This is a genomic window from Clostridium punense (assembly GCF_017874425.1).
Taxonomy (GTDB): Bacteria; Bacillota; Clostridia; order Clostridiales; family Clostridiaceae; genus Clostridium_J; species Clostridium_J punense.
Genome location: NZ_JAGGLL010000006.1, coordinates 57,672 through 115,342, shown reverse-complemented (window position 1 = coordinate 115,342; position 57,671 = coordinate 57,672). Strand labels below are relative to the sequence as shown.

General features: G+C 32.0%; 48 protein-coding genes and 1 riboswitch (2 of these 49 cut by a window edge). Of the genes, 38 read left to right on the top strand and 10 right to left on the bottom strand.

What is annotated here, in order from left to right:
• The 7 genes from J2Z44_RS05415 to J2Z44_RS05385 all read left to right on the top strand — a co-directional run.
• On the top strand, positions 1–356 hold the 3' end of the coding sequence (locus J2Z44_RS05415; RefSeq protein WP_021281177.1) for an L-threonine 3-dehydrogenase. It extends 598 nt beyond the left edge of the window; 356 of the gene's 954 nt are visible here — the last part of the coding sequence; its start codon lies off the left edge, out of view; the stop codon is at positions 354–356.
• Positions 357–580: 224 nt separating this feature from the next.
• The gene (locus J2Z44_RS05410) at positions 581–1,504 is read left to right on the top strand and encodes a hypothetical protein (RefSeq protein ID WP_021281178.1); all 924 of its coding nucleotides are present in this window, start codon (positions 581–583) and stop codon (positions 1,502–1,504) included.
• 232 nt (positions 1,505–1,736) lie between these two features.
• Positions 1,737–2,900 carry an ABC transporter substrate-binding protein gene (locus tag J2Z44_RS05405; protein ID WP_021281179.1) on the top strand — a complete coding sequence of 388 codons (1,164 nt, stop codon included), beginning with the start codon at positions 1,737–1,739 and terminating at the stop codon, positions 2,898–2,900.
• Between the two features lie 122 nt (positions 2,901–3,022).
• Positions 3,023–3,928: a branched-chain amino acid ABC transporter permease gene (locus J2Z44_RS05400; RefSeq protein ID WP_021281180.1), complete on the top strand. Its 906-nt coding sequence runs from the start codon at positions 3,023–3,025 to the stop codon at positions 3,926–3,928.
• 3 nt (positions 3,929–3,931) lie between these two features.
• Positions 3,932–5,038: a branched-chain amino acid ABC transporter permease gene (locus J2Z44_RS05395; protein ID WP_021281181.1), complete on the top strand. Its 1,107-nt coding sequence runs from the start codon at positions 3,932–3,934 to the stop codon at positions 5,036–5,038.
• 2 nt (positions 5,039–5,040) lie between these two features.
• Positions 5,041–5,811, top strand: a complete 771-nt coding sequence (locus J2Z44_RS05390) for an ABC transporter ATP-binding protein (RefSeq protein WP_209649393.1) — start codon at positions 5,041–5,043, stop codon at positions 5,809–5,811.
• On the top strand, positions 5,804–6,520 hold the full coding sequence (locus tag J2Z44_RS05385) for an ABC transporter ATP-binding protein (protein ID WP_021281184.1): 717 nt from the start codon (positions 5,804–5,806) through the stop codon (positions 6,518–6,520). Before J2Z44_RS05390 ends, J2Z44_RS05385 begins: the two co-directional genes overlap by 8 nt.
• A gap of 282 nt (positions 6,521–6,802) precedes the next feature.
• On the opposite strand, the gene J2Z44_RS05380 is transcribed toward J2Z44_RS05385, so the two are convergent.
• Positions 6,803–7,768, bottom strand: a complete 966-nt coding sequence (locus J2Z44_RS05380; RefSeq protein ID WP_021281185.1) for a methyl-accepting chemotaxis protein — start codon at positions 7,766–7,768, stop codon at positions 6,803–6,805.
• Positions 7,769–8,383: 615 nt separating this feature from the next.
• On the opposite strand from J2Z44_RS05380, the gene nth reads away from it, so the two are divergent.
• Positions 8,384–9,016 (top strand): endonuclease III, encoded by a 633-nt coding sequence (gene nth / locus J2Z44_RS05375; protein WP_021281187.1) that lies wholly within the window; start codon positions 8,384–8,386, stop codon positions 9,014–9,016.
• A gap of 35 nt (positions 9,017–9,051) precedes the next feature.
• Positions 9,052–10,224, top strand: coding sequence for an NAD(P)-dependent malic enzyme (locus tag J2Z44_RS05370; RefSeq protein ID WP_021281188.1), 1,173 nt, complete (start codon positions 9,052–9,054; stop codon positions 10,222–10,224).
• Positions 10,225–10,481: 257 nt separating this feature from the next.
• Here the strand turns inward: J2Z44_RS05370 and J2Z44_RS05365 are convergent, their stop codons facing one another.
• The gene (locus J2Z44_RS05365) at positions 10,482–10,970 is read right to left on the bottom strand and encodes a thioredoxin family protein (RefSeq protein ID WP_021281189.1); all 489 of its coding nucleotides are present in this window, start codon (positions 10,968–10,970) and stop codon (positions 10,482–10,484) included.
• 443 nt (positions 10,971–11,413) lie between these two features.
• Here J2Z44_RS05365 and pepT point away from each other — a divergent pair, with 443 nt between their 5' ends.
• Entirely contained in the window at positions 11,414–12,634 is a 1,221-nt protein-coding gene (gene pepT / locus J2Z44_RS05360) for a peptidase T (RefSeq protein WP_021281190.1), read from the top strand.
• A 240-nt stretch (positions 12,635–12,874) separates the two neighbouring features.
• On the opposite strand, the gene J2Z44_RS05355 is transcribed toward pepT, so the two are convergent.
• The gene (locus tag J2Z44_RS05355) at positions 12,875–14,896 is read right to left on the bottom strand and encodes an MASE3 domain-containing sensor histidine kinase (RefSeq protein ID WP_209649392.1); all 2,022 of its coding nucleotides are present in this window, start codon (positions 14,894–14,896) and stop codon (positions 12,875–12,877) included.
• A gap of 303 nt (positions 14,897–15,199) precedes the next feature.
• Here J2Z44_RS05355 and J2Z44_RS05350 point away from each other — a divergent pair, with 303 nt between their 5' ends.
• Entirely contained in the window at positions 15,200–15,727 is a 528-nt protein-coding gene (locus J2Z44_RS05350) for a hypothetical protein (protein WP_021281193.1), read from the top strand.
• An 89-nt stretch (positions 15,728–15,816) separates the two neighbouring features.
• Here J2Z44_RS05350 and J2Z44_RS05345 read toward each other — a convergent pair whose 3' ends face one another.
• The gene (locus tag J2Z44_RS05345) at positions 15,817–16,734 is read right to left on the bottom strand and encodes an SMR family transporter (RefSeq protein WP_021281194.1); all 918 of its coding nucleotides are present in this window, start codon (positions 16,732–16,734) and stop codon (positions 15,817–15,819) included.
• A gap of 300 nt (positions 16,735–17,034) precedes the next feature.
• Here J2Z44_RS05345 and J2Z44_RS05340 point away from each other — a divergent pair, with 300 nt between their 5' ends.
• Positions 17,035–18,279: a S1C family serine protease gene (locus J2Z44_RS05340; RefSeq protein ID WP_021281195.1), complete on the top strand. Its 1,245-nt coding sequence runs from the start codon at positions 17,035–17,037 to the stop codon at positions 18,277–18,279.
• Between the two features lie 313 nt (positions 18,280–18,592).
• Here J2Z44_RS05340 and J2Z44_RS05335 read toward each other — a convergent pair whose 3' ends face one another.
• Complete coding sequence (locus tag J2Z44_RS05335) at positions 18,593–20,584, bottom strand: fructose-bisphosphatase class III (RefSeq protein WP_021281196.1); 1,992 nt, start codon at positions 20,582–20,584, stop codon at positions 18,593–18,595.
• A 304-nt stretch (positions 20,585–20,888) separates the two neighbouring features.
• On the opposite strand from J2Z44_RS05335, the gene J2Z44_RS05330 reads away from it, so the two are divergent.
• The 3 genes from J2Z44_RS05330 to J2Z44_RS05320 all read left to right on the top strand — a co-directional run bounded on the left by J2Z44_RS05330 (position 20,889) and on the right by J2Z44_RS05320 (position 22,760).
• Positions 20,889–21,266, top strand: a complete 378-nt coding sequence (locus J2Z44_RS05330) for a CoA-binding protein (protein ID WP_021281197.1) — start codon at positions 20,889–20,891, stop codon at positions 21,264–21,266.
• Between the two features lie 88 nt (positions 21,267–21,354).
• The gene (locus J2Z44_RS05325; protein WP_021281198.1) at positions 21,355–21,924 is read left to right on the top strand and encodes a LemA family protein; all 570 of its coding nucleotides are present in this window, start codon (positions 21,355–21,357) and stop codon (positions 21,922–21,924) included.
• An 8-nt stretch (positions 21,925–21,932) separates the two neighbouring features.
• Positions 21,933–22,760, top strand: a complete 828-nt coding sequence (locus tag J2Z44_RS05320) for a TPM domain-containing protein (RefSeq protein WP_021281199.1) — start codon at positions 21,933–21,935, stop codon at positions 22,758–22,760.
• A 155-nt stretch (positions 22,761–22,915) separates the two neighbouring features.
• On the opposite strand, the gene J2Z44_RS05315 is transcribed toward J2Z44_RS05320, so the two are convergent.
• Positions 22,916–23,503: a DUF4230 domain-containing protein gene (locus J2Z44_RS05315; protein ID WP_161624429.1), complete on the bottom strand. Its 588-nt coding sequence runs from the start codon at positions 23,501–23,503 to the stop codon at positions 22,916–22,918.
• Positions 23,504–24,157: 654 nt separating this feature from the next.
• Between J2Z44_RS05315 and J2Z44_RS05310 the strand changes: the two genes are divergently transcribed.
• Positions 24,158–25,537 (top strand): MATE family efflux transporter, encoded by a 1,380-nt coding sequence (locus J2Z44_RS05310; RefSeq protein WP_021281202.1) that lies wholly within the window; start codon positions 24,158–24,160, stop codon positions 25,535–25,537.
• A 313-nt stretch (positions 25,538–25,850) separates the two neighbouring features.
• Here J2Z44_RS05310 and J2Z44_RS05305 read toward each other — a convergent pair whose 3' ends face one another.
• Entirely contained in the window at positions 25,851–26,486 is a 636-nt protein-coding gene (locus J2Z44_RS05305) for a RusA family crossover junction endodeoxyribonuclease (RefSeq protein WP_021281203.1), read from the bottom strand.
• 659 nt (positions 26,487–27,145) lie between these two features.
• On the opposite strand from J2Z44_RS05305, the gene tsaD reads away from it, so the two are divergent.
• The 5 genes from tsaD (at position 27,146) to J2Z44_RS05280 (ending at position 35,212) form a co-directional block, all read left to right on the top strand.
• The gene (gene tsaD / locus J2Z44_RS05300; RefSeq protein ID WP_021281204.1) at positions 27,146–28,168 is read left to right on the top strand and encodes a tRNA (adenosine(37)-N6)-threonylcarbamoyltransferase complex transferase subunit TsaD; all 1,023 of its coding nucleotides are present in this window, start codon (positions 27,146–27,148) and stop codon (positions 28,166–28,168) included.
• A 685-nt stretch (positions 28,169–28,853) separates the two neighbouring features.
• On the top strand, positions 28,854–30,833 hold the full coding sequence (locus J2Z44_RS05295) for an aminopeptidase (RefSeq protein WP_021281205.1): 1,980 nt from the start codon (positions 28,854–28,856) through the stop codon (positions 30,831–30,833).
• A gap of 19 nt (positions 30,834–30,852) precedes the next feature.
• Complete coding sequence (locus J2Z44_RS05290) at positions 30,853–32,880, top strand: urocanate hydratase (RefSeq protein ID WP_021281206.1); 2,028 nt, start codon at positions 30,853–30,855, stop codon at positions 32,878–32,880.
• A gap of 227 nt (positions 32,881–33,107) precedes the next feature.
• Positions 33,108–34,148: a hypothetical protein gene (locus J2Z44_RS05285; RefSeq protein ID WP_021281207.1), complete on the top strand. Its 1,041-nt coding sequence runs from the start codon at positions 33,108–33,110 to the stop codon at positions 34,146–34,148.
• A 209-nt stretch (positions 34,149–34,357) separates the two neighbouring features.
• The gene (locus J2Z44_RS05280) at positions 34,358–35,212 is read left to right on the top strand and encodes a formate/nitrite transporter family protein (protein WP_021281208.1); all 855 of its coding nucleotides are present in this window, start codon (positions 34,358–34,360) and stop codon (positions 35,210–35,212) included.
• A 115-nt stretch (positions 35,213–35,327) separates the two neighbouring features.
• On the opposite strand, the gene J2Z44_RS05275 is transcribed toward J2Z44_RS05280, so the two are convergent.
• Together J2Z44_RS05275 and J2Z44_RS05270 are read right to left on the bottom strand one after the other, a co-directional pair.
• On the bottom strand, positions 35,328–35,906 hold the full coding sequence (locus J2Z44_RS05275) for an indolepyruvate oxidoreductase subunit beta (RefSeq protein WP_021281209.1): 579 nt from the start codon (positions 35,904–35,906) through the stop codon (positions 35,328–35,330).
• Between the two features lie 15 nt (positions 35,907–35,921).
• Positions 35,922–37,694, bottom strand: coding sequence for a thiamine pyrophosphate-dependent enzyme (locus J2Z44_RS05270; protein WP_021281210.1), 1,773 nt, complete (start codon positions 37,692–37,694; stop codon positions 35,922–35,924).
• A gap of 890 nt (positions 37,695–38,584) precedes the next feature.
• Here J2Z44_RS05270 and J2Z44_RS05265 point away from each other — a divergent pair.
• The 11 genes from J2Z44_RS05265 to J2Z44_RS05215 all read left to right on the top strand — a co-directional run bounded on the left by J2Z44_RS05265 (position 38,585) and on the right by J2Z44_RS05215 (position 49,352).
• On the top strand, positions 38,585–39,112 hold the full coding sequence (locus J2Z44_RS05265; RefSeq protein ID WP_209649391.1) for a hypothetical protein: 528 nt from the start codon (positions 38,585–38,587) through the stop codon (positions 39,110–39,112).
• 15 nt (positions 39,113–39,127) lie between these two features.
• On the top strand, positions 39,128–39,409 hold the full coding sequence (locus tag J2Z44_RS05260) for a DUF503 domain-containing protein (RefSeq protein ID WP_021281212.1): 282 nt from the start codon (positions 39,128–39,130) through the stop codon (positions 39,407–39,409).
• Positions 39,410–39,641: 232 nt separating this feature from the next.
• Positions 39,642–39,820, top strand: a riboswitch (Lysine riboswitch).
• Positions 39,821–40,084: 264 nt separating this feature from the next.
• Positions 40,085–40,465 carry a 3-aminobutyryl-CoA ammonia lyase gene (gene kal, locus J2Z44_RS05255; RefSeq protein WP_017413419.1) on the top strand — a complete coding sequence of 127 codons (381 nt, stop codon included), beginning with the start codon at positions 40,085–40,087 and terminating at the stop codon, positions 40,463–40,465.
• A gap of 59 nt (positions 40,466–40,524) precedes the next feature.
• Positions 40,525–41,355, top strand: coding sequence for a 3-keto-5-aminohexanoate cleavage enzyme (kce, locus tag J2Z44_RS05250; protein WP_021281213.1), 831 nt, complete (start codon positions 40,525–40,527; stop codon positions 41,353–41,355).
• 37 nt (positions 41,356–41,392) lie between these two features.
• Positions 41,393–42,436, top strand: a complete 1,044-nt coding sequence (gene kdd / locus J2Z44_RS05245) for an L-erythro-3,5-diaminohexanoate dehydrogenase (protein ID WP_021281214.1) — start codon at positions 41,393–41,395, stop codon at positions 42,434–42,436.
• A 190-nt stretch (positions 42,437–42,626) separates the two neighbouring features.
• A complete protein-coding gene (gene kamA / locus J2Z44_RS05240) occupies positions 42,627–43,874 on the top strand; it encodes a lysine 2,3-aminomutase (protein ID WP_021281215.1) in 1,248 nt (415 codons plus the stop codon).
• A 40-nt stretch (positions 43,875–43,914) separates the two neighbouring features.
• A complete protein-coding gene (gene kamB, locus J2Z44_RS05235; RefSeq protein ID WP_021281216.1) occupies positions 43,915–44,940 on the top strand; it encodes a lysine 5,6-aminomutase reactivase subunit KamB in 1,026 nt (341 codons plus the stop codon).
• Position 44,941: 1 nt separating this feature from the next.
• Positions 44,942–46,423 (top strand): lysine 5,6-aminomutase reactivase ATPase KamC, encoded by a 1,482-nt coding sequence (kamC, locus tag J2Z44_RS05230; RefSeq protein ID WP_021281217.1) that lies wholly within the window; start codon positions 44,942–44,944, stop codon positions 46,421–46,423.
• Positions 46,413–47,969: a lysine 5,6-aminomutase subunit alpha gene (kamD, locus tag J2Z44_RS05225; RefSeq protein WP_021281218.1), complete on the top strand. Its 1,557-nt coding sequence runs from the start codon at positions 46,413–46,415 to the stop codon at positions 47,967–47,969. The genes kamC and kamD overlap by 11 nt, the downstream gene beginning before the upstream one ends.
• Positions 47,969–48,760 (top strand): lysine 5,6-aminomutase subunit beta, encoded by a 792-nt coding sequence (gene kamE / locus J2Z44_RS05220; RefSeq protein ID WP_021281219.1) that lies wholly within the window; start codon positions 47,969–47,971, stop codon positions 48,758–48,760. Before kamD ends, kamE begins: the two co-directional genes overlap by 1 nt.
• 445 nt (positions 48,761–49,205) lie before the next feature.
• A complete protein-coding gene (locus J2Z44_RS05215) occupies positions 49,206–49,352 on the top strand; it encodes a hypothetical protein (RefSeq protein WP_021281220.1) in 147 nt (48 codons plus the stop codon).
• Between the two features lie 261 nt (positions 49,353–49,613).
• Here the strand turns inward: J2Z44_RS05215 and abc-f are convergent, their stop codons facing one another.
• Entirely contained in the window at positions 49,614–51,527 is a 1,914-nt protein-coding gene (gene abc-f, locus J2Z44_RS05210) for a ribosomal protection-like ABC-F family protein (RefSeq protein WP_021281221.1), read from the bottom strand.
• 424 nt (positions 51,528–51,951) lie between these two features.
• Here abc-f and J2Z44_RS05205 point away from each other — a divergent pair, with 424 nt between their 5' ends.
• The 6 genes from J2Z44_RS05205 to J2Z44_RS05180 form a co-directional block, all read left to right on the top strand.
• Complete coding sequence (locus tag J2Z44_RS05205; protein WP_021281222.1) at positions 51,952–52,590, top strand: redox-sensing transcriptional repressor Rex; 639 nt, start codon at positions 51,952–51,954, stop codon at positions 52,588–52,590.
• 245 nt (positions 52,591–52,835) lie between these two features.
• Complete coding sequence (locus tag J2Z44_RS05200; protein WP_021281223.1) at positions 52,836–53,615, top strand: short-chain-enoyl-CoA hydratase; 780 nt, start codon at positions 52,836–52,838, stop codon at positions 53,613–53,615.
• A gap of 54 nt (positions 53,616–53,669) precedes the next feature.
• Positions 53,670–54,809 (top strand): acyl-CoA dehydrogenase, encoded by a 1,140-nt coding sequence (locus J2Z44_RS05195; RefSeq protein ID WP_021281224.1) that lies wholly within the window; start codon positions 53,670–53,672, stop codon positions 54,807–54,809.
• Positions 54,810–54,822: 13 nt separating this feature from the next.
• A complete protein-coding gene (locus tag J2Z44_RS05190) occupies positions 54,823–55,605 on the top strand; it encodes an electron transfer flavoprotein subunit beta/FixA family protein (RefSeq protein WP_031270875.1) in 783 nt (260 codons plus the stop codon).
• A gap of 23 nt (positions 55,606–55,628) precedes the next feature.
• Positions 55,629–56,636: an electron transfer flavoprotein subunit alpha/FixB family protein gene (locus tag J2Z44_RS05185; protein ID WP_021281226.1), complete on the top strand. Its 1,008-nt coding sequence runs from the start codon at positions 55,629–55,631 to the stop codon at positions 56,634–56,636.
• A gap of 317 nt (positions 56,637–56,953) precedes the next feature.
• Positions 56,954–57,671, top strand: partial view of a 3-hydroxybutyryl-CoA dehydrogenase gene (locus J2Z44_RS05180; RefSeq protein ID WP_021281227.1) — the 5' portion only. It continues 131 nt past the right edge of the window; only the first 718 of its 849 coding nucleotides appear in the window; its start codon is at positions 56,954–56,956; its stop codon lies beyond the right edge, outside the window.

Genomic DNA, 57,671 nt, shown 5'->3' with positions numbered 1-57,671 from the left:
ACACTTCTTATATCGATAAAGGAACATACATGGATATGATGTATATGCCAGATGCTATCCAAGCAATTATCGATTTAATGGAAGCTGATCCAAGCAAATTAAAACATAGAAATGCATTCAACATCACAGCAATGAGCTTTGAGCCAGAGCAAATTGCTGCTGAAATTAAAAAGCATATTCCAGAGTTTGAAATTAGCTATAACCCAGATCCAGTAAGACAAGGAATTGCAAATACTTGGCCAGATTCAATAGACCCAACTGCTGCAAAAGAAGAGTGGGGCTTTAAAGCTGAGTATGATTTAGCTAAAATGACTGCTGACATGCTTGAAAAGCTAAGAGAAAAAGGAATAAAATAATTTAATTAATAGGAGAAGAGCAAGAATTTGCTCTTCTCTTTATTTTTTTGCATTGGTATAAAGAGACTTCAGTATTACATATTTAATCAATTTGCAGAGCTTTTAATATGTAGCGTTTCTCAAAAAAATAATATTTTACTAAGATAAACTATAGTTTATCAAGAATAAATAAATGTTGTCCTAATATACTTAATATGAATTATTTATTTTAGGAGGGATAAGTTATGGACTACTTATTAGCTATTCTTTTTATTGTGGCTGCTAGTGCCATTATTGTTATAAACATTATCAAGGTAAGAGAAAGAAATATTGAAAATGACTATAAACAGCATTGCCAGATTCCACCAACGGCCATGAAGGTTAAATATATAAAGGGTATACCAGAAATAGATAAGGAAATTGAAAGAAGGTATTCTCATATTATAAAAAGTGCCTATACAAAGTTTGATGAAAATAAATATAAGAATTATCTAGAAACTTTAGAAGGAGACAGCGCTGAAGAGTTGGCAGATTCTATTGAAAAGATAAAAAATAAGCTTAATGATTTTAGATTTACCAAGAACTTAGATACAGTAGACAGTAATATGTTAATTTATATTTTTGAAAAGGTAGGGTTAATAGACTTTTACTTTTGGGTTGAAAAAGATAATTTTTATTTAGCAGATAAACATCACCAAGGGATTGGGTGCTTTAGCTTTCAGTTAAATCAAATTAATTGTTTTTGCAAAAAGGAGCAATTGGAAAATAATAGGCAAATGGAATTAAATATAAGTGGAATTTCAACTGGGCTAGAAGATGATACTATTACCTTTAATAAAAGTAGCTTGCCACAACATATAAAGATAGATGGAGATACAACCATATTAGAATTATTTATTAATGGTAGATTATACTGCGGATTTTTTGCTAAGGAAGCCTATGAGGTATTGGTAAATCAAATTTCGGAAAAAGAATTAAGATATTTAAAGAGTAAATACTCAAAGGACAACCTATGTCAAGGTTCTGAAGCTGTAGAAAAAAGTCACGAAATTAGAGATGAAATATCAAAGAAAATAAAAAGTCTTGAAGAACTAAGAGATTTGGAAGTGCTTACACAAGAAGAATATGAGGATAAAAGGAAATTATTATTGGAAAAGGTAAATAGATAAAAGAAGAACATAGGGGGTTGTTAATAATTAAGTTACAAATTTTATAATAAGATAGGTAAAAGTTAGTATAGGTCTAATAGAATAAAATTAATGTTGTTCATAGATTATTATTAACTTCCTCGAAAAATGGAATATTTTCGATTTCCTCAAAATAAATATAACTATACTAATCAATTATTAAAGCAGAATATGCTGATTTAGTATAATTTTGAAAGTAATTAAGGGGGAAATCATGAAAAAAAAGATTGCACTTTTACTTAGTTCATTAATTTTAATGACCTCTGTGTTTGCTGGCTGTGGAAAAAGTAGTGAAGGTGGAAAACCGGGTTCTGATGTTATAAGAATTGGAGTTTTTGAACCTTTAACAGGTGCTAATGCTGGGGGAGGAGCCCTAGAATTAGAAGGAATAAAGCTAGCTAATAAGCTTTATCCAGAAGTTTTAGGCAAGAAAGTAGAATTAGTAGTTGTTGATAATAAGTCAGACAAGGTAGAAGCAGCAAATGCAGCTGCAAAATTAGTTGAGAAAGAAAAGGTTACAGCTATAGTCGGTAGCTGGGGAAGTTCATTATCCATGGCAGCTGGAGATATAGTTAAAAAGGCTAAAATTCCAACCATTGGAACATCATGTACTAATCCTTTAGTTACTCAAGGAAATGAATATTATTTTAGAGTATGCTTTATAGACCCATACCAAGGAACAGTTATGGCAAACTATGCTTACAATAAGTTAAAGGCTAAGAAGGTTGCAATAGTTCAAGAAGTAGGAAGTGATTATTCTATAGGACTTGCTAAGTTTTTTACAGATTCTTTCAAGAAGCTTACAGGAGATGATAAGGCAATAATCGAGGTGGCTAATTATAACACAGGAGACCAAGACTTTACAGCACAATTAACAAATGTTAAGTCTAAAAATCCAGATGCTATCTTTGCCCCAGGTAACTTTACAGAATCAGCATTAGTAATTAAGCAAGCAAGACAGCTTGGGATTACTTGTCCAATTATCGGCGGTGATACTTGGGAGACACCTCAGTTCATAGAAATAGGTTCAAAAGCAGTAGAGGGAGCAGTATTTTCTACCTTCTTTGCAACAGAAAAACCTATCACTAAAGAATCTGAAAAGTTTTTAACAGAATATAAGAAGGAATACAATAAAGAGCCAGCAGCAGTTACAGCTCTAGGTTATGATGCCTATTTGATTCTTATAAAGGCGTTAGAGCAAAATGGAAGTACTGACTCAGTTAAGCTAAGAGATACTTTAGCCAACCTAAAGGATTTCCAAGGAGCAGCTGGAGTTGTTAACTTTGATGAAAATAGAAATGCAATCAAAAATGCAGTGATTAAGCATGTTAAAGATGGTAAGTTTACATTCTTAGATGTGGTTGATGGAGTAAAATAACAAGTTATAGTTAGAAGAACAAGTGATACTTGTTCTTCTTTATTAAATAATATAAACCATGTTTAAATATACAGGACTCATATTAAATAAATTAAAGTTAAAATAGTAAGGTTGGTGAGAAAATGGTTTTAGCAATGAGTTTTGACATGTTTATGCAGCATTTATTAAATGGGATATCTTTAGGTAGTCTCTATGCTCTTATTGCTATAGGATATACCATGGTTTATGGAATCCTAAGGCTAATAAATTTTGCTCATGGAGATATATTTATGGTAGCTGCATATTTTGCTTTTTATGGAGTTTCTCTTTTTTCAATGCCTTGGTATATAGCATTTATTGCAGCTATTATAATGACAGGATTATTGGGTATAGTTATTGAAATTGCTGCCTATAGACCTATAAGGAATGCTCCCAAGATATCTATTCTGATTTCAGCCATAGGTGTTTCCTTCTTTCTTGAGAATTTAGGGACAGTAATTTTTGGAGGAGTACCAAAGGCGTTCCCACAGGTAGATTTATTTACAGAAGTAATCCAAATTGGAAATGTATCACTTCAAAGACTAACTATTATAATTCCCATAGTAACTTTATTATTATTATTTGGGTTGCTTTATCTAGTTAATAAAACTAAAAGTGGTATGGCTATGAGAGCAGTATCCAAGGATCACGAAACAGCTTCACTTATGGGGGTAAATATTAATAAAATAATATCATTAACCTTTGCACTTGGTTCTATTCTTGCGGCGGTTGGAGGAATTATGTGGGGATTAAAATTTCCTCAAATAGCGCCTCTTATGGGAATTATGCCAGGATTAAAATGTTTTATAGCAGCGGTTATTGGAGGAATAGGCGATATTAAGGGGGCAGTGCTTGGTGGTTTTATCTTAGGGGTTGGAGAGATCATGCTAGTAGCATTTTTACCAAGTCTTTCAGGCTATAGAGATGCCTTTGCCTTTATATTACTCATATTAATCCTACTATTCAAGCCTACAGGTATTATGGGCGAAAAAATAGCAGAGAAGGTGTAATACATGGAAAAAAGAAATAGTATTTTAATGTGGATGAAAAAAAGAAATAATATATTAACCGTGGCATCTTTTATTGTATTGGCAATACTATTATATTTCTTAGATGGAAATCTAGACAGTTATAAAACTAGAATATTAAATTTATGTGCAATTTATGTAGTACTTTCATTAAGTATGAATCTTATAAATGGGTTTACAGGATTATTTTCTCTTGGACATGCAGGATTTATAGCTATTGGAGCATATACCACTGCAATTTTGTCTATGCCTATAGCCGTTAAAACTCAGAACTTCTTTTTAGCCCCAATGATGAAGCCTTTAGATAGTATTTATATGCCTTTTATATTTGCATTAATTATTGGTGGGCTTCTGTCTGCTTTAGTAGCTTATCTTATAGGAGCACCTGCTTTAAGATTAAAGGGAGATTATTTAGCTATTGCAACCTTAGGTTTTGCAGAAATTATTAGAGTTATACTGACTAATACACAATCTATTACCAATGGAGCCTTAGGGTTAAAGGGAATACCACCAGTTATTAATCTTTGGTGGACTTTTGGAGTAGCCATAATAACCATAGTAGTTATTTTATCATTAATAAATAGTAGTTATGGAAGAGCACTTAAGGCTATAAAAGAGGATGAAATAGCAGCAGAGAGTATGGGCATAAGTTTATTTAAACATAAAGTTTTAGCTTTTGTATTTGGGGCTTTCTTTGCAGCTATAGGGGGAGGTCTCCTTGCAAATCTTATGGGAACTATTGACCCTCTAATGTTTAGATTTACTTTAACCTTTAATATTCTTCTTATTATAGTACTTGGAGGAATGGGAAGTGTTACAGGGACAATTATTTCGGCCTTTGTAATAACCATAGCAGGGGAAGCACTGAGATTTTTAGATGAAAGTGTTAACTTAGGTTTTGTAGAATTTAAAGGAATAGCTGGATTAAGAATGGTTGTGTTTTCAGCACTATTAATGATAGCTGTGTTGTTCTTTAGAAATGGAGTTATGGGAACAAGGGAATTCAGTTGGGATAAATTTATAGCATTCTTTAAAAATCTTAAAGAACTTAATTTCCTCAAAAGAAAAACTACAGCTAAAGGAGGAAAATAAATATGGAGCTATTGAAAACACAAAATGCAACCATGCAGTTTGGAGGGTTAACTGCAGTTAATGATTTTAATCTTAGTATAGATGAGGGAGAGATTGTAGCGCTTATTGGGCCTAATGGAGCAGGAAAAACTACAGCTTTTAATATGATAACAGGAGTTTATACTCCAACTAAAGGCAATGTAATTTATGGAGGAAATGATATTACTGGTAATCGACCAGATATAATTACACAAAAGGGTATTGCAAGAACTTTTCAAAATATAAGGTTGTTTAAAGAATTATCAGTGTTAGATAATGTACTTATAGCTAATCATCTCCATCTAAAATCAGGACTTTTTAGCGCGATTTTAAAGTTGCCTAAATATAGAAGAGAGGAAAGAAGTATAAGAGAAAAATCTTTAGCACTAATTGAAAGGGTAGGACTATTAGATGTAATCAATGAAAAGGCTTCTTCTTTACCTTATGGCAAGCAAAGAAGATTAGAAATTGCTAGAGCTTTAGCTACTAATCCAAAGTTATTATTATTAGATGAACCAGCTGCAGGAATGAATCCAAAGGAAACAGAGGAATTGACAGAATTTATTAGAGTGATTAGAGATGAATTTAACCTCACAATATTTATGATAGAGCATCACATGCAAGTAGTAATGGGCATATCAGATAGGATTTATGTTCTTGATTATGGAGTTACAATTGCAAAAGGAACTCCCTATGAAATTCAAAATAACCAAAGAGTTATAGAGGCATATTTGGGGGTGAGTGAGGATGCTTAAAGTAAAGGATTTAGTTGTATCCTATGGAGGAATTGAGGCCTTAAAGGGAGTTGATATTGAAGTTAAAAAAGGGGAAATAGTAACTTTAGTAGGAGCTAATGGAGCTGGGAAGAGTACTTTACTTAGAGCTGTTGTTGGACTTGTAAAGTCTAAAAATGGTAGCATATTCTACGAGGGACAAGAGATTTTAGGACAAAAATCTCAGAACATTGTAACTAAGGGCATAACTTTAGTTCCAGAGGGAAGGAGAGTTTTTCCAAACCTAACTGTACTTGAGAATATAAAGCTAGGTGCTTATTTTAGAAAGGATACAAAGAAAATAGAAGAGGATATTCAGTGGGTTTATAGTCTTTTCCCAAGACTTAAGGAAAGGAGCTGGCAGCTAGCAGGAACTTTGTCGGGAGGAGAACAACAAATGTTAGCTGTGGGGAGGGCCTTAATGTCTAATCCAAAACTTCTAATGATGGATGAACCATCTTTAGGATTAGCTCCTTTAATTGTAAAAGACATATTTAATATCATAAAAGAAATTCGGGAAAAGGGAGTTACAATTCTTTTAATTGAGCAAAATGCAAACGTAGCTTTAAAAATAGCAGATAGAGGGTATGTATTAGAAACAGGAAAAATTACTATTAAGGGAAGTGGAAAATCTCTTTTACAAAACGAAGATATTAAGAAAGCTTATTTAGGTGAGAGTGTAGCAAAGTAAAAATTATAAAAATTTAGAAAAGAAAAATCCATTAATTTAATATTGTAAGAGCCATGAATAATAAGAAAACTAATTTCTTATTATTCATGGCTTTCACATTATCTAGGACTCATATTGTGCATAGATTGTTCAACTCATAATATAGTATAAAACATAATGCTAGTCTCTAAATTAAAATTAAATAGATGCTTAAATCCATTAATAATTTAAGAGAGAGTATAACTTTACTTAAGATAATTTTCAGGTTTTACAGTTGCGAAGTATCCTAAGTTAGGGAAGAAACTAAATGTCCTTAGCAGTAATAAACTTAGCAATGCTAGAAACACTTTCCTCTAGCTTTCTATCAACTACATTAGCCTCAGTAATATGATGGTCAATTTGGCTATTTGTTTCTCTTAAAATCCTATCTATATCACTTATTTTAGTTAAAATATTTTCTATATGAGATTTTTGAGTAGAAATTATATTTATAACTTCGTTAACCTGATTTTCCACCTTACCAAAGGAATCTAAAGTATCATCGATTTTTATAAGGGCATTTTTAGAGGCAGTAACTCCCTTGGAAATAACTTCAGTATTTTTATTAGCACTATTTAGTGCAGTTTTAGCTTCAGCTTGAATTTTATTAGTAAGGCTTGTAATATCACCTGTACTTTGAGAAGTCATTTCAGCTAATTTTCTAACCTCTTCAGCGACCACTGCAAAGCCACGGCCGCCTTCACCTGCACGAGCAGCTTCAATAGCTGCATTTAAGGCTAGCATATTAGTTTGAGAAGCAATTCCATCAATTATTTGGGCTACCTGGGAAATTTGCTGAATCATCTCCCAAAGATTGTTTATGCTAGTATAAGTATTTTTAGCCTCACTATCTAAAGACATAATAATACTAACAATATCCTCAATAGTTTTCTTACCTTCTTTAGACTTGTCAACATTTTCGGTAGTCATATTAATAAGACTCTTGCTTTGCTTATGTAATAACTCAGTAGAAGCATTGGTATCACTGGCTAAATGGGATATATTATTCATTTGCATTGCAATTTTTGAAGCTAACTCCGCTAAAACATCATGTTCGCTATTAACAGAATTGTGCTGAGAAATGATTTTCTCTATATCCTTATTTATATCTTTTAAAAATTCAATGGTATCATTGCTAATATTAGGGTTTTCTGTAGTAGTAGGGTTATTAACAAGTTCTACGGATTTTTCTTGTGTAGGTTCACTTTTTTTCTTACTAAATAGATTCATTGCTTATCTACTCCTTAATTTAGGCATCTTCAAAAAATAAATAAGCCAATCTGCTCGTCTATTTTGTGATATACTTCGTCAACAGAACCCTTAGATAGCCCCACTATCTGCGGAACCTGTTTTCTTGTCTGCACAAGCCTGCTTGTGAGCACAAGCTTGCTTGTGAACACAAAATATCCTTCACATCTTGGACTTGTTATTTATTTTCAGATGCCTAATTTTCAAATTTAAAATGAAAATTAAGTTTTTACAACAAAAAATAATATGATTAAATTATAACATAAAATTGCAAAAATGTTGTGATTAGAATCACTTTTACAACATTTTCGAAGGGTAATTTTCAAATTCTCTTTAGAGGTAATTAAGTTTCCTTCTAAAGCCCTTAAACAAATTGAACTTGCCCACTAACTAAAAAGAAAATAAGAAGTTAACAAGTAATAAATTTTCCTCCTTAAGGTCTATAATTAAGTTTTACTTTTGTTATAATAATAAAGAAGATACCCTTCCATGTAGTTAGGCATTTTCAAAAAAGTAAATAAGTAAGTACAGTTGATTATTTTAGTTTTTATTTATTTTCAAATACCTTATTACAAGTGTTGGATATGAGGTGATTTTATGAATAAGGAAAAAAGAAAAGAAATTTTAAACATATTAGAAGAAACCTATAAAGGAGCAAAGTGCGGCTTAGACTTTAATAGTCCCTTTGAACTTTTAATATCTACAATCTTATCTGCTCAGTGCACTGACGAGAGAGTTAATATGGTGACTAAAGAGTTATATAAAGAGTACAATACTCCAGAGGCTTTTTTAACTTTGTCAGAAGAAGAATTAGGTGAAAAAATAAGGAGTTGCGGTTTTTATAAAAATAAAAGTAAAAATATTTTAGGTGCTTGCAGAGGGATTATGGAAAAACATAATGGGCAGGTTCCGCAAACTATGGAAGAACTTATAGAACTTCCGGGAGTAGGAAGAAAAACTGCTAATGTAGTGCTTTCTAATGCTTTTGGAGTACCTGCTATTGCGGTGGATACCCATGTATTCAGGCTTTCAAATAGAATTGGTCTTGCTAAGGGGAAAAATGTAGAAGAAGTAGAAGAAAAGCTTATGAAAAATATACCAAAGAGTATGTGGAGTGATGCCCATCATTATATTATTTGGCATGGAAGAAAGATTTGTAATGCAAGAAAACCAAAGTGTGATATTTGCCCGCTAGCTCCTCACTGTGAGTATTTTAATGGGAAACAATAAAATTTCAATAGATTTATTTTAGGAAGGTGTTAACTATGTCATATGGTGATAAAGCATTAAAAATGCATAAAGAGAAAAAGGGAAAACTTGAAGTTGTAGGAAAAATTAAGATTGAAACTAGAGAGGATCTTTCCGTCGCTTATACTCCTGGAGTTGCAGAGCCTTGTGTTGAAATTGCAAAGGATAAGGACAAGGTTTACGACTATACTATTAAAGGAAATACTGTAGCCATAGTTTCTAATGGTACAGCAGTACTAGGACTTGGAAATATAGGTGCTGAGGCTGGAATACCAGTAATGGAAGGAAAGGCACTTTTATTTAAGGAGTTTGGAGGGGTAGATGCCTTCCCAATTTGCTTAGATACAGAAGACCCAGAAGAAATAATTAAAACAGTAAAACTAATGGCACCTGTATTTGGAGGAATAAACTTAGAGGACATTAAAGCTCCAGAATGTTTCTACATAGAGAAAAGATTAAAGGAAGAACTAAATATACCTGTTTTCCACGATGATCAACATGGAACAGCAGTGGTAGTATTAGCAGGATTATATAATGCACTTAAGGTTGTAAATAAGAGCTTAGAGAAAGTGAAAATCATTATAAACGGAGCTGGTTCAGCAGGTATTGCTGTTTGTAAACTACTTTTAAATGCTGGAGCTAAGAATATTATAATGTGTGATAGACAAGGAGCAATTTATAAAGGGGCTGAAGCGTTAAATCCAGCTCAACAAGAAATTGCCGTTGATACTAATAGTAGTATGGAAAGTGGCAGCTTATCTCAGGTTATAAAGGGAGCAGATGTATTTATCGGAGTGTCTGCACCAGGAGTTTTAACTTCAGAGGATGTAAAAAACATGAATAAAGATGCAATAATCTTTGCTATGGCAAATCCAACTCCAGAGATAATGCCAGAAGAAGCTAAAAGAGGTGGAGCTAGAGTAATAGCTACAGGCAGATCAGATTTTGCAAATCAAATAAATAATGTGTTAGTATTCCCAGGAATATTTAAAGGAGCATTAGCAGTAAGATCTAAAGAAATAAACGAAGAAATGAAATTAGCTGCTGCTAGAGCTATTGCTAATTTAATTACTAGAGAAGAATTAAATGAAGAGTATATAATTCCAAATGCGCTAGATAAAAGGGTTGCAGATGAAGTTGCAAAAGAAGTTATGCGTATAGCAAGAGAAATTGGAGTTGCTAGAATATAAATTATTACCTAGACACAAAATCATTAATGGCGCAAACGTAATATTTAATAATAAATACTAATAAAAAATTCCGTTAATAGCAGAGTGCATTTTAACGGAATTTTTATGTCTTATATTAATTATTAGTGACAAATTAATGTTCTAAATGATTACTAGGTATAGCAAAAATATGAATTAAACTGTACTTATTTAGTCCATTAAGAGTGAGAAAGTAAGCTTTATCTTTAGCTTAGTATAAATAAGCCTTGAAGCAATAACTAAAGAATTATTTCTAGAAGGTCTTTCTCAACTAAGTTATTGTACTTACCAGCTCTATAATCAACAACTAAAGCTTTTTTATCATCTCCACTTAATCCAACCATTTTATCTCTTAAACCCTTAGGAGTCTCAACATAAGCTCCTTTTGGATTCATGTTTTCGTCAAAAGTTATAATAGTTGGGATTCTAGCATCTCCAACAGCTTCTTCAAGGAAGGTTTCAAAGCCGGTTCTAGGCATAAAATGTAACTTTAGATTTGGGTTTTCTTCAGCCATTCTTTGAATAAAAGGTATAGTAACAATGCAATCAGGGCAGAAGCCTTCAGTGAAAACTGCAGCATGGACTGGTTTTTCTAATTTCTTTACTTCCTCTTTTGTAATTTCAGAAAGAGAAGTTTCATCATAAGCTTTATCCTGAACATCTCCGTATTTTTGGTGCTGTTTTTCTAGGTACTCATTAAAACTTAGGCCTTTAGTTAAATCTATCATTTTTAGTCCTCCAATCAAAATATACTTATACTTAAATTATATCAATTAAATCTTATTATCAATATACATATGTTAATAATTTATATGAATTAATTGTAATATTTTTATGGGCTTTTCAGCACAATAATAACAAGATTTTTTACATGCTATATTTTTAAACCTTTAGGGCTATAAAGGCTATATTTTATTATAATAGCCTCTAAAGCACCTTAAGAAACTATGCTCTGCATCGTAGATAAAAGATGAATTTTTACTCCATAGTGAAATAATTAAAGCCATTATTTACTTGCAAGAGATAAGGAGATACTACTCATGTGATATAAGCACAATTCTATAGAATTATTTAGTTTAACTAAATTCTACAAAAAAATTGAGAATGTTTACAAAAGGTAGTATAATACTATTAGATATTACAAATTTTTAAAGTAAAGGTAGGGATAATTATGTCTAAAGTTGTTGAGAGATTTTTAAGCTATGTAGCTTATGATACTAAATCAGATGGAGAAACTGGTGTAACTCCAAGTACTCCAGGACAAATGGTGCTTGCTAAGAAATTAGTAGAAGAACTAAAAGAAATTGGAATGAGTGACGTTACTATAGATGAAAATGGATATGTAATGGCTACATTACCAGCAAACACAGATAAGAACATACCAACTATAGGATTTATAGCACATATGGATACAGCTCCAGATTACTCAGGTGCTAATGTTAATCCACAGTTTGTTGAAAACTATGACGGTGGAGATATAAAGTTAAACGAAACTACAGTACTTTCTCCAAAAGATTTCCCAGAGTTAAAGGATTACATAGGTAAAACTTTAATAACTACTGATGGAAACAGTCTTTTAGGAGCAGATGATAAAGCTGGAATAGCTGAAATTATCACTTCTATGGAATATTTAATCAACAATCCAGAAATAAAACATGGAACTATCAAAGTTGGCTTCACACCAGATGAAGAAATAGGTGCTGGCGCTGATCATTTTGATGTGGAAAAGTTTAATGCAGATTTTGCTTATACATTAGATGGTGGTGGAATTGGAGAAATCGAATACGAAAACTTCAATGCTGCTTCAGCTAAAATAGTTGTAAATGGAAGAAACGTACATCCAGGTTCTGCGAAAAATAAAATGATTAATTCTCAATTCATAGGAATGGAATTAAATAGCATGTTACCAGCAGAGGAAAGACCAGAGCATACTGAGGGTTATGAAGGCTTCTATATGTTAAATGGATTCTCAGGTTCTGTTGAAAGAACTGAAATGTCTTATATAATAAGAGATTTCTTCAAAGACAGTTTTGAAGCTAAAAAAGCAAACATAATAAAAATTGCTGAAGAGTTAAATAAAAAATATGGTGAGGGAACAGTAGAAATTACTGTTAAAGATTCTTACTATAACATGAAAGAAAAGGTTGAGCCAGTAATGCATGTTGTTGATACAGCAGTAGAAGCAATGAAAGCATTAGATATAGTTCCAAAGGTAGTTCCAATCAGAGGCGGTACTGACGGTGCTAGATTATCTTACATGGGTCTTCCAACACCAAACTTATTTGCAGGTGGACATAACTTCCATGGTAAGTTTGAATTCGTACCAACAGAATCTATAGAAAAAGCAGTAGAATTAGTTGTTAAAATTATAGACCTTTACACAAATAAATAATACTAACTAAGTTGGGTAATAAATACTAAGAAAATAGGACTATTGTATAATACAAAAGGTTCTAAAATACCAAAGCCATGGATAATTAGTTCGCTAATTTCCATGGCTTTATTAATGTGAAACTAATAAATTTTGATCTTTAGCAGTGTAACTTTTCTATGATTAGGTATAGTTTTACTGCTGTAAAATTATATAAACATTAGTTCAGGTAATTACAACTATAACAAATAGGTTTTTATGTTAGTTGTATATATCAGAAAATTCTATAGCTACTTTTTCCATGGTATCTTTTAAAGGAGTGTCTTGCTCTTCTTCAATGGTAGCACAAACTTCCTCATAACCATGAACTCGTGAAAATCTAATAATAAACTCAGTACCTTCATTAAATTTACTCCAGAAATTAATAGTACCTTGTTGAATTTCTGTTAAGGACTTAACTAAGAATAATCCAACACCACTACCTTCTGTATTTCTAGATAAGGAATTGTCTAGTTTTTGAAGTCTTAAGAATACCTTTTGTTGGGCTTCTAGCTGCATACCTATACCATCATCTTTTACAGATATAGCAATAGTATCTAAGCCTTCAGTATATACATTAACAAATATATTTCCATTTTCTTTACCGTATTTTACTGCGTTTGATAAAAGGTTTAGTAATATCCTTTCTACTAAGGCTTTATCAATTTTCGAGTATAATTCTTCATGCTCAGTATCAAAGGTTAAACTTAGATTTTTAAAGTTTAAGTACTCAACTACTGATACGCATACATTTTCTATAATAGGAACTATGTTTTCTACCAGTAAATTAGGTTTTAAAAATCCAGACTGAATTTTAGTAATATCAAGCATATTATCAGACAATCTTATTAGTCTTAAGCAGTTCTTTTTCATCAAATCATTATATTTCTCTATGGATTCTACATCACCCTTATAAATACTTTGGAGTTGTAAGGCTGAATAAATCACATTAATAGGGGTTTTAAGTTCATGAGATATATTGATAAAAAACTCATTTTTAAGTTCCTCAGATTTTTCAATTTCCATTAGCTTAAGCTTCATGTCTTCAGCAGATTTCTTATCACTAATATCTCTAATAGCCATAATTAATTGGTCTTTAGATTTATTATTGGTATATAAAGAACAAACCTCAGCAAAGATTTTTTTATTATTTACCTCAATTTCATATATGACTGGAGTTAGTAAAGTAGTCTTGTCTAGGGCGTTTATTCTACTAGATAAAATAGAATGATAAGAGGAAGCTACAATGCTAAAAATATTCTTATTTAAAATTTTATCAGTATTTAATAGATTGAACATGTCCATAAATCTTTTATTAGAGTAAACTATTTTTCCATCTTCCACAATTAGTATTCCATCGGGAAGAAAGTTAATTAGGCGTTCATTGTTGGTATATTCTTTTTCTATTTTTATTTTTGCATCTATAAGACTTTTATTCAGCATTTCTAGTTCATTGCTCTTCAGTGTAAGCTTGTTCAGTAAACTTTGGTAGGGTTCAAACATTACACCTTTGAACAACACACTATAGAATAAACAGTAGGATATAAAATTAGATATATGGCCGATAAAGTTTGAAATATCATATACATCAATATAAAAAGAAAAGAATATACTACTTATTAATTTAAATATTACTGATAAGGCAATTAAGTTAACTTTATCTTTTGAAATAGTAGTTTTTTTAAATTTAAGGAAGAACAATATAACTATATAGCACAAACAAAACAGGTATTCACTAATAATTTTAAATCTAGTTAATCCTATGCCCTCATTATAGCATTTAGGGAAAAGGTTTGAAAAAAGGATAATCCATAAAAAGGGTACTATGAATGAAAGACTTAATGTAGTTACCAGTTTAATATTCATTTTGTTATTAATAAAATAAAATGATATTGCTAGAAAAATACAATCAAAATACTTATATAAAATATAAAGTTGTGTAGGAATATTAGGATCATTTGTAAGTATAGCAGCACCTTTATATGTGATTACATGGGCAAAGGTAATAATCATGGTAAAACCAGAGGTTATTCCTAGAAAGTGAAAGTAATTGTTATTACTCATATTGAGGGTTTTAATTGAGGCTACCATAGCACTAAAACCTATCACAATGGTAACAATTTCTATAGAGGTATGAAATAAGAAATAGTTTCTCATGCTTATATAAAAAGCAATAAATAAGAAAAAAGGAATTGAAAATAGCATCAGTAAAATATTATTTTTACTAAAGGACAAGTTTCTCATAATTACTCACCACCTATAACTTTATACTGAGGAAACAAGTTGCGGCTATACTTAATAAAGAAATAATTATTAGTAAATAATTTGTATTATTAATAAGATTATACCATATTATTTTGAAAATTGTTAATAAAATGTAAATTATAAGGGTACATATTTTCCGACTCATAAAGACAAAATATGACTAATGCTTCCAATAATTATAAGATAGGTAAAGAAGCATTATAGCTTAAATTTTATGAAATATACATAATTCACTTCAAATTAATGCAACCTATAGGTATAAAGATTTTGAGGAGGGAAATTATGGCTAATAAAAAATCAAATCCAATATATCCATCAAATAAACATAATTATTTTGGAGATTTTAGAGTTGCTCATCCAGGTGTTGAATCTGCTTGGGAAAAGGTTGATGAAGCTAATAATGAAGCTCAAATGGCAAATGAATCAACTACATCTAATAATAACAATAATACTCCATACTACTCACATAACAACTTCAATAATAAAGTAGATATATTTGACAATGAATTTGCTGAGGAAGTAACTTTTGACAATCTTAGAGATGATTATGAGAATGTGGAACTAAAAGATGAAATGACCTTTGGCTATGATAAAGATAACTATAATTATAATACTGGCTGTCAATATAGCACTAGTTCTTCATCTATGAATAACTCTAGTAATAATAACAACAATACTAGTAAAATGGGTCAGGAAGAATATGCTTCTGAGCTAGGGATAAATATGATGGTTAACAATGGAGATGCAGAAGCACCCGATGATAGTCTTCCATTTACTCATGCAAGCATAATAAGATATAAAACAATATAACTCTAAAGGGTGAACTACAAAATTATATAAAAATATGCTTTTGTAAAAAAGAAATGCTGGTAATTGACTTATCAGCATTTCTTTTAAAATTACATATTAATAAGCACTAAGGCAATTAATGTAAGTGCTACAGCAAAGGTATCCTTCAAAGAAAGTTTTTCCTTAAAAATTATAAACCCTCCCAAATTAATAAGAAGTATACTTCCTGCACTGTATATAGGAAAAGCAACGGAAGTAGTTATGTGACTTAGGGCGAGAATTAGAAAGTAGGAAGAAAATAAATTAGGAATACCAACTACAATACCTAAAATAATATCTTTTATATTAACTCTTTTCTTTTGTTTAAAAGTGAAGCATATACTAATAATAAAAGCTACAAAGAAAACAAAAAATAAAAATAAATCTTTTAGTTCTGTGACAGCATATTTTTGGAATATTTTATTGGAGAACTCAGCCATTCCCCCAAAGATAAATAATAATATCAAAGTGGTATTAAAGGATTTTAATGACAAATCCTTTAGAGACAAGTTAACGATAAGAATAGATACCAAAGATAGAGCTATTCCACACCATTGAAGAGCAGTGGGCATTTCTCTCCAAAGCAAGATTGAAAATATCATAGGAATAAGAATCCCTAGTTTTCCAAAGGTACCAGAAAGACCTACACCATTTTCTCTTACGCTTTTTTGATAATATATAAAAGATAGAAAGAAGAATAGTCCAGCAATAACACCTACTAGTACTGCCCAAATAAAACTTCCTTCAGGAGAAAATAATAATTCATTAGAAGAAATTACTGAATAGAATTCTTTTGTAAAGCTATGTAGTGATGATTTAGTAGAAAGCTTCATGGTATTGTTATTAAAGAACATAAGTATACTTACTAAAAATGCAATGAAATAATTTGAAGAAGTTACTGCGTAACGATTCATTTCATTACCTTCAGTATATTTAAAAATTAATGCTATAGAAGAACTGCAAATTATAGCTAAAGCTAAGTAAAACAAGTATATTGCCCCCTTTAAGATGAAAATATTTAATGATTATTAAGAGTAACTGAAAATTTAGTGTAGATTTCTAAGATGAGCTCACTTTTAATTATATAGACACTAAGTAAAACAAAATGATTTTTTATATAATTTAATATTTACTTTAATTTGTAACAATTAATGGACTATAATAATTATGACATAAAAATATTAGCAATTGTATTGAATTTTAAATTTTTTCACAAAGTCGCCACTGAATTGACACATAAATGGAGATAATATAGTTATAGGGAGATTTAATTAAGGGAGGATTTAGAAATGGATAACTTCAACAATGATAATAATAAATTTAATACTATACCAGAGGCAGACAATATGAATTACAACAATAGTAATTATGATAATTCTCACTTTGGAAGCTTTAAAAATACAGAAATTTATAACAATCCTTATGTTTATCAGGATGCTAAAATAAAAAGAAAGAAAGGGCCAGGTAGATTTGCTACAATAATGGCAGTGGCCCTTACATGTTCAGTATTAGGAGGTGCAGTTGGAGGAGCAGTAACTTATACAACTATGAAAAGCACCAAAGCTCCAATAACTCAGCAAAAGAATACAGGTAACGGTAATGCGGTAATTGCACCAACTGCTACAGGTGGAATAAATATACCTGAAATAGTAACAAAAGTTTCGCCAGCGGTAGTAGGGGTTTCAACTAAGTCTGTTTCTACAAATATATTTGGCTTTAATAATGAGCCACAAGAGGGAATTGGTTCAGGATTCATTTTTTCAGATGAAGGATATGTTTTAACAAATTTCCATGTAATTTCAGGAGCAAACCAAGTTAAAGTAATATTTAATAATGGAAAAGAAGTTAATGCTAAAATAGTAAATTATAATCAGCAATCAGATTTAGCGGTTTTAAAAATTACAGATAAAGTAGACTTACCAGGGGTAGCAACTTTAGGTGATTCAGAAAGTCTACAAGTAGGAGAACAAGTAGTAGCTATAGGTAACCCTTTAGGAAAAGAATATTTAGGATCTGTTACTACTGGAATTGTTAGTGCTGTAAGTAGAGATGTAGAGATAGATGGGAAAAAAATGAACTTAATTCAAACGGATACAGCTATAAATCCAGGAAACAGTGGAGGACCGCTGATAAACGCTAGAGGCGAAGTAATTGGTATTAATACAGCTAAGCTAAGTGGAAATGGAATAGAAGGAATAGGTTTTTCAATTCCAATTAATGATGTTTCTTCAAAGTTAGAAAATCTAGTTAAACAAAAAATAACTCTTGGAGTAACAGTTCAAAATGTTACAAAAGAAATGGCTGAAAAATATAATGTACCTGTAGGTGTTTATATTACTAATGTAGCAAACTTTAGTATTGCTCAAAAAGGTGGCCTTCAACCAGGAGATGTAATTATTAAATTTGACGGTAAGAAAGTTGAAACTGTAGAAGAACTTAACAAAATTAAGGATTCTCATAAGGATGGAGACACTATTCCTATTGAATTTGTGAGAAATGGTCAGAATATGACTGCTAACCTTAAAATTGAGTAGAAATTCTTCGAGAGAAGAATAATAAAAAGTTTAAAAGAATGTTTAAATATAAACATTGTGGAAATAATTGTAATAGTTAACAAGTTAAATCTGTTAATAATGATGTTAAAATAAAAACAGAGAGAAATCCCCCTTTCTCTCTGTTTTTATTTACTTTATACTATAAAATCATATTGAATGTTACTTTCATTAATTCTAGTTAGTAAAATTTTTATTTGTACTAAATTATAAGAACTCCTTTACCTACAAGTTTGTATTGTAGATAAAGGAGTTTTATACTAATAACTATTATATTTCCTAAGGCACATATAATTTACTTTAATTCCTTAATAATACCTTTTCTATAGGACATAAGAAGGTTCTGAAGGTCTGCTATTTGAGCAATTAATTCTTTACCTATATCAGTATCTCTAACTCTCATTCTATCTGCAGTGCGCTCTAGGATGAAGGTAGTAGATAAGATATCTTTTCCTTCTTCGATTGCCTGTTGAGTAGATTCAAAAGGTTCATGTTGAACCAGCTGTAAGCCGTAAGAGTTATATATTAAAGTGTAGCCGGCAATGCCTGTTTCAGGCTGATAAGCCTTAGAGAAGCCACCATCTATAACTAGAAGCTTTCCATTTGCTTTTATTGGACTTTCTCCCTTTAAGGTTTTTACAGGTACGTGACCATTAATGATATGAGATGTTTCAGGACTTAATCCAAAGTCTTTTAGTATCATATCACAAATTTCTTCCTTATCCCAAAAGTCATAATATGGATTTTTAATTTCCTTATGAGTTTCTTTCTCATTAATAAAATATCTCTCGAAGGTAGCCATTTTGCTTTTTCCAAAGAGAGGAGAATCAGCACCGCACCATAAGTACCATAGATAGTCTAAAGCATATTGTTTATTAGCATGATTTCCTTTGTTAAAATATGCTTCCCTAGCCAATCTCTCAGCTCTATCAATATATTCTCTTCCGCTATATTCTTTATCTATTAGCTTAATTTTCTTGAAGTTACCGTTTTTATCTAGAGAAATACAAGCATGATAAAGAAGATTAGAATTATACTTTAAATATAGGCTTCCTTTAGAGAATAAGCATCTAACATGCTTTTGAAGTTTTTCACTGTTCAAGAAAGAGAATTTAAGCTTTGTAACAAGTTCTTTTTCTTCGTCGGTAAGCCTGTAAGGATTTTTAGGATCTACTGTTGGGAAGTGAGTATCATTAAGTTTATACTCCTTACCATCCACCATTATGGTTCCATTTTCAAAGTTAATTTTATCTAGCAATTGTCTATGATTCAACGCAAAATCCGGACGTCTTTTAATTATTTCACTTTCAAGCTTAAATTGAATTATAGATATTGCCTTATGCATTTGAGCCATTAGCTTTAAATCTTTTTCCTTATATACATCATCAGGGCCTGTTTTAGGCTTGAAAGATTTACATGGGTCATCCTGGTATACTTCCATTGCAAAGGTAGCAAGAGGAAGTAGGTTTATACCATAACCCTCTTCTAAAGTTTCAAGATTTGCATATCTGGTGCAAATTCTTATTACATTGGCAATACAGCTTTCATTTCCGGCAGCAGCACCCATCCAAAGAATATCATGGTTTCCCCATTGAATGTCTACAGCATGATATTTCATAATAGTATCCATGATTATGTGGGCACCAGGGCCTCTATCGTAAATATCACCGATTATGTGAAGTCTATCTATAGTAAGTCTTTGAATTACATTGCAAATTGCAATAATGAATTCATTGGCTCTTCCAATACTTACAATTGTATTAATAATTCCATTAAAATAATCATGTTTATTAGGTCTAACTTGAGATTCATGTAATAGCTCTTCAATAATATAGGCAAAATCAGCAGGTAATGCTTTTCTTACCTTAGAACGCGTATATTTCGAAGAAACATTTCTGCATATTTGGATTAGTTGATGTAGTGTTATTCTATACCAGTCGTTCACATCATCTTCTTTTGCAAGAGCTAGCTCAAGCTTTTGTTCAGGATAATAGATAAGTGTACATAAATCTTTTTTTTCTGATTCTCTTAAGGTATTTCCAAAAATATCGTTTACTTTTCTTTTGATAACCCCTGAAGCATTTTTTAGAACATGGTCAAAGGCTTCGTATTCTCCATGGATATCAGTTAAAAAGTGTTCTGTACCCTTTGGAAGATTTAAAATAGCTTCTAGGTTGATGATTTCCGTACAAGCATCAGAAATTGTTGGAAATTTTTGTGATAACAATTTAAGATATCTTAAATCACTCTCAATCATATCAACACTAATCTCATCTATTTTACTCATGTCAATCCCCTTTTCTAAATTACTTAAGTATTAATAGTTAATCATATTTTAATATATGTGATACACTAAATAAATATATGTGTACAATAATATATTATATAACAAAACCTGTTATTTTGCTAATGAAAATAACAGGTTAATATACCATTGACAAATATTACAAGTAAATATATTATGATATTAATTTTTAATATTATCTGATAGTAGACTTACAAAAAGAGTTAAATAAGAAAATTAATATCTTATGATATTAATTTTCTTGGGAAAACTAAGTTTAGTTTGTATATAATAAGGAGGAAACGATATGAATGAAATGTTAAAATTTAAAACTTGGGCATTACTTGGAGCCACTCCAGACGAGAGTAGATTTGGATACAAGATTTTAAGGAGATTAGACGAAAAAGGGTATACAGTGTATGGAATTAACCCTAAGTATGAGGAGATTGCAGGAATGAGAATATATCATTCTGTTGAAGAGTTACCACAGGGGGTTGAAGCAATAAATATAATTGTTAACCCTAAGGTAGCATTAAACTCTCTAGAAGCTATTAGAGCTGCCGGAATTGAAAATCTTTGGTTTCAACCAGGTTCTTATGATGAAGAAGTTATAAGAAAAGCAAAAGAAATGGGCTTTAGAGTAGAGCATGATCAATGCTTATTTGTGGAGCTTGGCAGATTATAATTAGTTTAAATTTGTTCTTTATGAAATAACATAGCAATACAATTTATAGAAGATATATTTGAAAACACTTTATTAAGGAGGAATAACAATGAAAGGTGGAATGAAAGTTCTAATAGCTATTATAGTAATAATTGCTTTAATAGCTATTCCAATAGTAGGAACTTACAATAGTCTGGTATCACTTGAGCTAAAAGTAAACAGTGCACAGGCAGATATTGATACAGACTTACAAAGAAGATCTGATTTAATTCCTAACTTTGTGGAAACTGTTAAAGGTTATGCATCTCAAGAAAAGGAAATTTTTACTCAGGTTGCAGAATCTAGAGCAAAGCTTGCAGGAGCTCAAAATATTAAGGAACAAGCAGATGCAGATGCTAGTTTATCTAGCGCACTTTCAAGACTTTTAGTAGTGGTAGAAAGATATCCTGAGCTAAAATCAAATCAGAATTTTAGAGATTTAACTGTAGAACTAGAGGGCACAGAAAATAGGATTGCAGTAAGAAGACAAGATTATAATAACGCAGTAACTCAGTATAATACTAAGAGGAGAAGATTTCCAAGTAATATAGTTGCTTCTATGTTTGGCTTTGAAGAAAAACCACTTTACAAAGCTGCTGAAGGGGCTAAAGAAGTTCCAAAAGTAGACTTTAGTAAGTAGCATCTGTTATGCGAAGCAATAAATGTATAAAAGTAATAGTAGCTTCTCTTCTAATATGTTTATTTACAATACTACCTCTTAAGGTTAGTGCCGCAGAGGCTATACCTAGTCCCACACCTTATAAATATGTAAACGACTATGTAGGAGCTTTAAATAAAAGTGAAGTTGAAAATATAGTATCTATTGGGAAAGAATTAGAAGATAAAACTGGAGCACAAGCTGTGGTAGTTGTTATCAATTCTACTAAAGGTACCCCAATAGAGCAGTATGCATTAAACCTTTTTAGAACTTGGGGAATAGGACAAAAGGAAAAGGATAATGGTCTTTTGATACTTCTTGCTCTTAATGATAAAAAATGGAGAGTAGAGGTTGGTAGAGGACTTGAAGGTGCTGTTCCTGATGTGCTTACTAGTAGAATCATGGAAGATCTAGCAAAACCAAGGTTTCAAAGTGGAAATTATGGAGAAGGACTTTTAAATAGTTACAGTACTATGAGTGATGCTATAGCAAAAGAATATGGTGTAACCTTGGAAAAGTCTCGAAAAATAACTCTGCCAGAGGTCAAAAATAATACCTCTAATAGAAAGAAATCTAACCCACTTCCCTTAGGTATAATTCTTGGTTTATTTTTATTAGATTTAATCTTTAATAGAGCAAGAGTTACTACTTTCCTTTTTAAACTGATATTTTGGAACAATATATTTGGAGGAAGAGGAAGAGGCGGCGGAGGAGGTTTTGGAGGCTTCGGGGGCGGATCTGGAGGAAGTTCTGGGGGAGGTTTCGGTGGTTTTGGCGGAGGTTCCTCTGGTGGTGGAGGCTCTTCAGGAAGCTGGTAAGAATATAGATCCTCTTAGAAAAATTAATTTAATAGTAACCAAAAGATTTGAGAAAGCCAAAGAAGGATAAGTGCATAAGTGAACCTATAACTTTAGAGTTCTATAATATTAAAGCCTATATGATAGATAAAACTAACATATAGGCTTTGTTATTGTTATTTATCAATTGTAATTTTAATTTCATCGTAATCTAGTTCTTTAAAAAAATCCTGAAGAAATTTAATAGTGTCATTATTTACCTTATCTAAAAAGCCTTCTTTTACTAATTTATCTTCCATAGCTGATTTTTCAGATACTATTTCATTTAACATGTCATTTATATGAAGCTTATTAAAAGCTGAGGATTTTTCATCAAAAACATAAATTTCATCTTCACTAACTGTATGATTAAGAATTTTACTTGAAGGGAGCAGGATAGAAAGCTCATTATTTTCTATATAAGTTTTAGCTTGGCTCAAATCAATCCCTGCAGTAATATATCCATTGTATTTAACCACAAAAGATTTTTCAGTAAAGGGAATAACAAAATCCTTATACTTCAAACTGTCTTTTATAGATATAACATTGGAATAATTGTATTTTACAGTGGCTAGCTCAGATATGGTTGTTAGTTTTTCAGTAACTAAGTCGCACTTTTTTTCTAGATTTTTCTTTGTAGAAAAAGAACTTGAAATAATAGCCAAGGCAAGAGCTATAAGCAAGAAAAACAGTAATTTTATTCTCTTAAATATTTTTATTTTCATATAATCCATGAACCTCCCAACATAAATTGCTTTAAATAGTGAACCAAAGTTAAAGCTTAACTTGTACATGAATCCTACACTGGTTTTCTTAAAGGGCTATGACCATGAATAACTTTAAACTTATATCATGGAACATTTTGGATAACCTAAATAACCTTAATCCAGAAATACACCTAGTTAATCTTATTAATGCTTTTATAAAGAAATAAAAGAGCTAGCTAGAGACCTTTATGTATTAGGCATTTTTATTAATAAATATCTATTCAGGTCTTAATATGTTATTTATATGACATAGAAATTGTTTTAATGCTACTTAGGTTTTGAAGTTTATTATAAAGGAATATAAATAAGTTTTATGGCAAAGAAGGAGTATCAAGTAAATTCTTTTAGGGGGGATCCTCTTTTTATATAAGCAAAATTAGTTAAGACATTTAGCAACAATGGGAGTTATAAAGTGAGATAGTATATAAAATATTTTACTTTCATAACCTAAATATTAATAAGGGTAAAAAAAGTAATGGTAAATAGCTTGTATACTGAAATTAATAATCAATAATTAATAATTAATTTAATATTTAATTTCAAAATAATGTTTCGGTACTCGAAATAAAATGATATAATTATATAGGATTAATTATAGTGGGGGGATAAGGTGTGGAAGAAACGAAGGAGATGAGTCAAAGAGAGGTTAGGAAGAAAATCTATTCAATGATATTACCAATAACCTTTGAAAGTGTACTTCAGATGACGGCAGGATTTGTAGCAGCAGGATTTATAGGAAGATTAGATGCAGTTGCTATATCTGCACTAGGAATAAGCAATAGAATAACAAATATTATTTGGGCTCTTTTTAAGGGAATCTCTACAGGAGGCTCCGTGTTTGTGGCTCAATCTTATGGTGCTGGAGATCACAAGAGGATAAAGCATGTAACCATGCAAACTTTATTATCTTGCTTAATTCTAGTAATTGTTTTGGCAGTAATTTTATTTTTAAATGGAGATTTTTTCCTTGCAGCAATATATAAAAACTCCAGTGAGGTATTAAGGGAGAATGCTTTTTCATATATCAAAATAGTTGCCTTTGGATTACCATTCCAGGTAATTATGTTGGTGGTAGCAGGAGTACTTCAAGGTATGGGAAATGCTAAGACGCCTATGAAGATTGCTTTTATAATGAATGGAACAAATGTTGTAGTAAGCCCAATTTTTATTTTCGGACTTCTAGGAATGCCTGCCCTTGGATTAAGAGGGGCAGCAGTAGGACTTGTTGTTGCACAATTTGTTGGTGCTATGGTAGGTTTATACGTGTTATTTAATAAAGATGGCGTACTTGCTGGCTCAAAATCAAAAGAGCATTTTGCTTTAGATAAGCATCAAATTAAAGAAGTTTACAAGGTTGGAATGCCTTCTGCCTTAGAATCAATTTTCTGGCAAATATCGGCTATAATTTTGACCACTTTGATTTTAAATTACGGAGATATAGCTATGGCCTCTTATCAACAAGGACTTCAAGCTGAGTCTATTTCCTTTATGCCAGCGGTAGGTTTTGCAGTAGCTGCTACAGCCTTTACTGGTCAGACCATAGGAGCTAAAAATAAGAAGCTTGGTAAAAGATATATGAAGGAAATTTTAATTGGTTCTACCATATTAACCAGCTTTTCATCAATTATATTATTGTTTTTACCGCAGTTTGTTATGGGACTTCTTACAGATAAGCAGCAAATAATAGAGCTTGGTGCTAAGTATTTAATACTTATGGGACTTGTTCAAATACCTCAGAATATATCAGCTTGTTTAAATGGAGCATTGAGAGGTGCAGGTTTTACAAAGGTTCCTATGTATTCAGCAGGAATTGGTATTTGGCTTGTGAGAATTCCTTTAGCCTTCTACTTTACTTATGTGTTAAAGCTAAGTGTTATTGCTATATGGTCAGCAATGTGTATAGATTTAGTAGTTAGATTTATGATAAGTATAGTTTTCTATAAGTGGAAAAATATTTACAAAGAAGAAGAGTTAGAAGTACCAGCAGTATAAAAGAATTACAGTAATTATAAGCAAAAGAGTTATTGCATAATGCACAACTCTCTCGAGCAATATGAAAGCCATGGGTAAATTGAGAACTAAATTCTCTCTTATCCATGGCTTTATAAGTAGGCTAATAAATATGTCTTTTATTTCAGTGCCTTTTTAAGCGAAAACAAAAGAGAGTATTTAAATTCAATAGAAGTTTACTTTGATTTATTAAGTTTTCAATAAATAAAGTGACGTACCACCAACACCTACGCTTTCATTTCATGAGCAAGAAAAGCTAAAATGTTGGGAGCTTCTTCTGCGGTAGGTCATAATTTTAAAATAGCTTCTTAAAGCAATTTTTGCATAAAATAGTTTTTCCTTTATTAGCAGTAATAGAGCTTTCTTTAGATACAGTTTTATTGCAGATTTCACAAGTAAGCTTGCTATTATCCTTGCTAATATGTTTAGTATCAGCCTTTAGAGTTTTTCCTTCACCTTTTTTATTTGGTGGTGGGCCATAATTAATTGGAGAAACTGGACTATCTAGCTTGGTAATGGAATAATTCATTTTGTAAGAACTTTCTCCAAAAAGCTCTAACTCAAATCTAGGGTTTTCTTCATCATAGAACTCCTCAATAATTATTCTTCTAACCTGAGCATCGTTAACAATAAGTCCACTTTTTTCTATACCATCAAAAATACTTTTAGTTATATTATTAGTATCTGGGTGCCTTTTTTTACTTTTATAGTAGACCTTAAGAACAGCAATAAGGGCTTCACTAAGGACTAATCCTGGGTTTTGAAGTCTGCACTCATAGGCAATTTCCTCTTCATAAAGGGCATACCTATCATGGTATTTTCCAGAATTGTAGGGAAGTATTGCTCTTCCGTTTATATTAAACAGTTTAAAGTTTGATTTTGAAATAGGAGAACCTTTAACTATAACCTTTGCATAATTAGTATTACTCATAATAACTCCTTATTAATTTATAAATTAATATGCTCTACATAATTTATATGCACAAGTAGATGCTTAATTATATTAAACATCTGTATAAGCATTACCTTGTAGCTGCTTAGTAATATAAGCTGTATAAGTTAATCCGTTAACATATAGCTCATTAATATGAGCAAAGAATTAAATAAAGATTTTGGATGCTATACAAAATATATTATAGCGATTAGCTAAAAGTATGAATAGAATTATTATACCACAGAGAACTTATGTTTGTAAAAGGTGGAAGGTATAAGTAGTTGATAAACTTAGTAGGAAGATATAAATTTCTTTTAGTTTTTGAAAAAGTATTGAATTTGCTACATGAATTTGATATATAGTAAAAGTTAAAGTATAATAAAATCTAATAATAGGAATTATTATAAAGATTATGGTATTTAGTTTTTATCAGCTTTAGTACAAGGGCTGTTTTAGGTATATTTTTATGTTTTTATATAGGTTGGTCTTGGGTAATAGGTAAGAGCTAAGAATTAAGACGTGGTAAGAAATAAGTAAAAGGTAAGAAGTGATAAATAAGAGGTAAGAAATAAGAAATAGTATAGGATTTGCGATAATAAGAGAGAAAAGATCCTAAAAGCATATTACAATTTAGTATTAAGAGTAGGTGAATATAAATGGAAAAACAATTTAAAATACTTGCCATTGAGTCTAGCTGTGATGAAACAGCAGCTGCGGTGGTGGTTAATGGAAGAGAAGTGTTATCAAACATAATTTCCTCTCAAATTGATATACATAAGAAGTTTGGTGGAGTAGTGCCAGAAGTGGCTTCAAGAAAGCATATAGAAGCTGTTAGTGCCGTGGTTCAAGAAGCCTTAGATGTAGCTAATATAGCCTTCAAGGATATCGATGCAGTAGCTGTAACTTATGGACCAGGTCTTGTGGGAGCCTTACTTGTAGGACTACAATATGCAAAAGCTTTAGCTTATTCCTTAAAAGTGCCTTTAATTGGGGTTAATCACATAGAAGGACATATAAGTGCAAACTTTATTCAGTACAAGGAATTAGAACCACCTTTTGTAACCTTAGTGGTTTCAGGAGGACATACTTTCATAGTTCATATGAAAGACTATGGAAGCTTTGAGGTAATGGGGCAAACCAGAGATGATGCTGCTGGAGAAGCTTATGATAAGGTTGCTAGGGCTATAGGTCTTGGATACCCAGGGGGGCCTAAAATAGATAAGCTATCTAAAGAAGGAAACGAAAATGCAGTTAAGTTTCCAAGAGCAAATTTTCATGAAGAAAGCTTAGACTTCTCCTTTAGTGGAATTAAATCTGCGGTGCTTAATCATTTAAATAAGCTAGAGATGAAGGGTGAGGATTATAATAAGGCAGATATTGCAGCCTCCTTCCAAAAATCTGTAGTGGATGTGCTTGTAGATAATGCAATAAAGGCTTGCAAAATAAAAGGTGTAGATAAAATAGCTATAGCTGGAGGTGTAGCTGCCAACTCCTATTTAAGAAATGCTATGATGAAAAGAGGAGATAAAGAAGGTATAAAGGTCTTATTTCCAGAATTAGTTCTATGTACGGATAATGCAGCTATGATTGGAAGTGCAGCTTACTTTGAATATCTAAGAGGAAGAATATCAGATTTAACATTAAATGCAGCACCTAACTTAAAACTAGGTGAGAGATAAAAATAAATAAACATTATAAAACAGAGAATGAATTAAGTTTTGTTCTCTGTTTTTTATTCTGAGCTTTTTTAGACATATTTTGATTTATTTATTTATTTATCAAAAGTTTTAAGAGGATTAAGTTAGGTATAGCACACGAAGGATTTGGGTTATAAAAATTCAATTCACATCAACATCTATATATTATAAATTTCTAGGTTATTTTTCGGTGAAGAAACTTTCACATCTAAAAGCTATATAAATTTTTGAGTTTATTTAGATCTGTATATAAAATAGTTAACTTTCTCAATTTACAAAATTAAAGTGTTATAAAGATACAACTGGGAAGTTATACAAAGTTAGCATAAATGGTATTGATTTGGTGAAATCAGTCGAAGTAATGGGGAAAATTATATGGGTACTTAAGGAGGTAATCTTTAATTTTTGAAGAACATTAATAATTAAATTTAAAAACAATATATAATATGAAAAAGTATTGTTTTAAAATTCTGAATATGTTAATTTTTTATTATAGGCAAAAAGCCATATTTTGGTCAGTTGCTAAAATACTTAGGACATATGAAACAATATAATAAAATAAATTCTTTACGGTTAGATTAAAATTCAAAGGAATTCTGAGGGGAACGTAAAGTTTTAAATTGAATTAGTTATTTTCAGTATGTCAAAAGAAAAAGGGGGATATGAAATGGAAGTTCTAAAGGCCATAAGAGATATAGCAGTGAAACCTGTTGAAGAAGATAAAAAAGAAGGACTCTATCTTAAATCTTTAGCAGAATTTATTGTTATGGTATGGGACATGGAAGAAAAAACAAAGGGTGATTACTTTAGTAACAATACCTTTGAAAAACTTCTAGAAGACAATAATAGGCTTTATAGGGGAGTATTGGGAGAAGGTTACAAAACTAGTTATGGAAATCCAACTTATACAGTAAGCTTATTTGGAGAGGAATTAGGAAGGCTATTTGCTTATCTGCACAATAAGCTTCACACTATGATAAAGTTTGCTTTTGCTCACGAAGTTGAGAGATTAGACAAACTTAGCAACCTTTATCTAAAAGTATATAGCTGTATTGAAGACAATGGATCACAGTATGAACCTTTACTTAACCTAGTAAAGAGTTTTGAAAAGGATATTCTTCAAGTTGAGGCAAAGGCCAGAATTGAAGATGTAGCTGTTAAAACAGAAAGCTATGTAAGTGAAATTATTGAAACCCAAGATTTGAGGGATGTAAGATACTTATTTAGATATGGTAGGTACATTGGAGAAAACGAGATAAAGACAGCTGAATTCTTAGCTGGTTATGAGAAAATAGATGAGATATCTAAAACAGTAGTTAATTCTTATATAAATGGTTTTACCCGTGACAATAAGGATTATAGAAAAAAATCCACTGTAAGGGTTATTTTTAATGTAGGACAAGAACTTATTATTAAAAGATTAATGAAGGATTTTAAAGCCTTTGGATTAAAGTGCATATTAACTACCATCGATTCAACAGATCCAAATAAGCAATTCACCTATGACCACAGATTTGATGGGGCACTTTTCTTTGATGAAGAGTATGCAAAAGCAAAGGAGCAGGTTTATAGTGAAATACTAGAAGCATATAAGGAACCTCTTTCTAAATATTCAGGACCAGCTTTCTTTGATAAGTTTGGGGAAATACCTTTTGCTCCAGAGAGTAAAAAGGAATGTCTAAAGCTTAATGAAGCTCAGGCTAAATTGTTCCAAAGCCATCAAGGAAAACTAAGAAGAATGATGGATAAGTATATGCCAGACACAGAAACAAGCTTCACAATAATTGCTTTCCCTACTCCAGAAATTGGGGAGAAATTTGAAAAAATCTTTGAAGACACTTTAGAAATAAATATGTTGGATTCAAGCAAATGGGAGAAGATTCAGCAACATATTATTGACCTTCTAGACAAAGGTGAATATGTTCATGTTAAGGGAAAAGGAGCTAATAGAACAGATATAAAGGTTAAAATGCAGGAGCTCAAGAACCCTGACAAGGAAACAAATTTCGTAAATTGTGTAGCTGATGTAAATATTCCAGTAGGAGAAGTGTTTACATCCCCAGTTCTAAAAGGAACTAATGGTGTGCTTCATGTAGAAGAAGTTTATTTAAATGACCTTAAGTTCTTAAATCTTGAGCTTTTATTTGAAGATGGGTATATAAAAGAGTACAGATGTACAAACTTTGAAAAAGAAGAGGAAAATAAAAAGTACATTGAGGAAAACTTATTATTCCCTAATAAAACTTTACCATTAGGAGAGTTTGCAATTGGAACTAATACTTTAGCTTATGTTATTGCACAAAAGCATGACATAGTAAATATCCTGCCAATTCTTATTGTGGAAAAAATGGGACCACACTTTGCAATTGGCGATACCTGCTTCTCTTTTGCAGAGGATGTTAAGGTTTATAATCCTCTTGATGGAAAGGAAATTATAGCTCGTGATAATGAAAAATCTATTTTAAGAAAAACAAATATTGAAGAAGCTTATACTCAATGTCATACAGATATAACTCTTCCCTATGATGGATTAGAGTTCATATCAATTATTACAAAAGATGGGGAAACACTTAATATCATTGAAAATGGAAGATTTGTAGTTCAGGGAACTGAGGAATTAAATAAACCTTTTGAAATGAATATATAATTTTGGGGAGGATAACTTTATGATGAATAATATGAGTATTGAAAATGCAATGGTAATAAAATTAGATGATGAACTACCAAAAATGCCTAAGTTTATTGAAGGAATTAGAAGAGCACCAGATAGAGGCTTTACTTTAACTAAAGCTCAAGCAGAGTTAGCACTAAAAAACGCCCTTCGCTATATTCCAGAGAAATATCATGAAGAGCTAGCTCCAGAGTTTATGGAGGAACTAGTTACTAGAGGAAGAATTTATGGATATAGATTTAGACCTGAAGGAAGACTTTATGGTAAGCCAATCAACGAGTATAAAGGAAAATGCTTAGAGGGAAAAGCCTTCCAAGTTATGATAGACAATAACCTAGACTTTGAGGTAGCATTATATCCTTATGAGCTTGTTACTTATGGAGAAACAGGCCAAGTTTGCCAAAATTGGATGCAATATAGACTTATAATGAAGTACTTAGAAAATATCACTGATGAGCAAACTTTAGTTTTAGAAAGTGGGCATCCTCTAGGATTATTTAGAAGCTCTAAAACTGCACCAAGAGTTATCAATACTAATGGTCTTATGATTGGTATGTTTGACAATCCGAAAGATTTCCATCTTGCTACGCAGCTTGGAGTTGCAAACTATGGACAAATGACTGCGGGAGGCTGGATGTATATAGGACCTCAAGGAATTGTTCATGGAACTTTCAATACCATACTTAATGCAGGAAGATTAAAGCTTGGAGTAGCTGATGATGGAGATTTAAGAGGAAAGATATTTGTAACCTCAGGGCTTGGAGGTATGAGTGGCGCTCAACCTAAAGCTATTGAAATTGCAAATGGAGTAGGAATCGTTGCGGAAGTTGATTATTCAAGAATAAAAACTAGATTAGATCAAGGCTGGGTTTCAATGGCTTCTGATAATTTAGAAGAAATTTTCAAAGTGGCTTTAGAGAAAGCTAAAAAGGAAGAAGCTATTTCTATAGCTTATCATGGAAATGTAGTAGATTTACTACAATATATTGTAGATAATAATATTAAAATAGATCTTTTATCTGACCAAACTTCCTGTCATGCACCTTATGATGGAGGCTATGCTCCAGTGGGAATCTCTTTTGAAGAAAGAACAAGACTTCTAAAAGAGGATAGAGAAACTTTCAAAAAGCTAGTGGATAAAACTCTACTTAAGCATTTTGAACTTGTAAAAATTCTAGATAGCAGGGGAGTATACTTCTTTGACTATGGAAATGCCTTTATGAAAGCAGTTTATGATGCCGGTGGTAAGGAGATTTCTAAAAATGGTGTAGATGAAAAAGACGGCTTTATATATCCTTCTTATGTAGAAGATATTATGGGACCAATGCTATTTGACTATGGATACGGTCCATTTAGATGGGTTTGCTTAAGCGGAAAACATGAGGATTTGATTAAGACAGATAAGGCAGCTATGGAGTGCATTAATCCTAATAGAAGAGGTCAGGATAGAGATAACTATATTTGGATAAAGGATGCGGAAAAAAACAAGCTAGTAGTTGGTACAGAGGCTAGAATACTTTATCAAGATGCTCAAGGCCGTATAGATATTGCCCTTAAGTTTAATGAAATGGTTAGAAATGGTGAAGTTGGGCCAATAATGCTTGGTCGTGACCACCATGATGTTAGTGGAACAGATTCTCCTTTCAGAGAAACCTCAAATATTAAAGATGGAAGTAATATGATGGCTGAAATGGCAGTTCAATGTTTTGCTGGAAATGCAGCTAGAGGCATGAGCCTAATTGCTCTTCATAATGGAGGAGGAGTTGGAACTTCTAAGTCAATTAATGGAGGTTTTGGGCTTGTACTTGATGGAAGCGAAAGAATAGACAATATAATTAAATCTTCCATGGCATGGGATGTTATGGGTGGTGTTGCAAGAAGAGCTTGGGCAAGAAATCCACATTCCATAGAAACTAGTATGGAGTATAATGAAAAGCATAAGACTACAGATCATATTACGCTTCCTTATATCACAGACGGAGATTTAGTAGCTAGAGTAGTAGAAGAAGCTTTAAAAAAATAATATTAACATAAGCAGCAAAGAGTATACTTAGAATCTTCTTTTAAGTATACTCTTTTTTATTTACCATATAATTAGCAATGAGTAAATTAATTTTTTTCTTTAAAAAATTTTTATACAAACTAAATATTATTAATCTACGTATCATATATTGAAGAGAAAGATTAATAGGAGTATAATAATGGGCGGTACAAATGTTGTGGTATTAATGGGAATGAAGGTGAGTTTCTGTGGTATTTAAAGGGAATAGAATTTTACTAAGACTTGCAGCAATAATCAGTTGTTTTATTGCTTTATTTTTCTTTGCAGCCTGCAATAAAAATAGTGAGCAGCTAGAGGAAGATAAAAGGCCAAGTCAAGTTATAGAAGAAGAAAATCATATAAGAGCCGTATTTGAAAGACATAATAATATATATTTATATGATGAGGGGTATGAGCAGCTTCAGTCCATAGGTGAAACCACAAAATTTAAGGAGCTAATGGCTTTAAGTCCTGATAAAAAAAACATAGTCTTCAAGTATTTTTACGAAGAGAGTAGTAACTCAATAGAAGTTATTATATATAACTTAGAAAGCAAAAACTACAAAACTATTACTATAGAAGATTTGGAAATGCAAAATATAGTGGAACTTAAATGGATTAATGAGAAAGACATTTTAATATCAGCAGCAATTAATCCATCTGTTCTGAAATATGAGATTTATGATATAAGTTCTATGGAGCAGTTAAATTCAGTAAAAGGCTTACTTATGAAAGTGATGAAGGATAAAACTTATCTCTATAGCAAAGGAGATAAGGAAATAAATAATAATAATTTATACTTAGGTGAAAAGCTTATATATAAATTGAAAAACAAAGAAGAGGAAATTCATTTTGCTGATATTTCAGAGGATGAAAAAAAGATAGCTTTTAGAACCATTTCCTATGGTAAAAACGGTGGAGAAATAAAGGAATATCTTTATGTTGCAGAACTAAACATGGATAGTCTGCCTTTAAAGACTCCAGAGAAGATTGAAATACCTCCTAAGGTTTTAGGTGAGGTTTTCTTTGATAATGAAGGAAGCTTATGCATTAAGGGTGAAGAGTATGTATATAAACTTCAAGGGACAGAGTTTATATTGGTTGGAGAAGCAAAAAAGGATAGTACACAACCAACAGAAGAACAGTTAGCAAAGTTTAAAAAGGTTTTAAAAAATAACTTTGGCAATGAATTTATTCAGGATTATTTAGAGTTAGAAGAAATGGAAATATACAATATACAGTGGTTTTAGTAGGTGTCATCCATAGAGGAGATAAGGGGCGATAGTCCTTTAGCTTATCCTTTGGGTGGCACTATTTTACTATTTTACAAGTAGAATTTTGTTGACATAGAGTATAAGCTCCAATATAATTATCCATGGATTAATAAAAAATAGATATTTTTTAGGTTTAATTTAACGAAATTTAGGAGTATTTTTGTTAATAAGAAAGGGGTAGGGTAATGGATAAGAAAATGTTAACACCTGCTGAAATTACTGATTATGTTGAAGAAGTAGGTATTAAGAAAGCAAATAACAAATCAATGCAAACTTTATTACTAGCAACCTTAGCTGGAATTTTTATTGCACTTGGAGCATACGGTGCATCCATGGCTTCTCATAGTGTAACTAATGTAGGATTACAAAAGACTGTAGCTGGAGTAGTGTTCCCAGTAGGGTTATTATTTGTTTTAATTTGTGGAGCAGAGCTTTTCACTGGTAATGCACTATTAAGTATTGCATTTGCAGAAAAGAAGATTACCTTAGGACAAATGTTAAAAAACTGGACTCTAGTTTTTGTAGGAAACTTTATAGGTTGTATAATTGTGGCAGTTTTAGTGTTCAATGCAGGGTTACTATCTACAGGTACATTAGGTGGATATGCTATTAAAGTAGCAGCTACAAAGGCAAGTCTTCCTTTTGGACAAGCTTTAGCTAGTGGAATACTTTGTAATATAATAGTTTGTTTCTGTGTATGGGGAAGCTATGCAGCAAAAGATGTAGCAGGAAAAGTTTTAATGGGATTTATTCCAATATTCGTTTTTGTAATTTCAGGTTATGAGCACGTTGTTGCAAATATGTATTACTTTTCAATTGGATTATTAGCAAAGTCAAGTGAGGCTTTTGTAGAGTTATCGCACGTTGCACCAGAAAAGTTATCACATTTAACTGTTGGGGGAATATTCAATAATATCATACCAGTTACTATTGGAAATATAATAGGTGGTGCAGTATTTGTTGGATTAGCTTATTGGGCAATTTATAAGTATATACCATCAAAAAAAGCTGTGGAGAAACAAGAAAAGTTATCAGCATAATTTAAATATAAGCAACCAAAGTTTGGTTGCTTAACAGATAGAGGGCTATGTCATGATGAATTTACATTCATTATGACATAGCCCTTTAATTTAATAAGTTATGTGTTATGATTTATTAAAAAGGAAGGTTTCGGCCTAGGTTAAAAGCTTCTTTATTGATAGGAAGAAGTCTTTCAGGGAAAGTTTTACTTAGTGCTTCATACCAGCTTTCTTCTGAGAAGGGTAAATAGTTAGAAAGCACACCTAAAAGTACAGTGTTTTCGACTTTAATGTTTCCAAGGTCTTTTCCAATAGCTGTTCCATTAACTTGTAGGAGTTTTAATCCCTTGTCCTTAATTTTATCTTCAATATTCTCAGGATATTCCTCTTTTTCTATAAGAACTCTATTTGGATAAATAGTATTATTGTTTAAAATTACAACACCATCTTTTTTTACATTATGAACCCATCTTAAGCCTTCTAATTTTTCAAGAGCAATTAAAATATCTGCTTCTCCTTGGGGAATAAGAGCAGAATACACTTTTTCACCAAATCTTATAGAGCCAAATACTAAACCTCCTCTTTGAGAAAGTCCAATTACATCACTAGTTTTAATATCGTAGCCTTCTAAGAAAGCCACTTCAGAGATTATAGTAGTGGTTACAACCAAACCTTGGCCACCAACACCGCATATTAATATATTTGTGCATTTCATACAATCATTCCTCCCTTACTCTGACTTGCTGCATTTTATTGCCCCAACAGGACAAACTTGAGAACATACAGAGCAGCCTACACACATATTGCTATCTATATAAGAGTTCTTCTTATCTTTTCCATCATATAGCTTCATTGAAATAGGAGGACAGTTAGTTCTTATGCAGCTTCTACAACCGATACATATATTTTCGTCTACATAGTAATGAGGTTTTTTAACCTTAAAATTAAGAGCACAAGGTCTTGTAGTTATAATTACTGAGAGACCATTTCTCTTCATAGCATTATTTATTGCTTCTTTGGTCTCTTTATATTTAAATTGATCTACTACAGTAATATCAGAAATGCCAATAGATTTAAGAACACCTTCAATGTTTACTGTATAACCCCCTTCTTCCTTAAAATAATCTCCAGTAGTAGGAGTTATTTGACCTCCAGTCATAGCTGTGGTTCTGTTATCCATAACAATTACAGTAATGTTTTTATCTGTTTGAGCTAGCTGTAAAAAACCTGTTATTCCTGAATGGAAGAAGGTTCCATCTCCGATAGTAGCAACTAAAGGTCTATTTTTATCTATCTTACTTTCTGCCTCTGCAAGCCCTAAAACCATGCCTAAAGAAGCGCCCATGCTAATGTTAGTTTTGTGAACTTCAAAAGGTTCTAGAATTCCTAAAGAGTAGCAACCTATATCGCCAATAACTGTAGCTTTATTCATCTTTAAAATGTGGAAAATTGGTCTGTGAGGACAGCCGGAGCATAGCATTGGAGTTCTAGGTGGAACTTTTTCTGCTTCAACACCTTGAACTTCCTCATTGATTATATTAGCTTTTATAAGTCCTGCTTTAATGGTTTCAAGGGTAAGTTCTCCAGTGAAAGGGAATAACTCCTTACCAATAACCGTTAAACCTTCTACTTTTAGTTCATTTTCAATAAATGGTAGCATTTCCTCTAATACTATGACATTTTCATATTTAGAATATAAATCTTTTATTAAATCCATAGGAAGAGGATAAATCATTCCAAGCTTTAATATGTCCACATTTACATCAAGTTCTTTTAAGTTTTCATAACACATCCCACTGGTTATTATTAATGTACCACTGCCTTTAGTCTCAAGGTTATTAAGACTATATGTGTTATTAAAGGTTTTTAAGTTTTCCATTCTTTCTTTCATAAAGTGTTGAGCTGCATTGGCATATGGAGGTAGCATGCAAAATCTACTTTGGTCTTCTATAAAGCCATCATAAGAAAAAGCTACTCTATCTTTTAATTCAACAATTCCTCTGCAGTGACATAGTCTGCTGGTGAGTCTTACCATTACTGGGGTGTTGAACTTTTCACTAATTTTAATTCCTTCCACAATAAAGTCTTTAGCTTCTTGTGGGTTACAAGGATCAAATACAGGTATATTTGCAAACTTAGCATAAAATCTACTATCCTGTTCATTTTGAGAACTAGTAAGACCTGGGTCATCTCCTACCACTAATAGCAAAGGACCTTTAGTTTTAATTTGTGTAAAGGTCATAAAGGGGTCAGCTGCTATGTTGATTCCTACATGCTTCATAGATACCATAGAAGGAGCACCAGCAATACTTCCTCCCATAGCTATTTCCATAGCTACCTTTTCATTTGTTCCCCACTGACTATAAATCTCCTCATACTGCTTTAAACTATCTAGAATTTGAACAGTAGGAGAACCAGGGTAGCTTGAGGCTATTACTCCTCCACCTTCGAAGAAACCTCTTGCAACAGCTTCGTTTCCAGTTAATATTTTTTTATTACTCAATAGTAATTCCTCCATTCCGTTTTGTATTAATATTGGGAACCAAAGTCAGTATTTAGCTTATAGCTTACGCCTACATTGGTTTCCCTAAGGCTTTTGAAAATGAAAAGAAAAATTTTCATTATGAAAGCCTATATCCAATTCAATTATTTATATGATAGCAAAGTTGAGTTTAGTATATAATAAATTTTATCACCAAATAATAACTATTACCACATATGTCGAAAAAATTATTTTTTGAAAAAATATAGAAATTTTAATAGAAAATATATGTAAGTGGATAGAATTGGATTAAGGTATATTTTTGTGAAAACAACAGTATTAAGTAATACTTCTTAGAAATAAGGAGGTTTATGTAAATATATGTGGTATAATATAATGTACGAAAATGTTTGCTGTGCAGATAAATAAGTTCAATAATCATACTTTGATTACCTTAAGGCTTTTAAAATAAATCAATGCATTTTCATATTGAAAGCCTAAAGTTGAATTATAGTGGAGGGAGGTGAACTGTTGTATTTAATCTATAGAAAATAGATAAAAACTAGTATTAATTAGTAGGTATATTTAAGCTTATTTTGGTTATAATATTAATAGCTATTGTGAATCCCAGACATTGCGAAAGTGATGTAATCATAGGGTAGAACCTTGAGGGTGTTAGTGTTTAAATAAGGCTACTTGCGTAAGTAGTTAGCGAGAACCAAGCAAAGTAAGTTAATACAAGATATTGCACTTAAAAGTAAACTTGTATATGTACCGTGCGTTGTGCGGGAATTTAAGCCTTTGGAGCAACATACAAACTGGAGTAATCTTATGATAAAACAGGTTGCATTGAATAAGGAATAAATCTCTAAATACTAGATTTTAGTAGATTTTATACAACGGTCAACAATGTGAAAAGCTTAGAGGAAATTATTATAAACTTGCCTTCCAATTCATCAACCTTAATAGAAAATAAGATTAAATTAAGTAGCAATACTTTAATAGTTATAAAGGATGATTTTAGAGTGCTAAAAACCCAAGTAGTAAATCCTCATGTTGCTATTAGGGGAGCATTTCTTAAAAGTGGTAAAGTTTTAGCTCAATATATAGTAGTAAACCTAAGAGAAAGGGGATTTAATAGTTATTATAAATTTTGGTTTGATTATAATGATAGTAAATGCTTAAAATTATTGTTAAATCTTGTGAAACAGAAGTATATTTACATAATACTTTGTGATAATAATAATAACTTAGTTAAGGAAATTTCCTTAGAAAATACAATGAAGCCTTTTTTCAAAGAATACATAGAAAGATGCCTTAAAACCGATTGTAAATGGAGTAAAAAGCAATATAGAAAGATGCTTGAAGAACTAAGTGATAAATTTATAGATGACTATTATCTTTGGCGAGAATTAGGAGAAGATATTATTGAAAGTTAAGTAGAGGATAGATATATGATAATTGGAAGTTGTAAAGTTTATATGAATGCACCTTTTTCCCACTCTTTAAAAGAAAAGAGAATGGTTGTAAAAAGTTTAATACAAAAGGTAAGAAATAAATATAATGTATCTATAGCTGAAGTAGAAGATCAAGATTTGCATCAAAGTATAGTAATTGGCATAGTTGCAGTGAGTACAACTACTTCTCATGCTAATTCTATAGTTCAAAATGTAGTAAATTACATTGAGGAAATTTCTGAGGCTGATGTAATAGATTCATACATTGAGATAATATAAGGCATTTCAAAAAAATAAGTAAATTAGTAAGGTGTCTTATTACTTATTTTCAAATTCCTAAAATAAATCATGTCGAGAGTTATGAAAAATATTTGAATTTTTTAAAAATTTCTTAATATAAACATAATTTTGAGAAAAAAAATATATTGCTTTTTTTTTATCAGAATATTATAATGATATTGAGAGTAAAAGATATTAGGCATTTTCAAATGCCTTGTTAAAAATTAAATATGTCATAAATAGAGGTGCAGATAAAGTTGGTAGTTCATAGATGTTAAGGAGAAAAACCTCCAATGATTTGAACAAAGTGTTTATTTGCCGAAAGAATATATAGTTTTTTATATATTACTTGGGGGTAGAGGGTAATCTTCTATCACTGCCATAAATAATTTATGGAGAGCTATTTATGTGATGAGAAATTCATTGCATTAATAGAAATCTCCAAAATAAGAGTGTTTGTTAATGGTGCTGAATTTTTCAGTGCCATTTTTTATTTTCACTACATATCAGCAGTTAACAGAAGTACATAACTTGGAAGAAAAGGTGTTTTGTTTTCACGCTTTAACACTTTAATGCGATGACTTGTTTTAATAATGTTAGTAACATATTTCATCATTTCAAGTAAATGATGTTAAAGTAATAATTATAAAGGTAGAAATTAAGGGAGGAACAGTTATGAAATCATTAATTAGATTAAGAATGAGTTCACATGATGCACATTATGGCGGAAATCTAGTAGATGGAGCTAGAATGTTACAATTATTTGGAGATGTAGCTACAGAGTTATTAATCCTAAATGATGGAGATGAGGGTTTATTCAAGGCTTATGACAGTGTAGAATTCTTAGCACCAGTTTATGCAGGAGATTACATTGAAGCAGTAGGAGAAATTGTACAAGTAGGAAATACTTCAAGAAAAATGGTTTTTGAAGCTAGGAAAGTAATAGTACCAAGACCAGACATAAATGATTCAGCTTGTGATGTTTTAGAAGAGCCAATAGTTGTATGTAGAGCAAGTGGAACATGTGTAGTTCCAAAAGATAAGAAAAGAAAGTAAATTGCAGGATTTATTGCAAGATATTTGTTAAAAAATTAACAAATTTGGAGGTTAGGTTTATGGAAAAATTAATAATTACTGCAGCTATTTGTGGTGCAGAAGTTACCAAAGAGCACAACCCAAATGTTCCTTATACTGTTGAAGAAATTGGTATTGAAGCTGAAAAAGCTTACAAAGCTGGAGCAAGTATAATTCATCTTCACGTAAGAAAAGATGATGGAACACCTACTCAAGACAGAGAAAGATTTAGACAATGCATAGAAGAGATTAGAAGAAGATGTCCAGATGCTATCATTCAACCATCTACAGGTGGAGCAGTAGGTATGACAAATGAGGAAAGACTACAACCGGTAGATTTAGCACCAGAGATGGCGACTTTAGATTGCGGAACTTGTAACTTTGGTGGAGATGAAATATTTGTTAACACTGAAAACGATATTAAAGCTTTTGGAACAAAAATGATCGAAATGGGAGTTAAACCAGAGATTGAAGTTTTTGACAAAGGTATGATAGATATGGCTTTAAGACTTCATAAGAAGGGCTACATAAAAGCACCAATGCACTTTAGCTTTGTTATGGGCGTAAATGGTGGTATTGCAGGAGATATGAGAGATTTCTTATTTATGAAAGAAAGCCTTCCAGTAGGAAGTACTTTTAGTGTAGCAGGAATAGGAAGATATGAATTCCCACTAGCAGCTATGTCAATTATAGCTGGTGGACATGTTAGAGTTGGCTTTGAGGATAATATCTATGTTGAAAAAGGAGTAATAGCAGAATCTAACGCAGTTCTTGTTGAGAAAGTAGTAAGACTTGCAAAAGAGCTAGGAAGAGAAATTGCAACTCCAAAAGAAGCAAGAGAGATTTTAGGGTTAAAACCACTAGAGGTTTAAGATATAAATAGTTTGTTATTGAAAGGGGTCTTTTAAAATGAAAAAAGGATGCAAATATGGAACTCACAGAGTTATAGAACCAAAATCAGTATTACCACAACCAGCAGTAAAAATTGATAATAACATGGATATCTATGATAATGAAATATTAATCGATGTTCAAGCTTTAAACATCGATTCAGCAAGCTTTACTCAAATTGAGGAAGAAGCTAATCATGATATCGAAAAAATAAAAGCAAAAATTCTTGAGATTGTAGCTGAAAGAGGAAAAATGCAAAATCCAGTTACAGGATCAGGCGGAATGTTAATTGGAACAATAGAGAAAATCGGAGAAGCTTTAGAAGGAAAAACTGACTTAGTAGTTGGAGATAAAATTGCTACGTTAGTATCACTTTCTTTAACTCCACTTAGAATAGATGAAATAATCGATATTAAACCAGACATCGATAGAGTAGAAATCAAAGGAAAAGCAGTACTTTTCGAAAGCGGAATCTATGCAAAACTTCCAACAGATATGGAAGAAACATTAGCATTAGCTGCATTAGACGTTGCAGGAGCACCAGCTCAAGTTGCTAAGCTTGTAACTCCAGGTCAAGCAGTTTTAATATTAGGAGGAGCAGGAAAATCAGGAATGCTTTGCTGCTATGAAGCTGTTAAGAGAGTTGGACCAACTGGAAGAGTTATAGCTCTAGTAAGAAATGAAGAAGAAGCTTCAAGATTAAGAAGATTAGATTTTGGACCAAGACTAATAATCGTTATCGGAGATGCTACTAAGCCGGTAGATGTAATGAATGCAGCTATGGAAAACAACAATGGAAAAGAAGTTGATGTATCTATCAACTGCGTAAACGTAGCAAACACTGAAATGTCAACAATACTACCAGTTAAAGATGATGGTATAGTTTACTTCTTCTCAATGGCTACAAGCTTTACAAAATCAGCATTAGGAGCTGAAGGTGTAGGTAAAGACGTTACTATGATCATAGGAAACGGATATACTAAAGGACATGCTGAAATAACTTTAGAAGAGTTAAGAGAAAACGAAAACTTAAGAAAAATGTTTGAAGAATTATACGTATAATATAAATCGCATTTTTCATTAAGAGGTATATGGTTATAGACTTTTAGTTTTAAGGTTTGGCATATGAAATCTAAAAAGTTAAGGAAACTGGGGGAGGACTACTTAAAAGCTTAGTGTTTGCCTTGGTTTCTTATAAAAAGTATTAAAAGTAATTAAATAGATTATATTAAATATGCGGGGGGAAAAATAAATGATTAATCGTAGACATGAATTATTTCCAAATGTAACTGATGAACAATGGAACGATTGGAAATGGCAAACAAGAAACAGAATTGAAACTTTAGAGGAATTAAAAAAGTATATTCCACTAACTGAAGAGGAAGAAGAAGGAGCAAAAAAATGCCTTCAAACATTAAGAATGGCAATAACTCCATACTACTTATCTTTAATCGATCCAACTAATCCAGAGGATCCAGTTAGAAAGCAAGCAATTCCAACAGGACTTGAGACTCACAGAGCTGCTGCTGACTTAGAAGATCCACTACATGAGGATACTGATTCACCTGTACCAGGATTAACTCACAGATATCCAGACAGAGTATTATTATTAATCACTGACCAATGTTCAATGTACTGCAGACACTGTACAAGAAGAAGATTTGCTGGTCAAAAAGATGATGCTATGCCAATGGAAAGAATTGATAAGGCTATAGAATATATCAGAAACAACCCTGTGGTAAGAGACGTTCTTTTATCAGGTGGAGATGCATTACTTGTTAATGATGAAACTTTAGAGTATATCATCAGCAAATTAAGAGAAATACCACACGTTGAAATCATAAGACTAGGATCAAGAGTTCCAGTAGTTATGCCACAAAGAATTACTGATAACCTTGTAAATATGCTTAAAAAATATCATCCAATCTGGTTAAATACTCACTTTAACCATCCAAATGAAATTACTGAAGAAGCAAAAGCAGCTTGTGAGAGAATGGCTAATGCAGGTATCCCATTAGGAAACCAATCAGTACTTTTAAGAGGAGTAAATGACTGTGTTCATGTAATGAAAGACTTAGTACATGGATTAGTTAAAATGAGAGTTAGACCATACTATATTTACCAATGTGACTTATCACTAGGACTAGAGCACTTCAGAACTCCAGTTTCTAAGGGTATAGAAATCATTGAAGGTTTAAGAGGACATACTTCAGGATACTGCGTACCAACTTTCGTTGTTGACGCTCCAGGCGGTGGTGGAAAAACTCCAGTAATGCCTAACTACATTATTTCTCAAAGCCATGACAAAGTAATATTAAGAAACTTTGAGGGAGTTATAACAACTTATGCTCAACCAACAGACTACACTCCAGGATGTACTTGTGATGTTTGCACAGGCAAGAAAGAAGTTCATAAAGTTGGTGTAGCAGGACTTCTAAACGGAGAGAAGTTAGCCCTAGAGCCAATGGGATTAGAGAGAAATGAAAGACATTCACACTAATTCTTAGAAAATCCAAGATTTTCAGAAATCGAGGGATTATATGAATGAAATTTTAAAACTAATAAAATCTTATGATAGTGTATCTATTATAGGTATGAATAAAAATGTAGGAAAAACCACTACTTTAAATCACATATTGAAGGAAGCTAGGGGCAAAATGCCCCTAGGACTTACTTCTATAGGACGTGATGGAGAAGAAGTAGATAGGGTTACTGCTACTGAAAAACCCAAGATTTACATTGAAGAAGGCACTGTTTTAGCAACTGCAAAACAATGCCTATTTAATAGTGATATTACTAGAGAAATCATTAAATCCACTGGTATACATACACCTATGGGTGAAGTTATCATCTGTAGGGCCTTAAGTGATGGGTATGTAGACTTAGGTGGACCTTCGCTAAATTCTTATCTAGCCCAAATTCGTGAAGAACTTTTATCTCTAGGTTCTGAACTAGTAATAATTGATGGAGCCTTAAGTAGAAAAACTTTTGCATCTCCCGCCATAACGAAAGCAACAATTTTATCTACTGGAGCTGCTCTGTCAAGAAGTATGAGAAAAGTTATAGATGAAACAAAACATACAATTGAGCTGTTAAGCCTACCCCATGAGGATGATAGTTCTATTGTTAATGTAGGAAGACATATTATAGGCCAAGGAAGAGTTGGTGTTATTTACAAGGATTGCACCCATAGAACACTGGAAGTTTTAACCGCCCTAGAAGCCTCTAAGGAGATTGTAGAAGCTCTAGATGAAACTGTAACCTATGTTGTTATTAAAGGTGTAATTTCTGATAAGCTTATAGAGGATATAATGAAATCTACAAATCTTTATAAGCAAATTACTTTCCTTGTGGAGGATGGAACTAAGGTGTTTTTAACTAGCGATACTCTTTATAAGTTCCAGAAACAAGGAGGAATTATTAAGGTTGTTAATCCTATTAATGTAGTTTGTGTCACAGCAAATCCAAAGTCACCCTATGGCTATGAATTTGATAAGGACAAATTTTTAGAGGGATTAAGACAGTGCCTAGCTGTACCAGTGTTTGACGTGGTTGGAGGGCGATAGTATGAAATTTTTAGATAATGAACAAAGAGAGCAAATTGGACTTTCTTTTGTAATGGATGAACTTGAGATAACTACTTTTTATGGTATAGAAGAGAAAAAACTTATAAAACCATATAAAGTCAATGAAGTTCAAAGCTTACAACAGGAGCTGGAGGATATAGGAATCCTTATAAAAGCTATGAAGGATTACCCCGAAGAGTTTGCTGAAATTGGAAGGATATTTTGCAAGGTAAAAGATATAAAGGCCTCAATTAATAGATGTAAAGAAAAAGAAACTTTGGATGAAGTAGAGCTTTATGAAATAAAGTATTTTTCTATTTTGAGTGAAGAGTTAATGGAACTTACAACTAGAGCAAATTTAAGTATTTCTAGAGTTAAGTTCAATTCTTTAGACAAGCCTTTAAGAGTTTTAAATCCTCAAAAAGAAAGAATGTCTACCTTTTATATCTATGAGGAGTATAGTGAAAACCTTAGAGATATAAGAGAACTTAAAAGGCAAAAAGAAAAACAAATTTTTGCATCTAATAATGAGGATGAAATTGCTAAGCTAAAACAGCAGCGATTAGATTTAGTGATTTTAGAAGAAGAAGAGGAACTAAGAATACGAAAAGAGTTGACTCTAAGGCTTTCGGACTATGCAATAAGTATGGAAGAAAACATAAAGTCAATAGGTATTCTTGATTTACTTACAGCAAAAGCAAAGCTAGCCATAAAGTATGATTGTATAAAACCTAGCATTATACAGCACATGGATATTAGCTTAAAGGGAGCTTTCAATCCAGAAATTAAGAACATCTTAACTAAAAAAAGAAAAGAATTTACTCCTGTAACCCTTGATTTAAAAGGTGGTACCACAGTAATAACTGGTGCAAACATGGGAGGAAAAACGGTTGCGTTAAAAACTATTGTTTTAAATCTTATCTTAGGGCAAATGGGTTTTTACGTGTTTGCTAAAGAAGCTAGCTTTCCAGTGCTAGACTTTATTCATTTCGTTTCTGATGATATGCAGTCAATTTCAAAGGGGTTAAGTACCTTTGGAGCAGAAATAATTAAGATGAAGGAAGTAGTGGAATGTGTTAAAAGAGGTAATGGCTTTGTGGCTTTGGATGAATTTGCAAGGGGAACTAATCCTAAAGAAGGATATTACTTAGTGAAGTCTCTAGCTACATACCTTACAAAGTACCAAACTGTTAGTATAATTTCTACTCACTATGATGGAGTAGTGGAAGATAATATGGATCATTATCAAGTTACAGGGCTTAAAAATGTGGACTTTGAAAGCTTGAAATATAAAATAGATTTAAATAAAACTCATTCTGTGGAAATTATTCAAGAACATATGGAATATAAGCTGGAAAGAGTTTCGAAAGAAAATAAGGTTCCGAAAGATGCACTTAATATAGCCATGCTTTTAGGACTTGAAAAAGAAATAGTAAATATAGCAAAAACTTATTATGATGAGGAGGATAACCATGGAAAGTAAATTAAATTTAAATTGGGAAGTGGTTGAAAAGGCTAGAGAATCTGCTAGAAATATAGCTAAAGATACTCAAAGCTTTATAGATAGACATACAACTGTTGCTGTTGAAAGAACAGTATGTAGATTATTAGGAATAGATGGTGTTGATGAATTTGGAGTACCACTACCAAACGTTGTAGTGGAAAACATTAAAAATGGAAACGGATTAGCATTAGGAGCTTCTAAGTTCATAGGTAATGCTATGATAGAAACAGGACTTACTCCACAAGAAATAGCTGAGAAGGTAGCAAAAGGTGAAATAGACTTAACAAAACTACCAATGCATGATGAATTTGAGATTAAAATGGCTGTTGATAAAGTGGCAAAGGCAACTGTTGAAAGAGTTAGAGCTAACAGAAGCAAAAGAGAAGAATATCTTGGAAGATTTGGCGATAAAACAGGTCCATATCTTTATGTTATAGTTGCTACAGGAAATATCTATGAGGATATAATTCAAGCTAAAGCTGCTGCTAAGCAAGGAGCAGATGTAATTGCTGTTATTAGAACAACAGGACAAAGTTTACTTGACTATGTTCCATATGGTGCAACTACAGAAGGTTTCGGAGGAACATTTGCAACTCAAGAAAACTTCAGACTTATGAGAGCAGCTCTTGATGAAGTAGGTGAAGAATTAGGAAGATACATAAGACTATGTAACTATTGCTCAGGATTATGTATGCCTGAAATTGCAGCTATGGGAGCTTTAGAGAGATTGGACGTAATGCTTAATGACGCATTATATGGAATACTATTTAGAGATATAAACATGCAAAGAACTATAGTTGACCAATACTTCTCAAGAATAATCAATGGCTTTGCTGGAGTTATAATAAACACTGGAGAAGACAACTACTTAACAACTGCAGATGCAGTAGAAGAAGCTCATACAGTACTTGCTTCTCAATTTATAAATGAGCAATTTGCTTTAGTTGCTGGACTTCCAGAAGAACAAATGGGACTTGGGCATGCGTTTGAAATAGATCCAAAAGTTGAAAATGGATTCTTATTTGAGCTTGCACAAGCACAAATGGCTAGAGAAATATTCCCTAAGGCACCGCTTAAATACATGCCTCCAACTAAGTTTATGACTGGGGATATATTCAAAGGTCAAGTTCAAGATGCATTATTTAACATGGTTACAATAATGACTTCTCAAAAATTACACTTACTTGGAATGATGACAGAAGCTATACACACTCCATTTATGAGTGATAGAGCTGTTTCAATAGATAATGCCCAATATATCTTCAACACAATGAAGGATCTTGGTTCAGAAATCACTTTCAAAGAAGGTGGAATCATGCAAACAAGAGTTAATGAGGTAGTAAACAAAGCTGCTGACTTAATTGGAGAAATTGAGAAAGAAGGTTTATTCAGAACTCTTGAGCAAGGTAAGTTTGCAGGTATAAAAAGACCACTTACTGGAGGAAAAGGTCTTAATGGCGTTGTAGAAATCGAAAATGGATACTTCAACCCATTCATAGAATTAATGTTAGGAGGTAACAAATAATGAGCGGCGGATTATATTCTACTGAAGTAAGAGACTTTGATACAAACTTAGATTTAACTAAGCTTAAGCCTTACGGAGATACTATGAATGATGGTAAAGTTCAAGTAAGCTTTACTCTACCAGTTAAAGATGATGAAAGAGGAATAGAAGCTGCAGCGCAACTTGCTAAAGCTATGGGATTAAAAGATCCTAACGTTGCTCATCACCAAGCACTAGATGTGGATTTCACTTTCTATGTGGTGTTCGGATCATTACAGCACACTGTAAACTATGAAGAAATTCATGTTCAAACAGTAGAAGTAGACACAATGGATATGGCGCAAGTGTCTGAATATATAAAAGAACACATTGGAAGAAAAGTTACAATCATCGGAGCTTCAACAGGAACAGACGCTCACACAGTTGGAATAGATGCTATCATGAACATGAAAGGTTTCGCAGGACATTATGGTCTTGAGAGATATGAAATGATAGAAGCTTACAACCTTGGAAGCCAGGTTGAAAACGAAGAGTTCATTAAAAAAGCTATAGAGCTTAATGCTGATGTACTTTTAGTTTCTCAAACAGTTACTCAAAAGGATGTACACATCCAAAACTTAACTAATCTTGTAGAGCTTTTAGAAGCTGAGGGCATTAGAGATAAGGTTATATTAATCTGCGGAGGTCCAAGAATAACTCATGAGCTTGCTAAAGAACTTGGATATGATGCTGGATTTGGACCAGGAAAATATGCTGATGACGTAGCTACTTTTGCAGCTACTGAAATGGTAGCAAGAGGCTTAAACAAGTAGAATTTAAACTTTTAAAAAGAAGCAACCCTTTTAAAAAAATATATATTAGAAAAGCATAGAATTTTTTCTGTGTTTTTCTTTTTTTTGAAACTTTCAATAGATGGACTTTAACACCTATGTTTTAAAAAGTTTTAACAACATTCTGGAGGCTTCAAGTCTTCCATCCTCTAGAAGTGGCAGTTGCATAGCCTAGGCAAGTTGCCTTAGTGTAACAAAGGTATCTTTGTTCGGTCTAAATCGGCTTCTGAAGTTGTTAACAAATGAACTTGTTCATTATTTAATTTGAGTTTAGGATAGTAAAAGATGAAATTTTCAAATGCCTAAACCAATATTTGGATGACATTATATTGTAAGTTAGTGTAATAATATGTAGTTTTCTGTACATAATAACAGTAGAGGCAAATATAACACAACCTCAAATACATTAGATTAAGGTGATGAGATAATGATATTAGCTAGTTCTATTGTAAAGCAATATGTGGAAGACTTGAGAAAAAAGTTTAAACACAAAAAGGAAGAGTTTTTAGGATTAAATATCATTGACAATTCATTGGAGTATTATATGATAGTAAACTGGTTTAATAAGGAGTAAAACCTAACTTGCAATAATAGTTTTATTATCTATTATTAGGTGGATTGAATTATAATTAAAAAAAAGAGCCTGTAGCAGCAAAACACTGCTACAGGCTCTTAGGCATCTTCAAAAAATAAATAAGTCAATCTGCTCGTCTATTTTGTGCTATACTGCGTCAACAGAACCCTTTGATAGCCCCACTATCTGCGGAACCTGTTTCCTTGTCTATCACAAAATATCCTTCACATCTTTGACTTTTTATTTATTTTCAGATGCCTTTTAAACCATGGTTTCCCACTGAGAGTATAGCTCATCTAAAGATTCTTGAGTCTCTGCAATTGTTTTATTTATTGCCATACTTTTTTCAGGATTAGAATACACTTCTTCTAAGCAAAGGTCAGCTTGAAGTTTTTCTAAGGCTTCTTCTAGCTTGGCAATGCCATCTTCTATAGATTTAACTTTATTCTTTTGTTCTTTTTCAGCTTTTTCTAGTTCTTTCTTTTTCTTTTTATCTAGCTTAATTTGAGTTTTGGTTAAACCTTCGTATTCTTCTTCCTCTTTAAATCTTAGAGGGTTTTTCTTTTTCTCCACATAGTAGGAATAATTTCCGAGGTATTCTTTAATACCGTCTTCTTTAAGTTCAAAGATTTTATTAATAACTTTATTTAAAAAATATCTATCGTGGGAGATTACAATTATTGTTCCGTCATACTCCATGATAGCTTCTTCTAAGGCTTCACGAGACATAATGTCTAAGTGATTAGTAGGTTCGTCTAGTAATAAAAAGTTTGATTTAGATAGCATTAGTTTTAATAAGTTAATTCTGCACTTTTCCCCACCACTAAGTGTGGATATGTGCTTAAATACATCTTCCCCTGTGAATAAAAATGCAGCTAGAGCGTTTCTGATTTCTGTGGTAGTCATATTAGGGAAGTCATCCCATACTTCGTCTAGGATGGTCTTATCTTCATTAAGATTAGATTGCTCTTGATCATAATAACCTAAGAAAACATTCTTACCAAGAACTTTAACACCTGTATCGCTTGGTATTCTATCCATGATGATTTTAAATAGGGTAGTTTTACCGCGACCATTTTCACCTATAAGAGCAAGTTTTTCTTCTCTTTTAATATCCATATTTAAGCCTTGAAATAATAGTTTTTCTCCAAAGGATTTAGAAAGATTCTCAATGTATAGCACGTCGTTTCCACTCTTGATTTGAGTTTCAAATTTAATTTTTGAAGCCTTTTGATCTTTATGGGGAGCTTCAATTCTCTCTACTTTATCTAGGGCCTTTTGGCGACTTTCTGCTGCTCTTACACTTTTCTCTCTATTAAAAGACTTATAACGAGTAATAATTTCTTCCTGTCTTTTTATTTCTGCTTGTTGAAGGTTATAGGCTTTAAGCATAACTTCGTAGTTTTGCTTTTTAAGCTCTATAAAGGCTGTGTAGTTGCCGTTATAGCTTTCTATGATTCCATGGGTAAGCTCTAAGGTCTTGTTAGTTATAGCATCAAGGAAAAATCTATCGTGGGAGATTATAATCATAGTACCTTTGTAAGCTCTTAAATATTCCTCTAACCATTCAATTGCATCTAAGTCTAGATGGTTTGTAGGCTCATCTAGTAATAAAATATCAGGATTAGTTAAAAGTAGTTTACATAGTGCTACCCTAGTTTTTTGCCCACCGCTTAGAATACTAATTGATTTATGAAAGTCCTCATCGGTAAAACCAAGTCCTTTTAAAACTCTGCTTATTTCGCCTTTGTAGGTATAACCACCATTGTTTGTGTAAACTTCAGAGAGGGTAGTATACTCTCTAATTACTTTATTATGATAAGCTTCCTTTGAAGAATCATAGGGTTCGTTCATTTTAATTTCTAATACTTTAAGTTTTTCCTCAATTGAAAGTAAATTGCTAAATACTGAAAGAAGCTCATCATAAATAGAATTCTCTGATTCTAAGGCTAAGTTTTGTGAAAGATAACCTAATTTCTTGGATTTATCTATAAACAATTCCCCGTTATCATAATCCATTTGAGAAGTTAATATTTTAAATAAAGTGGATTTTCCAGCTCCGTTTGAGCCTATAAGTCCTATTTTTTCTCCTTCATTTATGTTAAAAGTAATGTCTTTTAATATCACATCTATACCAAAGCTTTTGTGAAGGTTTTTACAACTTAAAACTATCATGTTTTTCACCGTCCTCGCTTATATATTTTACTACGAAAGAGAGATTTTTTGTAGCAAAACTTAATTGAGCTAGTATATGATTACGAACAATAAAGGATTTTTATAAAAAATATAGCGCATGTTATTAATTAGTGATATAATATATAATTGAGAATTAATACATATTTATACATAATTTTAGATAATATTTAAATAATATTAAAATAATTGATGTATAATGTTAATTTATGAGATATATACTGAGAAATTATATTAATTTAGGTTATAGACATTTTAAATAATAGGCAATACTAAGGATAATGAGCTTAAATTTATGTTAATTTTATATAAAAAGAAATTTACTAATATACTTAATAAATTTAATTAATGAATTACATTAGAATAAAAGAATCACGTAGTACAAAATTAAGTTAGGGGTGGAAAAATGGAAAGAAAAAAGAATATTTCTATGGCTGTTATAAAGAGATTACCAAAGTATTACAGATACTTAAATGAATTAGCGAAAAATGATGTTGATAGAATCTCATCAAAGGAATTAAGTGAGAAAATTGGATTTACGGCATCTCAAATAAGGCAGGATTTGAACTGTTTTGGGGATTTTGGGCAGCAAGGATATGGTTATAACGTGAAGGAACTATTATATCAAATTGCTGGGATTCTAGGCTTGAATAAGGAATATAGTACCATAATTGTAGGGGCTGGTAACATAGGCCAGGCCATTGCTAACTACACTAAATTCGAAAGAATGTCTTTCAACCTAAAAGGAATTTTTGATATTAACGTAAAATTAATAGGGCTTAAAATAAGAGATATAGAAATTCAAGATATAGACAACTTAGAGGAATTTATAAGAGAAAACAAAGTAGATATAGTTATACTATGTGTACCTAAAAATAGAGCTCAAGGTGTTACCGATTTAGTTACAAAAAATGGTGTGAAAGGAATCTGGAACTTTGCACCCGTAGACTTAAAAGTGCCAAATGACGTAATAGTAGAAAATGTACACCTAAGTGAAAGTCTTATGACTTTAAGTTATTTGTTGAATGAACAGGAATTAGATTAAAATAATGACAAAAATACACACAGAAAATAACATTAAATGGTAGTAAAAGTCATTAAATTACTATGACTTTTAATATAAGTAAACAATTTTTTAATTTCACAAAAAAAACACTAAATCATATTGAAATGTTATTAAATACCTTATATAATAATAATTGAGGCTTAAAGGCTTCAATTATTTTTTACTTTAATTTGTTATGAAATTAACAATATATGAAGGAAAAAATTCATGGGGAGATGGAAAGAATGAATTATAGTAATATCATCTTTGAAAAAGAAGGTAATTTGGCAATAGTTAAGATTAATAGACCAAAGGCATTAAATGCTTTAAACTCTGACACTTTAAAAGAGTTAGATAATGTTATTGATGCTATTGCACAAGACGATGAAGTATATGTAGTTGTTTTAACAGGCGAAGGCAAAGCTTTTGTTGCTGGAGCAGATATATCAGAGATGAAAGACTTAAATCCAATGGACGGAAGAAACTTTGGAATGCTAGGAAACAAAGTTTTCAGAAAGTTAGAGAACTTAGGTAAACCAGTTATCGCTGCAGTTAATGGTTTTGCACTAGGCGGAGGATGTGAACTTTCAATGGCTTGTGATATAAGAATAGCTTCAAATAAAGCAAAATTTGGTCAGCCAGAGGCTGGACTAGGAATAACCCCTGGGTTTGGCGGAACTCAGAGATTAGCTAGACTAGTTGGCGAAGGTATGGCTAAACAATTAATATACACAGGTGATATTATAACTTCAGAAGAAGCTTTAAGAATTGGTCTAGTAAATAAAGTGGTTGAACCAGAAGTTTTATTAGATGAAGCTAAAGGTATGGCAAATAAGATAGCGAAGAATGCTCCTATAGCTGTGAAGTTATGTAAGGCAGCTATAAATAAAGGAATGCAAATGGATATAGATAGTGCCTTGATGTATGAAGCAGAAGTATTTGGACTTTGCTTTAGCACGGAGGACCAAAAAGAAGGTATGACTGCTTTCGTTGAGAAGAGAGAGAAAGAATTTAAGAATAGATAACATAGAGTGTAGAGATAGTTCTATAAATGTATAAATTATAGGAGGTATAGGGAAATGAACTTTTCACTAACTAAGGAACAAGATTTTGTAAGAAAAATGGTAAGGGAATTTGCTGAAACAGACGTGAAGCCAATTGCTGCTGAAATAGATGTTACTGAAAGATTTCCAATGGAAAATGTAGAGAAAATGGCTAAATACCACATGATGGGTATTCCATTTCCAGTTGAATTAGGTGGAGCAGGTGGAGATAACCTTTCTTATGCAATAGCTGTAGAAGAACTTTCAAGAGTATGCGGATCAACAGGAGTTATATTATCTGCTCATACTTCATTAGGAGCTTCTCCAATATACGCTTTTGGAACTCCAGCTCAAAAAGAAAAATACTTAGTACCACTTGCAAAGGGTGAAAAATTAGGTGCTTTCGGATTAACTGAGCCTAATGCTGGAACAGATGCTGCAGGACAACAAACTACAGCAGTTTTAGATGGAGATAACTATATACTAAACGGTTCAAAAATATTCATCACTAACGGTGGTGTTGCTGATATATTCATAGTATTTGCTATGACAGACAAATCAAAAGGAACTAAAGGAATATCTGCTTTCATCGTTGAAAAGAGCTTCCCAGGTTTCTCAATAGGAAAAGTTGAAGAGAAATTAGGAATAAGAGCATCTTCAACAACTGAGTTAGTATTCGAAAACTGTATAGTTCCAAAAGAAAACTTACTTGGAAAAGAAGGACAAGGGTTTAGAGTTGCAATGAATACTCTAGATGGCGGAAGAATTGGTATAGCTGCTCAAGCACTAGGAATAGCTCAAGGAGCTTTAGATGAAGCTGTAGCTTACATGAAAGAAAGAAAACAATTCGGAAAACCACTTGCTGCATTCCAAGGATTACAATGGATGATAGCTGATATGGATGTTAAAGTTCAAGCTGCTAGACTATTAGTTTACAAAGCTGCTTATAACAAAGATAATGGTTTATCATACTCTTTAGAAGCTGCAAGAGCTAAATTATATGCTTCAGAAGTAGCTATGGAAGTTACAACTAAAGCTGTTCAAATTTTTGGTGGATACGGATATACAAAAGAGTACCCAGTTGAAAGAATGATGAGAGACGCTAAGATAACTGAAATCTACGAAGGAACTTCAGAAGTTCAAAGAATGGTTATTTCAGCTAACGTCTTAAAGTAGGAGGGAATTAATGATGAAAATAGTTGTTTGTGTAAAACAAGTTCCAGATACAAATGAAGTTAAAATAGATCCAAAGACAGGAACTCTTATAAGAGATGGTGTTCCTTCAATAATAAATCCAGATGATAAAAATGCTTTAGAAGAAGCATTAAGATTAAAAGATGAAAATGGTGCTCATGTTACTGTAATAACAATGGGACCATTACAAGCTAGAGTAGCTTTAGAAGAAGCATTAGCAATGGGAGCAGATGAGGCTATATTAATAACTGATAGAGCTTTCGCAGGTGCTGATACTCTTGCAACTTCTCATGCGTTAGCTGCTGCTATTAAAAACTTAGAATATGATATTATATTCGCAGGAAGACAAGCTATAGATGGAGATACAGCTCAAGTTGGACCAGAAATAGCAGAACATTTAAACCTTCCACAAATAACTTATGTTGAAGAAGTTAAAGTAGAAGAGAATGGATTAAAAGTTAGAAGAGCTTGGGAAGATGGATATGAGTATATAAAAGTTCAAACTCCAGTTCTATTAACAGCTATCGAAACTTTAAACCTTCCAAGATACATGAACATTAAAAACATATTCTCTTTAGCAAAAGAAAAAGAGATAAAGGTTTGGACTGTACAAGATATTAATGTAGATGTAGCTCTTTTAGGATTAAAAGGATCACCTACAAAGGTTAAAAGATCTTGGGCAAAAGAAGCAAAAGGCAAAGGTGAAATATACAATGTATCACCAAAAGAAGCTGCACAAATTGCATTATCTAAACTAAAAGAAAAACACTTCATCTAGGATATAAGTAGGAGGGAATTACTATGAATATAGCAGATTATAAAGGAGTTTGGGTCTTTGCTGAGCAAAGAGATGGAGAACTTCAAAATGTTGCATTAGAATTACTTGGAAAAGGTAGAGAAATTGCTGATAAATTAGGAGTAGAGCTTACTGCGTTACTTCTTGGACATAAAAACATTGAAGAAATGACTAAAGAATTAGGTGCTTTCGGAGCAGACAAGGTTTTAGTTGCTGATCATGAGTTATTAAGCCACTATACTACTGATGGATATGCAAAAGTTATAGCTGATTTAATCAATGAGAAGAAACCAGAAATCATGTTTATTGGAGCTTCTTATATAGGAAGAGATTTAGGACCAAGAGTTGCTGGAAAATTATCTACAGGACTTACAGCTGACTGTACATCCCTTGATATAGATCCAGAAAACAACAACTTATTAATGACAAGACCAGCATTTGGTGGAAACTTAATGGCTACAATCGTTTGTGGAGACCATAGACCACAAATGTCCACTGTTAGACCAGGAGTTTTTGAAAAATTAACTAAAGATGAAAACAGAAGCTTTAAAATAGAAAAAGCAAACATTTCCTTAGCTAAAGAAGATATAAGAACAGAAGTTTTAGAAGTTGTTAAATTAGCTAAAGAAGTTGAAGATATCATTGAAGCAGAATTTATCGTAGCTGGTGGAAGAGGAGTAGGTTCTAAAGAAAACTTTGCAGTTTTAAAAGACCTTGCTGATGCACTAGGCGGTTCAGTAGCTGGATCAAGAGCAGCTGTTGACAATGGTTGGGTTGATAAGTCAGTTCAAGTAGGACAAACAGGAAAAACTGTAAGACCAACAATCTATATAGCTTGTGGTATATCAGGAGCAATTCAGCACTTAGCTGGAATGCAAGATTCTAACTTCATCATAGCTATCAACAAAGATGGAGATGCTCCAATCATGAAGGTTGCTGACGTTGCATTAGTTGGAGACTACATGAAAATAGTTCCAGAGCTTACTGCTCAATATAAAGCAATGCAAAAATAATTTTGATAATTAATATACCCCAATGCTCTAGGAGTATTGGGGTTTATTTTAATATGAAAGTTATGGTAATATAGTTATGTATCAACTTACTGTGTTTAATAAATAGATACGAAAGAAGTTAATTAGAACGAAGTCTTTTAGTTTTGAATAAATAGACTAATTCCTAGGACTTTTATAAGTTAAGTAAAAAAATCTTTGTTACAATTAAATATGTAATATAAGAGTTTTTAAATATAAGGTATCTTTAAAAAATAAATAAGTCAGTATGCTTGTTATTTACTTTTAGATGCCTAAAATTAACTAAAGGGGTGTTATAAATGGAAAAAATTTGTGTTCTTGGTGCTGGTACCATGGGAGCTGGAATAGCTCAAGCATTTGCTGCAAAAGGTTACGAGGTAATAATAAGGGATATTAAAGATGAATTCGTTGAAAAAGGAATTTCAGGAATTAAAAAAGGTTTAGAAAAGTTAGCAGCAAAAGGTAAAATTACTAACGAAGAAGTAGAGGATATATTATCTAGAATCAGTGGAACTACTGATTTAAATTTATTAGATGATGTAGATTTAGTAATTGAAGCAGCAGTAGAAAATATGGAAATTAAAAAGCAAATATTTGCTGACTTAGATAAGATTTGTAAGCCAGAAGCAATTCTTGCTACAAATACATCATCACTTTCTATAACTGAAATAGCTACAGCTACTTCAAGACCAGACAAAGTTATAGGAATGCATTTCTTTAACCCTGCAACAATAATGAAGCTTGTTGAAATCATAAGAGGAATGGCAACTTCAGAAGAAACTTATAATGCTATAAAAGAATTAACTTTAGCAATGGGAAAAGAGCCTGTAGAAGTAGCAGAGGCTCCAGGTTTTGTTGTTAATAGAATTTTAGTTCCAATGATTAATGAAGCAGTGGGAATCCTTGCAGAAGGAATTGCAAGTGCTGAGGATATTGACAAAGCTATGATGCTTGGAGCAAATCACCCGATGGGGCCATTAGCTTTAGGGGACTTAATAGGACTTGATGTATGTCTTG

Coding starts and splice junctions, on each gene's coding strand:
- J2Z44_RS05410 (WP_021281178.1), top strand. CDS start 581: ATGGACTACTTATTAGCTATTCTTTTTATTGTGGCTGCTAGTGCCATT.
- J2Z44_RS05405 (WP_021281179.1), top strand. CDS start 1,737: ATGAAAAAAAAGATTGCACTTTTACTTAGTTCATTAATTTTAATGACC.
- J2Z44_RS05400 (WP_021281180.1), top strand. CDS start 3,023: ATGGTTTTAGCAATGAGTTTTGACATGTTTATGCAGCATTTATTAAAT.
- J2Z44_RS05395 (WP_021281181.1), top strand. CDS start 3,932: ATGGAAAAAAGAAATAGTATTTTAATGTGGATGAAAAAAAGAAATAAT.
- J2Z44_RS05390 (WP_209649393.1), top strand. CDS start 5,041: ATGGAGCTATTGAAAACACAAAATGCAACCATGCAGTTTGGAGGGTTA.
- J2Z44_RS05385 (WP_021281184.1), top strand. CDS start 5,804: ATGCTTAAAGTAAAGGATTTAGTTGTATCCTATGGAGGAATTGAGGCC.
- J2Z44_RS05380 (WP_021281185.1), bottom strand. CDS start 7,768: ATGAATCTATTTAGTAAGAAAAAAAGTGAACCTACACAAGAAAAATCC.
- nth (WP_021281187.1), top strand. CDS start 8,384: ATGAATAAGGAAAAAAGAAAAGAAATTTTAAACATATTAGAAGAAACC.
- J2Z44_RS05370 (WP_021281188.1), top strand. CDS start 9,052: ATGTCATATGGTGATAAAGCATTAAAAATGCATAAAGAGAAAAAGGGA.
- J2Z44_RS05365 (WP_021281189.1), bottom strand. CDS start 10,970: ATGATAGATTTAACTAAAGGCCTAAGTTTTAATGAGTACCTAGAAAAA.
- pepT (WP_021281190.1), top strand. CDS start 11,414: ATGTCTAAAGTTGTTGAGAGATTTTTAAGCTATGTAGCTTATGATACT.
- J2Z44_RS05355 (WP_209649392.1), bottom strand. CDS start 14,896: ATGAGAAACTTGTCCTTTAGTAAAAATAATATTTTACTGATGCTATTT.
- J2Z44_RS05350 (WP_021281193.1), top strand. CDS start 15,200: ATGGCTAATAAAAAATCAAATCCAATATATCCATCAAATAAACATAAT.
- J2Z44_RS05340 (WP_021281195.1), top strand. CDS start 17,035: ATGGATAACTTCAACAATGATAATAATAAATTTAATACTATACCAGAG.
- J2Z44_RS05335 (WP_021281196.1), bottom strand. CDS start 20,584: ATGAGTAAAATAGATGAGATTAGTGTTGATATGATTGAGAGTGATTTA.
- J2Z44_RS05330 (WP_021281197.1), top strand. CDS start 20,889: ATGAATGAAATGTTAAAATTTAAAACTTGGGCATTACTTGGAGCCACT.
- J2Z44_RS05325 (WP_021281198.1), top strand. CDS start 21,355: ATGAAAGGTGGAATGAAAGTTCTAATAGCTATTATAGTAATAATTGCT.
- J2Z44_RS05320 (WP_021281199.1), top strand. CDS start 21,933: ATGCGAAGCAATAAATGTATAAAAGTAATAGTAGCTTCTCTTCTAATA.
- J2Z44_RS05315 (WP_161624429.1), bottom strand. CDS start 23,503: ATGAAAATAAAAATATTTAAGAGAATAAAATTACTGTTTTTCTTGCTT.
- J2Z44_RS05305 (WP_021281203.1), bottom strand. CDS start 26,486: ATGAGTAATACTAATTATGCAAAGGTTATAGTTAAAGGTTCTCCTATT.
- tsaD (WP_021281204.1), top strand. CDS start 27,146: ATGGAAAAACAATTTAAAATACTTGCCATTGAGTCTAGCTGTGATGAA.
- J2Z44_RS05295 (WP_021281205.1), top strand. CDS start 28,854: ATGGAAGTTCTAAAGGCCATAAGAGATATAGCAGTGAAACCTGTTGAA.
- J2Z44_RS05290 (WP_021281206.1), top strand. CDS start 30,853: ATGATGAATAATATGAGTATTGAAAATGCAATGGTAATAAAATTAGAT.
- J2Z44_RS05280 (WP_021281208.1), top strand. CDS start 34,358: ATGGATAAGAAAATGTTAACACCTGCTGAAATTACTGATTATGTTGAA.
- J2Z44_RS05275 (WP_021281209.1), bottom strand. CDS start 35,906: ATGAAATGCACAAATATATTAATATGCGGTGTTGGTGGCCAAGGTTTG.
- J2Z44_RS05260 (WP_021281212.1), top strand. CDS start 39,128: ATGATAATTGGAAGTTGTAAAGTTTATATGAATGCACCTTTTTCCCAC.
- kal (WP_017413419.1), top strand. CDS start 40,085: ATGAAATCATTAATTAGATTAAGAATGAGTTCACATGATGCACATTAT.
- kce (WP_021281213.1), top strand. CDS start 40,525: ATGGAAAAATTAATAATTACTGCAGCTATTTGTGGTGCAGAAGTTACC.
- kdd (WP_021281214.1), top strand. CDS start 41,393: ATGAAAAAAGGATGCAAATATGGAACTCACAGAGTTATAGAACCAAAA.
- kamA (WP_021281215.1), top strand. CDS start 42,627: ATGATTAATCGTAGACATGAATTATTTCCAAATGTAACTGATGAACAA.
- kamB (WP_021281216.1), top strand. CDS start 43,915: ATGAATGAAATTTTAAAACTAATAAAATCTTATGATAGTGTATCTATT.
- kamC (WP_021281217.1), top strand. CDS start 44,942: ATGAAATTTTTAGATAATGAACAAAGAGAGCAAATTGGACTTTCTTTT.
- kamD (WP_021281218.1), top strand. CDS start 46,413: ATGGAAAGTAAATTAAATTTAAATTGGGAAGTGGTTGAAAAGGCTAGA.
- kamE (WP_021281219.1), top strand. CDS start 47,969: ATGAGCGGCGGATTATATTCTACTGAAGTAAGAGACTTTGATACAAAC.
- J2Z44_RS05215 (WP_021281220.1), top strand. CDS start 49,206: ATGATATTAGCTAGTTCTATTGTAAAGCAATATGTGGAAGACTTGAGA.
- abc-f (WP_021281221.1), bottom strand. CDS start 51,527: ATGATAGTTTTAAGTTGTAAAAACCTTCACAAAAGCTTTGGTATAGAT.
- J2Z44_RS05205 (WP_021281222.1), top strand. CDS start 51,952: ATGGAAAGAAAAAAGAATATTTCTATGGCTGTTATAAAGAGATTACCA.
- J2Z44_RS05200 (WP_021281223.1), top strand. CDS start 52,836: ATGAATTATAGTAATATCATCTTTGAAAAAGAAGGTAATTTGGCAATA.
- J2Z44_RS05195 (WP_021281224.1), top strand. CDS start 53,670: ATGAACTTTTCACTAACTAAGGAACAAGATTTTGTAAGAAAAATGGTA.
- J2Z44_RS05190 (WP_031270875.1), top strand. CDS start 54,823: ATGAAAATAGTTGTTTGTGTAAAACAAGTTCCAGATACAAATGAAGTT.
- J2Z44_RS05185 (WP_021281226.1), top strand. CDS start 55,629: ATGAATATAGCAGATTATAAAGGAGTTTGGGTCTTTGCTGAGCAAAGA.